Source organism: Nocardia elegans NBRC 108235 (assembly GCF_001612845.1).
Classification (GTDB): Bacteria; Actinomycetota; Actinomycetes; order Mycobacteriales; family Mycobacteriaceae; genus Nocardia; species Nocardia nova.
Genome location: NZ_BDBF01000032.1, coordinates 1 through 57,671 on the forward strand (window position 1 = coordinate 1; position 57,671 = coordinate 57,671).

The window sequence follows — 57,671 nt, forward strand, 5'->3', positions numbered from 1 at the left end:
GGCCCGGTCGCGGTGGCGGGAGTCGCGGGTGCGCTGACCACGGAGCTGCGACCCGGCGATCTCGTGGTAGCCAGCGAGATCCGGCGCAGCGGTACCGAATTGCCCAGTCCCGCAGCGGTACTGCTGCACGGTGAACTGCTGCGCTCGGGGCTGCCCGCACGGCTCGGGCCGGTGTATTCCGCCGAGCGTGTCGTCACCGGCCGGGCGCGCGCCGAACTGGCGGAGTCCGGTGCGCTCGCGGTCGACACCGAAACGGCGTTCCTCGTCGCCGATGCCCCCGACGGGCAGGCCGTCGCGCTCCGGGCGATCGTCGACACCCCCGACGCGCCGCTGCTGCGCCCGGGCACGATGTGGCGCGGAATACGGGCACTGCGTTCGCTGCGGGCGGCGGCGCCGGCGCTGGACCGATGGTCGGCGGCAACCGGCGAGCGCGAGATGCTGCTCGCCGGGCCGCGCTCGTTCTGCGCCGGGGTCGAGCGGGCGATCGAGATCGTCGAGCAAGCTCTGCTCCGCTTCGGCGCGCCGGTGTACGTGCGGCGTCAGATAGTGCACAACAGCCATGTGGTGCGCGAGTTGGCCGGGCGCGGAGCGGTTTTCGTCGAGGAGCTCGACCATGTGCCCGAAGGCGCGGTGGTCGTGTTCGCCGCGCACGGCGTGCCCCCGGACGTCCGCCGCCAGGCCGAACGCCGCCGCCTGCGCGTGGTCGACGGCACCTGTCCGCTGGTGTCGAAGGTGCATGCGGAGGTGCGCACCTTCGCCGCCGCCGACAAGACCGTCTTCCTGATCGGGCACGCCGACCACGAGGAGGTGGTGGGCACCCGCGGCGAGGCGCCCGGCAATGTGATCGTGGTCGCCGATCCGGAAGCGGCCGCCCGGGTGTCGCCACCGGATCCCGATCGGGTCGCCTACGTCACGCAGACCACCCTGGCCGTCGCGGAGGTCGAGGCCACGGCCGATGTTCTGCGGCAACGGTTTCCGGCATTGAGCGGGCCACGCAAGGACGACATCTGTTATGCCACCACCAACCGCCAGGAGGCGGTGCGGGCGGTGGCCCGGGAATCGGACCTGGTGCTCGTGCTGGGTTCGCGTAACTCCTCCAATTCGCTGCGGCTGGCCGAGGTCGCCGCGGCCGAGGGTGTGGCGGCACATCTGGTGGAGGACGCCGGCGAGGTCGAATTGGACTGGCTGGCCGGCACCCGCCGCATCGGCGTCACCGCCGGTGCGTCGGCACCGCCGTATCTGGTGGACGACCTGGTCGAGGCCCTGTCCGGGCTCGGCGCCCTCCGGGTCCGCCGCACCTCCGTGACCGAAGAGAGTGTTCGATTCAACCTGCCTCGGGAGGTGAGCTGAATGGCCATGCCATTCCGTCAATCCGTACGTCTGGGAGCGTATCTCGCAAAACAGAAGCTGTTGCGCCGCGAGAAGTTCCCCATCCTGGTCGAATTGGAGCCGTTGTTCGCCTGCAATCTGAAATGCGCGGGCTGCGGCAAGATTCAGCATCCGCATACCCTGCTCAAACAGCGCATGCCGGTCGAACAGGCGGTCGGCGCGATCGAGGAATGCGGCGCCCCGATGGTCTCGATCGCCGGTGGCGAACCGCTGATGCATCCGCAGATCGATGAGATCGTGCGGCGACTGCTCGACCGTAACAAGATCGTCTTTTTGTGCACGAATGCGGTACTGCTGCCCAAACATCTGCACAAGTTCACCCCGCACCGCAATTTCGCGTGGATGGTGCATCTGGACGGACTGCGCGAACGCCACGACGCCTCGGTCTGCAAGGACGGCGTCTTCGATCAGGCCGTAGCGGCGATCCGCGAGGCCAAGGCCGCCGGATTCCGGGTGATGACGAATACCACCTTCTTCGATCTGGATTCGCCACAGGATGTGATCGACGTCCTGGACTATCTCAACGACGAGCTCGAGATCGACCACATGCAGATCGCGCCCGGTTACGCCTACGAGAAGGCCCCCGATCAGGAGCACTGGCTCGGGGTGAAGCAGACCCATCAGTTGTTCGCCAAGGCCTTCGCCGACGGGCGCCGCAAGAAGTGGCGGCTGAATCATTCCCCGCTGTACCTGGATTTCCTGGAGGGCAAGGTCGACTTCGACTGCACCGCCTGGGCGATCCCGTCGTATTCGCTCAAGGGATGGCAGCGGCCGTGCTATCTGCTCGACGACGGCTATGTCGCCACCTATCGGGAATTGATCGACGACACCGACTGGAACGCCTTCGGCCGCGGCAACGATCCGCGCTGCTCGAATTGCATGGCGCACTGCGGATACGAGCCGACCGCGGTGGTCGCGACCCTGGGCTCGCTGAAGGAGACGATCCGCGCCGCCGTCAGCTGAGCCGAATCGACACGGGGTCGAATTCCCACACCGGAAGGTGAGCCACGCATGAAACCCTCGCCGCGCGGGCCGGATCCGCTCGCCGCCCTCACCGGACCCGACGCGCTGGCCGCGTTGTCCGACGACGAACTGCCCGCGCTGGCGCAGCGGTTACGCGATCGCCTCGTCGAGACCGTCACCGGAACCGGCGGGCATCTCGGCGCCAGTTTGGGGACGGTGGAGCTGACCATCGCGCTGCATCGCGTCTTCCGTTCGCCCACCGACGTTCTCGTCTTCGACACCGGACATCAGAGTTATGCGCACAAGTTGCTCACCGGGCGATCGCACACCTTCGACACGCTGCGGCAGGCCGGTGGAATCGCGGGGTATCCGAACCGCACCGAATCCCCGCACGACTGGGTGGAGAATTCCCACGCCTCGGTCAGCCTGGCGTGGGCCGACGGCATCGCCAAGGCCTTCCAACTGCGCGGCGAATACGAGCGCCGGGTGGTGGCGGTGATCGGTGACGGCGCGCTGACCGGCGGTGTGGCCTGGGAAGGCCTGAACAATCTGGGCGCGGGCGGGCGCCCGGTTGTCGTGGTTCTCAACGACAACGGGCGCTCCTACGATCCGACCGTCGGCGCGCTGGCCGGGCATCTCACCGGACTGCGCGACGGCGACACCGTCTCCGGAAATCTGTTCGACGCCTTGGGTTTCACCTATCTGGGCCCGGTGGACGGCCACGATATCGGCGCACTGTGCACGACCCTGCACAAGGCCGCCGAACTGGCCAAACCGGTTGTCGTGCACGCGGTGACGGTGAAAGGCCGCGGCTTCGGCCCGGCCGAGGCGGACGAGGCCGACCGCATGCACGCGTGCGGGGTGATCGATCCGGTCACCGGTGTGCCGCGCAAACAGCCCGCCCCCACCTGGACCGATATCGTCGAATCGGAACTCGCCGCCATCGCCCGCGACCATCCGGAGGTGGTCGCCATGACCGCGGCGATGCGGTTGCCCACCGGACTCGGCGAATTCTCCCGCAGCGCACCGGAGCGGGTGTTCGATTCCGGGATCGCCGAACAACACCTGCTGGCCTCCGCCGCGGGCTTGGCGGTGGCCGGTATGCATCCGGTGGTGGCGGTGTACTCGACCTTTCTCAACCGCGCGATCGATCAGGTGCTGCTCGATATCGCGCTGCACGAACTGCCGGTCACACTGGCCTTGGACCGCGCCGGCGTCACCGGGCCGGACGGGCCCAGCCATCACGGGATGTGGGATCTGGCGCTGCTCACCTGCGTACCGGGGATGCGGATCGGGTGCCCACGCGATCCCGGCCGGGTCCGCGAACTTTTGCGCGAGGCCGTAGCCACGGCCGGGCCCACCACCGTGCGCTATCCGAAAGCCACTGCCGGAGAGGATATTTCGTCGCTGGCACGGATGGACGGGATGGACATTCTGTACCGCGGGCCGCGCAGTCCGCTCGATATTCTGCTGGTGGCGGTCGGTCCGATGGCCGGGCCGTGCCTGCGCGCGGCGGAACTGCTGGCCGACAGCGGTTTCGGCGCCACCGTCATCGACCCGCGCTGGGTGTGGCCGATCAATCCGGGGCTGCCGGCGATCGCGGCACGACATCGGCTCACGGTCTGTGTGGAAGACGGTATCGCCGCCGGCGGGATCGGCTCCCATCTGGTCCACGCGATCGCCCGCGACCCCGACGCCGCCCCCGTTCGCGCGCTCGGCCTGCCCACCGCATTCATCCCTCACGCCTCCCGCGACAGCATCCTGGCCGAGTACGGACTGACCGGCGAGGGCATCGCCGCGGCCTGCGCGGAATGGTTACCCGCGACCGAGAGGATCCGATGACCGCCGTATTCCTGTCCGAGCCCGCGACTCCGACATTGCGACCGCGCCGGGAGAGCCGGCGCATCCAGGTCGGCTCGGTGCCGGTGGGCGGCGGCGCGCCCATTTCGGTGCAGTCGATGACCACCACCGTCACCGCCGATGTCGAGGCGACGCTGCGCCAGATCGCCGAATTGACCGCTGCCGGTTGCGATATCGTCCGCGTGGCGGTGCCCACCCAGGACGACTGCGCGGCACTGCCGACGATCGCCCGCCGCTCGGCCATCCCGGTGATCGCCGACATCCACTTCAATCCGCGCTACGTCTTCGGCGCCATCGATGCCGGTTGCGCCGGCGTGCGGGTGAATCCGGGCAATATCCGCACCTTCGACGACAAGGTCCGCGAGATCGCCGCCGCGGCGGGTGCTGCGGGGGTGCCGATCCGCATCGGCGTCAACGCCGGTTCCCTCGATCGGCGCATCCTGGACCGGCACGGCGGTCGCGCCACGGCCTCCGCACTGGTCGAATCGGCGCTGTGGGAGGCGAGGCTGTTCGAGGAGCACGGTTTCGCCGATCTGAAGATCTCGGTGAAACACAACGATCCGCTGACGATGATCCAGGCCTACCGGCTGCTCGCCCAGCGTTGCGACTATCCGCTGCATCTCGGGGTCACCGAGGCGGGACCGCCGCTGCAGGGCACCGCGAAATCGGCCACCGCGTTCGGGATCCTGCTGTCCGAGGGGATCGGCGACACGATCCGGGTCTCGCTGTCCGCGCCGCCGGTCGAGGAGGTCAAGGTCGGTCACCACATCCTGGCCGGGCTCGGGCTGCGCCCCCGCACCCTCGACATCGTGTCCTGCCCGACCTGCGGCCGCTGCCAGGTCGACGTCTTCGAGCTCACGAAGAAGGTCGAGGCGGCCTTCCGGGATTTCCCGGCACCGCTGCGCGTCGCGGTGATGGGTTGCATCGTCAACGGTCCGGGTGAGTCGCGGGAAGCCGATATCGGGGTTTCGGCGGGCAATCACAAGGGTCAGATCTTCGTCCGCGGCGAGGTGGTGCGGACGGTGCCGGAATCGATGATCGTGGAGGCGCTGCTCGAGGAGGCGCTGGCACTGGCCGAGGAGGCGCCGGAGGGATAGCCTCAGCAAATCCGGACATTACTCGCATACCACCCCATCTGCGGTAACGGTTACTCGCTACATGCACGCAGGATTGGACCTGCGGTATAGGTATGCCTTACCTTTGGACGGTGAGCTGGGCCGAGGCTGTACCGAATCTACTGATCTGCCTGCGGGAGGGCCTCGAGGCGGGACTCGTGGTGACGATCCTGCTGGCTGCCGTGCGCAAAACGTCGACCCCGCAGCGCCCGGTCTCCTCGACCCCGGTCTGGCTCGGTCTGCTCGGCGCGGTATCGGTGGCGGCCAGCTTCGCGGCGGTGCTCACCTATTCGACGAGCGTGCTCTCGAACTCCGGCCAGGAAATCGTCGGCGGCACCCTGAGTGTGATCGCGGTCGGCCTGGTGACGGCCATGGTCTTCTGGATGCGGCGCACGGCCGCGTCGCTGTCGGGCCAGCTTCGCGGTGAGGTCGCCCGCGCGACCGCGATCGGCGCGGGAGCGCTGGCCATCACGGCCTTCATGGCCGTCGGGCGCGAAGGCCTGGAGTCGACGCTGTTCGTGTGGACCGCGGTGAAGGCCTCCGGCACCACCGTCGCGCCGCTGATCGGCGCCGCGCTCGGCTTCACCGCCGCGGTGGTGCTGTGCTGGCTGCTGTACCGGCAGTCGGTGAAACTCAATCTCGGCGTGTTCTTCAACCGCACCGCGCTCGCGCTGATCGTGATCGCCGCCGGCGTGCTGTCCTACGGTCTCGGCGATCTGCAGGACGCCGGAATTCTGCCCGGCCGCCACTGGGTCGCGTTCGACCTGTCGGCGCATATCGACCCCAACTCCTGGTGGGTCTCGATCATCACCGGCATCACCGAACTGACGCCGCGGATGACCGTGCTGCAGGTCGTGGCGTGGGTGGCCTACCTGGCGGTGGTGATCCCGCTGTTCATCCGGGCGGGACGCCAGGCGCCCGCGAAGGCCCCGGCGAAGGCGGCGCAGCCGGCGGCCGCGGCGCCCGTGACGGCTACCGCCGCGGCGAGTGGCGGGGGCGCCACACCGGCCACCGGGGCGACCGGCCAGGGTCCGCGAACCACAGCGGCGGCGCCTCTCCCGGCGGCAGCGGCAACGTCGGCATCGGCTCCAGCCGACTCCGAGCACACGCCCGACTGGTGGGAGCGAATCGCCGGACCGCGGCCGTTGCTGGTCGGTGCGGTGCTGGTGGTGGTGCCCGCGGTGGCCGCCGGGGTGGCGATCGCGCTGCTGCCGTCGAGCGGCTCCGGTAAGGCGCAGGCGGTGTCGGTCACCGACAGTTCGTGCGCCTCGGAATGGAAGTCCGGGCGGGCCGGGACGCAGACATTCGAGGTACAGAACAAGACGTCCAAGGCCGGGGAGATCAACCTGGTCAACTCCGGCGGGGCAGTCGTCGGCGAGATCGAGACGATCGGCCCGGCCACGACCGCCAACCTGACGGCGACCTTGAGCAGCGGCAGCTACACCATGCAATGCCTGATGTCCGGCAAACCGGTGACCTCGTCGGCGGCAGTGCAGGTCAGCGGTGAGGCGGGCGAGACCCCGCCGGCCGTCAAACGCGTCACCGAGGACGATCTGCGCGGACCCAACGACGCCTATCAGGCGTATGCCGCAGGCGTGCTGACCCGGCTCTCCGGCGCCGTCACCGCGATCGGCAACGATCTGCGCGGCGGTAATATCGCTGCGGCACAAGCGGATTGGCTGAACGCCCAGCTGGAATGGGAACGGGTCGGCGCCTCCTACAACAGCTTCGGTGACGCCGGCACCGCGGTCTCGGGTCTGCCCGACGGCCTGCCGGGTGGGGTGAACGATCCCGGATTCACCGGTCTGCACCGGCTGGAATACGGCCTGTGGCACGGCCAGCGGCCGGATCAGCTGCTGCCGGTGGTCGATCGGCTCGGTGGCGATATCGCGACCATCCGCAAGAATCTCGGCAGCGACGACCTCGCCGGCGATCCGAAGAAACTCCCGCTGCGCGGGCACGAAATCCTGGAAGACGCCCTGCGCGACCACATTTCGGGCATCGACGACCAAGGCGCGGGCGCCGCGTATCCGATGACGCTCGCCGACATCGACGTGACTCGCGCGGTCCTCGATCAGCTCGGCCCGCTGATCGACCCGCGGGCGCCACAACTGCGCGCCACCCTGCGCACCCGCCTCGACGACTTGCAGGCCGCCCTGCTCGCCACCCAGGACCACGGACACTGGCAGTCGCCGGACCGGACCCCGCCGACGGCCCGGCAAGCCGTCAACGCGCGCCTCGGCGCCGCCCTCGAGGAACTCGCCAAGGTGCCGCGATTGCTCGAAGTGCCGATCTCCCACTGACATGCCGAACCACCGACCGACCAGTAAGGCTTCACGATGAACGTCAGCCGCCGCCGCTTCCTCTCCGGCGCCGCCGCCGGTGCCGCCGGAACCGCGCTGACCGCGGGCATCCTCGCCGAGGGCGCCCGCAAGGACGCCGACGCCGCCACCGTGGGCACCCCGAAGGCCGAGGCGAGCTACCCCTTCCACGGTGAACACCAGTCCGGCATCCTCACCCCGGGCCCGTCGGCGAAACAGAATGCCGCCTGCTTCGCCGCCTTCGACGTCACCACCACCAACCGCGCGGAACTGGTGGAGGCGATGAAAACCCTCACCGCACGCGCCCGCTTCCTCACCGCCGGCGGCGCCCCGACCGACCTCGGGCTCGGCCAGCCTCCCTCCGACAGCGCGGTGCTCGGGCCGGAGGTCATCGCCGACGGGCTCACCGTCACCACCGGTGTGGGCGCGAGCCTGTTCGACGGCCGCTTCGGGCTGGCCGCGGCCAAACCCGCCAAACTCACGCCGATGCGGACCTTCCCCAACGACACCCCGGATCCGGCCTGGATGCACGGCGACCTGCTGATCCAGCTGTGCGCCCATCACCCCGACACCGTCCATCACGCGCTGCGCGACATCACCCGCCAGACCCGCGGCGCACTGCAGCTGCGCTGGAAGATCGACGGCTACAACTCCCCACCGCGCCCCTCCGGCACCGGCCGGAACCTGTTGGGCTTCAAAGACGGAACGGCCAACCCGACCGGCGCCGACGCCGAATCGCTCATCTGGACCGACGGCGGCGGCGAACCCGAGTGGACCCGCGGCGGCACCTACCAGGTGGTCCGGCTGATCCGCATGCTCGTCGAATTCTGGGACCGGGTCTCGATCAACGAGCAGGAGAACATGTTCGGACGCCGCCGCGACTCCGGCGCCCCGCTCGACGGCAATCAGGAATTCGACACCCCCGACTACGCCGCCGACCCCGAGGGTTCCGTCATCCCCCTGGATTCCCATATCCGGCTGGCCAATCCGCGCACTCCGGAAACCGCGCGCCAGCAGCTGGTCCGCCGTTCCTACAACTACGACCTCGGCGTGGAGCGCAACGGCAACATGGCCTCGGGCCACATCTTCACCTGCTTCCAGCAGGACGTCGCCCGCCAGTTCGAGGCCATCCAGACCCGGCTGATCAACGAACCTCTCACCGACTACGTCCAGCCCTTCGGCGGCGGCTATTTCTTCGCCCTGCCCGGGGTGCGTGACGAGAAGGATTGGTACGCACGGGCTTTGCTGAGCTGAGCGGCGAGCCCCCGAACCCGATGTGACTGGCCGTCCGCGAATGCGCAGAGTACGGATGATGATCGCCCCTGCCGACGTCGCCACCGCGACCGTACGCAAGGTGACGATTCGGCTGGTGCCGTTTCTGTGCCTGCTGTACTTCGTCAATTACCTGGATCGGGTGAACGTGGGGTTCGCCGGGCCCAGTGGGATGAAGACCGACCTCGGCATGTCGGAGACCGCGTTCGGATTCGCCTCGGGCATCTTCTTTCTCGGCTATCTCGTGCTGGAAGTGCCGAGCAATCTGGCACTGCACCGGTTCGGTGCGCGGCGCTGGATCGCCCGCATCATGCTCACCTGGGGCATCGTCGCCACCGCGATGGCGTTCGTGCCCAACGAGACGGTCCTCGTCGTGCTGCGCTTTCTGCTGGGCGTGGCGGAGGCCGGATTCTTCCCGGGCATTCTGCTGTATCTGACCTTCTGGTTTCCCCAGCGCTACCGGGCCCGCATCGTCGCCCTGTTCATGACCGCGGTACCGCTGTCGACCGCTCTGGGATCCACACTGTCGAGCCTGCTCATCGAGTACGGGGACAACGTCTTCGGGCTCAGCGGCTGGCGATTCATGTTCCTCGTGCAGGGCCTGCCGGCCTTGCTGCTGGCGGTGGCAACCTGGTTCTACCTCACCGATCGGCCGGAGCAGGCCCGCTGGTTGTCGGCCGAGGAAAGGAGCTGGCTGGCAACCGAACTCGCGGAGGAGCAGCGCTCGGTTCAACGCACCGAACACTGGACGGTGCGCCGATCTCTGACCCATCCGCGCATACTCGGACTGGCCGCGATCTACGCGGGCATCGTCTACGGGCTCTACGCCCTCGGCTTCTTCCTGCCCACCATCGTGGCCGGATTCCAGCAGCAGTACGGGGCCCACTATTCGGTGGTGCAGCGCGGCCTGATCACCGCTGTGCCCTATGTGATCGGCGCGGTCGCGATGGTGTGGTGGGGCCGCCACGGCGATCGCACCGGCGAACGCCGCCGGCACGTCGCCCTGCCCGCGATCATCGGCGGCCTCGCCATTCCGGTCGCGTTGTACCTGGACAATCCGTTCGCGGCGATGTCCGCGGTCACCGTCTGCGCCGTCGGTGTGCTCGCCGCGCTGCCCACCTTCTGGGCTCTTCCGAGCGCGTTCCTCTCCGGCGCCGCCGCGGCCGGCGGGATCGCCCTGATCAATTCGCTCGGCAATGTCAGCGGGTTCGCGGCGCCGTATCTCACCGGCCGGCTGGCCGACCTGACGGGAACCCAGCGCGCGGGGCTGTGGGTGGTGGGGGCATCGATGGTGCTCGCGGGTCTCGGCGTGTTCGCCCTGCGACCCGGAAGCGGCGCTACCGGCTCGACCGACAGCGCACCGAGTTAACCCTCGGCCGCCAATTGCCCGCAGGCCGCGGCGATCTCCTGCCCCCGGGTATCGCGCACCGTGCAGGGCACACCCTGTGCCTCCACTCGCCGCACGAATTCCCGCTCGACGGGTTTCGGCGACGCGTCCCATTGGGAGCCCGGGGTCGGGTTGAGCGGGATGAGGTTGACGTGGACGCGGGAGCCGAGTGCCTTGTGCAGTTTCGAGCCCAGCATGTCGGCGCGCCACGGCTGGTCGTTGATATCGCGGATCAGGGCGTATTCGACCGAGACCCGGCGGCCGGTCTTGTCGGCGTAATACCGTGCGGCGTCGAGTACTTCGGCGACCGGCCAGCGATTATTGACCGGCACCAACGTATCTCGCAATTCGTCGTCCGGTGTGTGCAGGGAGACGGCCAGCGTCACCGACAGGCCCTCGTCGGCCAGTTTGCGGATCGCGGGCGCCAGGCCGACGGTCGACACGACCACGTTGCGCTGCGAAATACCCAGGCCGTCCGGGGCGGGCGAGGTGATTCGCCGGACCGCCGCCACCACGCGCTTGTAGTTGGCGAGCGGCTCACCCATCCCCATGAACACGATGTTCGACAGCCGGCCGACACCACCGGCCACCTCGCCGTCACGCAACGCCGCGGCGGCCGCGCGCACCTGGTCGACGATCTCGGCGGTCGAGAGGTTGCGGTTCAGTCCGCCCTGGCCGGTCGCGCAGAACGGGCAGGCCATACCGCAGCCGGCCTGACTGGAGATGCACAGCGTGTTGCGGTCGGGATAGCGCATCAGCACGCTCTCGAGCAGGGTGCCGTCACCGGCGCGCCACAGGGTCTTGCGGGTGGTGCCCTCGTCGCACACCACCTGCCGCACCTCGCTGAGCAGTGGTGGGAACAGCGCCTCCGCGATCTTTTCGCGCATCGGCTCGGGCAGATCGGTCATCTGCCGCGGGTCGGCCTGCAACCGCGCGTAGTACTGCCGGGCGATCTGATCGGCCCGGAACTTCGGCAGTCCGAGCTCCTCCACCGCCTGCCGCCGCTGGGCCGAATCGAGGTCGGCGAGATGCCGCGGCGGCATTCCACGGCGCGGGGCATCGAAAACGAGCGGCAGGGAGGTAGTCATAACCCTTCCAGTGTCGCATTGCCGGTACCGGCCCGCCGCCTGCGGGCAGCGATAACCCGATCACAGTTACGGCGCGGCCGAACGGGTATTCCGGAGATACGCATATCCGCCATAGCGATCGGGAATGATCGAAATATGACCAGCGACGCAGTACCGAGCCACGGACCGGATCCGGTCCCGCACACCGATCCCCCGCGCGTCGACACTCCCCCCTCGACCGCACCCGTCCGGCGCAACCGAGCCCTGAAAACCCGCGCGGGCTACACCTGGGTGGCGCTGGTGGCGGCGGCGGTCATCGGGGTTCTGCTGTTGATCTTCATCCTGCAGAACCTCGATCAGGTGCGGATCCACCTGTTCTTCTGGCAGTTCAACCTGCCGCTCGGCGTCACGCTGCTGCTGTCGGTGATCGCCGGAGCGCTGGTGATGGCGCTGGCCGGCGGCTGGCGGATCATGCAGTTGCGGCGCGCGGCGAAGCGGCGCTGAACCCGGAGCGGCAGGGTCTCAGAGCAGGGCAGTCAGCACCAGCCAGGAGACGAACGCCGAGGGCAGCATCGAGTCGAGGCGATCCATGATGCCGCCGTGTCCGGGCAGCAGCGTGCCCATGTCCTTGATGCCCAGCTCGCGCTTGATCTGCGATTCGATCAGATCCCCGCAGGTCGCCACGAGCACGACCGCGATGCCCAGCAGCACGCCGATCATCGAATTGGCCTGCAGCAGCAGCGTCACCGTGAGCAGCCCGCCGATGATGCAGAACACCAGCGAGCCGGCGAAACCCTCCCACGACTTCTTCGGGCTGATGGCCGGCACCATCGGATGGCGGCCGAACAGCACCCCGGCCACGTAACCGCCGACATCGGAGCAGACCACCAGGATCATGAAGGTCAGCACCCGGAGATTGCCGTCGTCCTGTTGCAGCATCAACACCGCGAACGAGGCCAGCAGCGGGATCCAGGACACCACGAATACCGTGATCGCGGTGTCGCGCAGAAAGTTTCGCGGCGTGGCCTGCAGACCGTGGTCGAACAGCCGCCAGACCATGCACACCAGCGCGGTCGCCGCGAACGCACCCGCCACGCCCTGGGGGCCGTAGGGCCAGGCCAGCCAGATCATCGCCTGCCCGCCGACGATCAGCGGCACGCGCGGCACCAGGACATCGGCCTCGCGCAGCCGCTTGGCGACCTCCCAGGTGGCGATCGCCATCGCGACCGCGATGACTCCGATCAGAACCTTCGGAACGAACAGCAGGATCGCGATCAGCGATGCGCCGAGGCCGACACCGACCGCCAGCGCCGCCGGTAAGTTGCGACCGGCGCGTGAGGGCTTACCGCTCGGCTGCGCCGAGGGCGTGTCGGGAGCCGGTGTTGCACCGGCCGGGTCGCTCACCGGCATCGTCTCGCCGGCTGCGGCGTCTTCGGCCACGATTGTCCCGTCGCTCACTTATTCGTCCACTCCGTCCCCGGGCCCGTGCCGCATCGTCGCGCCGGGCCGAGTCTCACACCTCGAGCAGTTCCGATTCCTTGTGCTTGACCAGCTCGTCGATCTGGGCAACGTACTTCTGGGTGGTCTTGTCCAGTTCCTTCTCGGCGCGACCGACCTCGTCCTCACCGGCCTCGCCGTCCTTCTGGATGCGGTTCAGCTCGTCCATCGACTTGCGCCGCACATTGCGAATGGCGATCTTGGCGTCCTCACCCTTGGATTTCGCCTGCTTCACCAATTCCCGCCGCCGCTCCTCGGTCAGCTGCGGAATCACCACGCGAATGATCGTGCCGTCGTTGGTCGGATTCACGCCCAGATCCGAATTGCGGATCGCGGTTTCGATCGTCTGCAACTGCCCCTGCTCGTAGGGCTTGATGACGACCATGCGCGGTTCGGGCACGGTGATGCTGGCCATCTGGGTGATCGGCGTCGGCGAGCCGTAGTACTCGACCACGACCCGGTTGAACATGCCCGGGTTGGCGCGGCCGGTCCGAATACCTCCGAGGTCGTCCTTCGCCACCGAGACAGCCTTTTCCATCTTCTCCTCGGCGTCGAAGAGCGCTTCATCAATCACGACCGTTTCCTCCACAGCATCGTTTCGGGGCCCGGAATTCGCGAGGACCGATCCCCGCAGGGTTCAGGACCGAACCAGTGTGCCGATTTTCTCACCGGCCACCGCGCGGGCGATATTGCCCTTGATCAACAAATTGAACACCAGCATCGGCATCTGGTTGTCCATACACAAACTGAACGCGGTCGCATCGGCCACCTTGAGTCCGCGCTCGAGGACTTCCTTGTGGGTGATCTCGGAGAACATGATCGCCTCCGCCTCGACCTTGGGGTCGGCGGTGAAGACGCCGTCGACGGCCTTGGCCATCAGCACCACCTCGGCGCCGATCTCGAGCGCGCGCTGCGCCGCGGTGGTGTCGGTGGAGAAGTACGGCATGCCCATACCGGCCCCGAAGATCACCACGCGGCCCTTCTCGAGGTGCCGCTTCGCCCGCAGGGGCAGATACGGCTCCGCGACCTGCCCCATGGTGATGGCCGTCTGCACCCGGGTGTCGACACCCTGCTTCTGCAGAAAGTCTTGCAGCGCAAGGCTGTTCATCACGGTGCCGAGCATACCCATGTAATCGGAGCGGGCCCGCTCCATGCCGCGCTCCTCGAGTTCGGCGCCGCGGAAGAAGTTGCCGCCACCGATGACCACCGCCACCTGCACGCCGGTCGAGACGACCTCGGCGATCTGCTCGGCTACGGTCTGGACCACATCCGGGTCGAGCCCGACCTCGCCGCCGCCGAACATCTCCCCACCCAATTTGAGGAGTACTCGGCGATAGCCCTTGCGGTCGGGCGCCGTATCCGGGTCCGTCATCGGTCTCCTAGTCCTCGGCAGTCGAGCGAGCGCACGCACGGGAAATTACCCTCCCGGGCGCGATTGTTCGCGCGGGACGGTAACACGCTGCGTCCATCCTGCACCACGCGAGGTCGCGCCGGTGAGCCGACCCTCGAATACGCCGCAATCCCCGGATCCCACTACGAAACGTTGTTGTTTCAAATAAGGTGCGGCCGCATGAAGATCACTCGCCGGACGGTTCACTTTCTCTGCGGCGCAGCGCTGCTCGGCGCCGCACCTCTCGCCGTCGTCTCTCCCGCCACGGCGGCGATCGTTCCGCTGACACCGGAGGCCCCGGCGGCGCCGGACAACCCCGGTTCCGCCACGCCGACCAGTTTCACCGGACCGATCCCGACCGGCAGCACCGAGGCCGCGTTCGGCAGCGTGGACAACAGCACGCCGATCATCAGCCTGCTCCCCGTCATACCGTTCCTGGCGAACTGGGCCATCACCGGGAGCAGCGACTGCATCATGCCGGGAACGGGCCACTGCGGCACCGGTGGCTGATCGATACCGAAAGGCCCCCGGCGCAACGGAATTCGTCGCACCGGGGGCCTTTGCGATGTATCAGGCCTGACCGACCTCGAAGCGGGCGAAGCGGGTGACCGTGACACCGGCCTCGTCCAGCAGCTGCTTGACGGTCTTCTTGCTGTCGGTGACCGACGACTGCTCCAGCAGGACGACGTCCTTGTAGAAGCCGTTCACCCGGCCCTCGACGATCTTCGGCAGCGCGGCCTCCGGCTTGCCCTCTTCCTTGGCAGTCGCCTCGGCGATCTCGCGCTCCTTGGCGACGACCTCGGCCGGGACGTCCTCGCGGGTCAGGTACTTGGCCTTCAGCGCGGCGATCTGCATCGCGGCGGCGCGAGCGACCTCAGCGGCCGCGTCGCCCTCACCCTGGTACTCGACCAGCACACCGACGGCCGGCGGCAGGTCCGAGGACCGCTTGTGCAGGTAGGTCGCGACCGGGCCCTCGAAGGATACGACGCGACGCAGCTCGAGCTTCTCGCCGATCTTGGCGGCCAGCTCCTGCACCACCTGGTCGGCGGTCTTGCCGTTGACGTCGACGGCCTTGAGCGCCTCCAGATCGGCCGGGCGCACCTTGGCGGCGGCGTCGACGATGTCGCCGGCGGTGTTCTGGAACTCGTCGTTCTTGGCGACGAAGTCGGTCTCGGAGTTGAGCTCGATCATCACGCCGTTCTGCGCGGCGACCAGACCCTCGGCCGTGGCGCGCTCGGCGCGCTTGCCGACATCCTTGGCGCCCTTGATCCGCAGAACCTCGACGGCCTTGTCGAAGTCGCCGTCGGTCTCCTCCAGGGCCTTCTTGCAGTCCATCATTCCGGAGCCGGTGAGCTCGCGGAGCCGCTTCACATCCTGGGCGGTGTAGTTCGCCATCGTGGCGAGCCTCCTCGAAGATTTACGAAAGTTGTCAGGTCTCTTAGCACCACCATGCCGACCGCTTCCGAACAGGAAGGGCCGGCAAGGTGAACAGACAATCGCGGTGGGAACCGCGCCGGATCAGAAGTCGGCCGGGGTCTTGGTGGCCGGTTCTTCCTTGAGCTCCGCCTCGGCGGCGGTCTCGACCGGAGCCTCGGCGGCAGCCTCGCCGCCCTCGGCGGCCGGGGTCGCCTGCGCCAGCAGTTCCTGCTCCCACTCGGCGAGCGGCTCGCCGGCGCCGGCTTCGGGCTTCACATCGCCCGAGGCGCGGGAGGCGCGGGCCTGCACGCCCTCGGCGACCGCGGAAGCGACGACCTTGGTGAGCAGCGCGGCCGAGCGGATCGCGTCGTCGTTACCCGGAATCGGGTAGTCGACCAGGTCGGGGTCGCAGTTGGTGTCCAGGATCGCGATAACCGGGATGTTCAGTTTGCGAGCCTCACCGACGGCGATGTGCTCCTTGTTGGTGTCGACGACCCAGATGGCCGAGGGCACCTTGGCCATATCGCGGATACCGCCGAGGGTGCGCTCCAGCTTGTTCTTCTCGCGGGTCAGCATCAAGATTTCCTTCTTGGTGCGGCCCTCGAAACCACCGGTCTGCTCCATCGCCTCGAGTTCCTTCAGGCGCTGCAGCCGCTTGTGCACGGTGGAGAAGTTGGTGAGCATGCCACCCAGCCAGCGCTGGTTGACGTAGGGCATCCCGACGCGAGTCGCCTCGGCCGCGATCGACTCCTGAGCCTGCTTCTTGGTGCCGACGAAGAGAACGGTGCCACCGTGGGCGACGGTCTCCTTGACGAACTCGTAGGCCTTGTCGATGTAGGTCAGCGTCTGCTGCAGGTCGATGATGTAGATGCCGTTGCGGTCGGTGAAGATGAACCGCTTCATCTTCGGGTTCCACCGCCGGGTCTGGTGACCGAAGTGTGCGCCGCTGTCGAGCAGCTGCTTCATGGTTACGACAGCCATAGCCGCGTATCCGCCTTTCTGTGCCGGTTGACGCAGAAACCGAGGGTCGGTCTCTGCCCTGGCGTCCGTGGCCGCCGGACCTTCCGGAAGAATTTTCGGGAGGACCAGCCGACGACACCGTGATCGGACGCGCGAAGTCGATCCGCGTACAGCGAACCGCGTGGCCAGTCTACGACCAGCGCAGGTGAGAACATAAACGGGGTGGTCAGCGCCCGGTTTCGCGGGCGGACTCAGCGGACGCCGGGCAACCCGCCGATCCGCAGATCAGCTCACAGTTGCCAACCGGGCATCGACTCCAGCAACGCCACGACGAGCGCAGCCAGCGCCACCACGCAGATCGCCACGCTCGTCGTCGACATCGCGAACCGTCCGTCGCTCCAGCTTCCCCACGCATGAGTGTGCAGGGTCCGGCTGCGCGCCACGCAGACGGTGGCCACCACCCCCAGCGCACCGATCGCCACCAGCGCGAGCACGAGCGCCGCACGGTCGCCGCTGGTCAAGGCCACGTGCAGGAACAGCAGCGCGTTGGCCATGGCCCCCACGGCGGTGCGCCACCACGACAACGCCGTCCGCTCGGCCTGCAAACCGCGATCGGCCGGCACGGCGGGCGGGCGCTTCGGCGGGATCGAGGTCATGACAGCAGCAGTCCGATGCCGGCCAGCACGGCGATCACGGCGATACCGATCGCCAGAATCGGCACCATCACCGTGTGCGGGAGCGGACGGCCCTCCCGCATCGCCGCCCCCACCATCCGCCAGCGACCGAGGGCGCCGAGTGCGATCACGGCCGCCAGCACGATGCAGCTGATCGCGAGCGCCGATCGGATGTCGTGATGCCCGAACGGCTGCACCAACTCGTGCACCGCGACCCCACCGGCGAGCAGGCCGAGGGCCGTGCGGATCCAGGCCAGGAAGGTGCGTTCACCGGCGAGGGTGAAGCGATAGTCGAGTTCGGGGCCTTCCGTCGCGTCGGACGCAGCCGGTTCGCCGCCGGTGTTCGCGCCCGCGCGGGCGGAGCGGGGCCCGGAGGGCGCCGACGATGCGGCGGCGGGCGCACCGGGCGGGTTCGAGTCCGCGGTGCGCGGGTCCGGCGGTGTGGCCGGGGCGGAGTCGGGCGTCTCGGCGCTCATGATCCGGACCACCGGCGAACGCGGTCCACGGAGGAGACGGCGGCCGGGCGGCCGCCGGTCACGCACGGGCCGATCACCCGTCTGCCGAACGAAACAACATGCGCTGCAGAGGTTCTCGGGACGGCCGTGACCGATTCGGCGGAATCACGACACGCGACCATCGATCTGCACCTTCCTCGGGCGAGTCCGGCGGGCTCGAGCGACCACCGCGGCGTCCCACCGGGAACGCGCCCTGTTCACATGCTTGCGAGTTGTCCACACACGCCGAGACCGATCTTTCCATGCCCGTCGGTTGCGGCGAGGGTGGGACGCATGCGCTGGTTGTCGAGATTTCTTCCGGGAGTGGTGATGATGGCCGTGAGCTGCGGCGGTGCGAGCGCGGCCGCCGCGCCCCCGGCCGGATTCGGCTGGCCGCTGCAGCCGCGACCGGCGGTCGTGCGCGGCTTCGACAAACCGCCGCACGACTGGCTACCGGGCCACCGCGGAGTGGATCTCGCCGGCGCCGACGGGCAGCCGGTACTCGCCGCCGGTGCCGGAATCGTCGCCTTCGCGGGTGAGGTGGGTGGCAAACCGGTCGTCTCGGTCGACCATCCGGGCGGACTGCGCACGACCTACGAGCCGGTGCGAGCGGGCGTGCCGGTCGGTCGCCGGGTCGAGCGCGGGGCGGTGCTGGGGACGCTGCAATCCGGACATGCCGGTTGTCCCGGCGTCTGTCTGCATTGGGGTCTGCGGCGTGGCCGTGATTATCTCGACCCGCTCGGCCTGGTCCGCCACGCTCCCGTGCGCCTGAAACCGGTGCGACCGCCGGCGGCCTCGGAGGCCCGCCGAGGGCCGGCAGAGGCCCGCGCCGATCTAGCGAACAGCCTCGGCGGCGGATTCCTGTTCGGACAGTTCACGTTTCCACTGCCGGAAGCCCTCCTCGGTGCGCCCGCGCCGCCAGTATCCGGAGATCGAGGCCCAATCGGCCGGCACCCCGCGCTCGGTGCGGACGTAGCGCCGCAGATCGTGCATGACCTTGTCGGCCTCGCCGTGAATGAAGACGTGCACGCGGCCTTCGCGCCAGGGCTCGGCACGGACCGCGGCGGCCAGCGCTTCGCCGGGGGCGCGATCACCACGATGCACCCACGCGAGTTCGACCGCGGCGGGGCGCGGAAAATCCAATTCGTCCGCGGGACCGGCGATTTCGACGAATACCCGGCCGAGGGCGTCGGACGGCAGGGCGGCACACGCCGCGGCGATGGCGGGCAGAGCCGCCTCGTCACCGGCCAGCAGATGCCAATCCGCCTCCGGCTTGGGGGAATACGCGCCGCCCGGCCCGAAGAGTTCGATGCGGTCGCCCGGTCGAGCCGCGGCCGCCCACGGCCCGGCGACCCCCTCGTCACCGTGGTAGACGAAATCGATCGCGATCTCCTCGGCCTCGGGGTCGACGGCGCTCACGGTGTAGGTGCGCATCGTCTCGCCGTCCGGACCGGGGAACAGCAGTTTGACGTAGGCGTCGGTGAATCCGTTGGGCTGGAAACCGATGAAACCCGGGCCGCCCAGATATACCCGGATCATGTGGTCGGTCAGGCGTCGCGTGCGCCTGACCTCGAAGGACAGCTTGGTACGAGTACGAGCCACAGTGCGATACCTCCGATATTAGGGTTACCTAAGGAAGCGTAGCACGACTTATCTCCGATAGCTCGAAGTATATCGGCGATGATGTCGAGTGGACGATCTCGCCTCGATGCGCCCTGTCGCGGCACTGTGCTGGGAGTAAGGATGGTGTTATGGCGAATTCCCCGGCCGTCGAGCCGTTCACCTATCCGGAAGTCGGAGCGACCGCCGGGGAATTCCCGCCCGGCTATCACCACTTCCGGCTACGCCGCCGCATCGGCAGCGGACGGGCGCTGTTCCAATCCGCCGGCGATCAGATCCTGGCCTATCGCATGCAGCGCGGCACCGGCATTTTCGAACACGCCGATACCCCGGTCGCCGAACCGGGAACGGCTCTGACGGTGCGACTGGGCATCGCCGGTATCGGCATCACGGCACCCTGCCGGGTGATCTACGTCGTCGACGAACCTGCCCGCCGCGGCTTCGCCTACGGCACCCTGCCGGGCCACCCGGAAATCGGCGAGGAACTCTTCGCGGTGGAATACGACCCCGCCGACGAGACGGTCTACGGCGTGGTGGCCGCCTTCTCGCGTCCCGCCGCCTGGTACACGAAACTCGGCGGCCCCATGGTTCGTGCGGTGCAGCACTTCATCGCGGGCCGCTACATCGACGCCATCCGGCCGTAGACGACTTCCGTAATCAGCCCGGCGGGCATGCGCGGCGATTTTCGGATCGGCGATAAGGACGTCACATCGGCGGGCGACACCGCGGCGCGGATCGGCTCGCCGGTCTCGGCGGAGCGTGAGACATAACGCGCCCGACACAGACCGGCACCCTCGCGTCGCGACGACACCCACGAAACCGGCCACTGGTCGCGCAGAGGAAATATCTCTGCACGACAACGTGTTCCGGCCCGGCAGCTCAGCCGAACACGGCCACCCCCGGTGGGGCCACGGCCGCCCTACAGCGAGGCCACGGTCGCACCGCGCCGCCGCCTCGGCCGGCAATTCCGCCCTCAGGCGCGAGGATGGGCTTGGTCGTGCACCCGCTTCAGCCGTTCGATCGAGACGTGGGTGTAGAGCTGGGTGGTCGCCATACTGGCGTGGCCGAGTAGTTCCTGGACCACACGCAGGTCGGCTCCGCCTTCCAGCAGATGGGTTGCGGCGGTGTGGCGCAGGCCGTGCGGACCCAGGTCCGGGGCTCCCGGTACGGCCGAAACAACTTCGTGGACAACGGTTCTGGCCTGACGCTGGTTCAGTCGACGCCCCCGCCGACCGAGCAGCAGCGCTCGCCCCGATTCGGCGGTGGCCAGGTGCGGGCGCCCGAAGTTCAGCCAATTCTCCAGCGCCCGGTCGGCGGGCAGGCCGAACGGCACCGAGCGCTCCTTGTTGCCCTTGCCCAATACCCGGACCAGCCTCCTGCCCCGGTCCACGTCATCGATGTCGAGTCCGCACAGTTCGCTGACCCGGATTCCGGTGGCGTACAACATCTCCACGACGAGCCGATCCCGCAGAGCCATCGGGTCACGCTGCGCCGCACCGGATTCCGCGGCGTTCATGGCCGCATCGGCCTGATCCCTGCCCAGCACGGCGGGCAGCGCCCGGTGTGCACGGGCCGAGCCCAGCCGCGGACCGGGATCGGCCGCGAGGCGGCCGGTGTGGGTCAGCCAGGCGGTGAACGTCCGCGCCGCCGAGGCACGGCGCGCCATCGTGGTCCGGGCGGCGCCCCCGGCCGATTGTTCGGCCAGCCACGATCGCAACAGCGGCAGATCGATCTCTCCCACCGCGGCATCGGGCGACCGGGCACACAGATGCTCCAGCAGGGATCGCGCATCCCCGAGATAGGCCCGCACCGTGTGCGCGGACCGGTTGCGTCCCAGCAGCAGATGCCGTTCGTACTGCTCGAGCAGATCCACGAGATCGCCCGGTAATCCGTTCATTTCTCCACGTTCACCGGCGCCCGGCCCGCGCGCAAGCCACCGCGCCGACAGCAGTGTGGAAGGACCCGCAGATCACTGCCGAGGATGCACGTCGTATTCGCGTTCACGCCTCCTTTCGCACGGTGCGGAACCATCCCGAACTGTCCGACCCGACCAGCCCGGCGACCTCGAGGGCGACCAGTGCCGCGCGCACCGCGTGGATGGCGAGGCCGCTCTCGTCGGCGATCTGTTTCGGCAGGCGCGAACCGGCCACCGGCAGTTCGGCGAAGACGGCCGCCTGGTCCCCGGCTAGATCGGCACCGGCTTCGCTGCTCCCAGGCAGCGACAGTCGCAGCGGTCCGACCTCGTCGTGGATTTCGTCGACCCGAGTGACGAGAATCGCTTCGCGGTCGCGGATCATCCGGTGGCAGCCGACCGACGCCGCGGCGGTGATCGGCCCCGGCACCGCGAGGGCCGGACGGCCAAGGCGCCGCGCCCATTTCGCGGTATTGCGCGCACCGCTGCGCATGCCCGCCTCGACGACCAGCACCCCGTCGGACAGGGCGGCGATCAAACGGTTCCGGGCCAGGAACCGGTGTTTGTGAGCGGCTGCGCCGGGCGGATATTCGCTCACCACCACACCCGTTTCGGCGATCTCGGCCAAGAGGCGTTCGTGCTGAGCGGGATAGGGCCGGTCGATCCCGCAGGCCAGCACGGCGATGGTGTTGCCGCCGACGGCCAGCGCCGCGCGATGCGCCATCCCGTCGATGCCGAAGGCGGCACCGGACACGATCGTCCAGCCGTGCGCGGCCAGTTCGCCCGCGAGTTCGGCGGTGACCTGTTCGCCGTATCCCGAGGAGGAGCGAGCGCCGACCACGGCGATGGCCTGTTCGGTGTACTGCTGCAACGACAACGGACCGCGGGCCCACAACACCAGCGGCACCGCGGCGTCGGCGTCGCGCGCCGGATCGAGCTGCGTCAGGCCCAGCAGGCGCCACTGCGGCCACTCCGGATCGTCCGGCGTGATCACCCGTCCGCCGATGCGCGCCATCAGCTCGAGATCGCGCTCGGCACGGTCGATGTCGCGCCGGCGTTCGGTCGGACCGCGCAGCGATGCGGGCAGATCGCATTCCCGCACCGCACGTGCGGCCTCCACCACGCCGACTCGTGCGATGAGCGCCGACAATGCCGGACACGGGCCCTCCACCACACGGGACAGATAGACCCATGCCAGCCGCTGTTCGTCCGCGGCGACGGTGACCAGCGACGCGACACCACCACCCGCATCGCCGCCCCCGTCGACGCTGTGACCGGTCACCGCCACACCTCCGACTCGCCGCGGAAGCGGCCCGCATGTCGCGGGTGGTGCCGCGGAACCGGACAGGCCACCGTCGCGGTCGTGTCGTCGCCCGACCTTCGAAATACACTGTGGCTCTCCGCTCGTTCCCGACTCCGATCGCGCTGGGCGACCACTGTCCCCACGCGGCACATCGATCTACGGATCATCAAGTCCCTCCCTAACTGCGCATTCGGTCATCCGTACCCGCGCTGACGCTGACGCCCACGCCCACGCCCACGCCCACGCCCACGCCCACGCCCACGCCCACGCCCATACGATGGACGCCGACTGGCACACTCGACGCTTCAGGACACGCCGCGTTGCCGAAAGTTCAACGCCTGCAGCACATCCTGCGCCGACGGCACTTCTCCCCCGCGTAGGTCGCAGACGGTCCAGGCGACTCGGATCGCCCGGTCCGCACCCCGGGCGGACATCCGGCCCTGGCGCAACGCGCTCTCCACCGGCGCCACCGCATCGGCCGGCAGCCGGAAGCGCTGGCGCAGCACATGTCCCGGTACCTCGGCGTTGGCGGTCCACCCGTACTCGGACCAGCGCCGCGCCGCGGCCCGGCGCGCCAGCTCGACCCGTTCCCGCACGACCACACTGGATTCGGCGTCGGAGGGCGTGAACGTCCCGGCGGCGTGCGCATGCATCTGGACCCAGATGTCGATGCGATCCATGAGCGGGCCGGACAGTTTGCCCAGATACCTGCGGCGGGCCAGCGGTGCACAGATGCAGTCGACGTCGCGGGCCGGAGCGCACGGACACGGATTCGCCGCCAGAATGAGCTGGAATCGCGCCGGGTATCGCGCCACGCCGTCGCGGCGGGCAATGCGAACCTCACCCTCCTCCAACGGGGTTCGCAACGCCTCCAGCACCTTGGCGCCGATTTCGGCACATTCGTCGAGGAAGAGGACACCGCGATGCGCCCGGCTGACGGCACCCGGCCGTGCGGATCCGGAACCACCGCCGACCATCGCCGATACCGAGGTCGAATGGTGCGGTGCCACGAACGGTGCCGTCGTGATGAGCGGATGTTCGTCCGACAGCGTCCCGGCCACCGAATGGATGGCGGTGACCTCCAGCGACTCCGATTCCGTCAACGCCGGCAGCAGCCCCGGAAGCCGTTGCGCCAACATGGTTTTGCCGATGCCGGGCGGGCCGGTCAGCAACAGATGGTGGCCGCCGGCCGCGGCCACCTCCAATGCCCAGCGGGCCTCGTCCTGTCCGACCACCTCGTTGAGATCGCCGATACTTCGCCGCGGCGCGGTGTAGCTACCGTCCGGCGCCGACAGTTCGCCCTCACCACGCAACCAGTCGATCAGTGCGCGCAGTGTCGGCGCCCCGAGCACGGTGATCCCGTCCACCAGCCCGGCCTCACCGAGCACCGACTCGGGCACCACGACGGTCCTGCGACCGGCGGTCCGCGCCGCCAGTACGGCGGGAAGAATGCCCCGCACCCGCCGCACCCGGCCGTCGAGGGCCAGTTCGCCGAGTAGGACCGTACCGGCGAGCTTCGACCCCGGTACCGAATCACCGGCGTGCAGCACGGCAGCGGCCAATGCCAGGTCGTACACGCTGCCGACCTTCGGCAACGTGGCGGGCGACAGGGCGAGAATGACGCGGCCGTCGGGCCACTTCTCCCCCGAGTTCGCGACCGCGGCCCGGACCCGGTCCCGCGATTCCTGCAAGGTGGTGTCCGGGCGCCCGACCAGATGGACCGACGGCAATCCCTGCCCGATATCGGCCTCGATCTCGACGAGTTGTCCGTCCACCCCGGTCACGGCCACCGAATGAGCGCGTCCCAGGGCCATCAGAACGCCGCCCGGACGTGCTCTATCCGCGGGTCCCGGCCGGGGAGCAGCAGGACCGACACCACATCGAAGCGGACCCGCCGCCACGGTCCGCTCTGTTCGGCCAGCCACAGCAGCGCGAGCCGGCGAATACGCTGTTGTTTGGCGAAGGTCACCGCCTCGGCCGGTGTGCCGAACCCCAGCCCGGAACGGGTCTTGACCTCGACGAAGGCCGTGGTGTCCGCTTCCCGTGCGATGAGATCCAATTCGCCGTAGCGACACCGCCAATTTCGTTCGACGACCTGTATCCCGGCCTCCTGCAGGAACTGCGCGGCCAGTTCTTCTCCGTGGGCGCCGAGCGCCAGATTGTGTGCCACCCGCTCAGCATGCCGTCGGCGAAACTACGGTCCGCCGGTCTCACCTGCGGAAACAGAAAGCCTGTGGATGAACCCCGAGCTGTGGATCACCAGCCGGGCCGGCGACCGATCTCTCCAGGTCGGGCCCGCTCTCGCTACCTGCGCGCTATTCGGGGAGGCGCAGGTCCGGCTTCTCCAGTTCCTCGATGTTCACGTCCTTGAACGTGATCACGCGGACGTGCTTGACGAAGCGGGCGGGACGATACATATCCCACACCCACGCATCCGACATCCGCACCTCGAAATACACCTCACCGTCGGCGTTCTGCGGGCGCAACTCGACAGAATTGGCCAGATAGAAGCGGCGTTCGGTCTCGACGACGTACGAAAATTGACCGACGATGTCCTTGTACTCGCGATACAGCGAGAGTTCCATCTCGGTTTCGTACTTCTCGAGGTCCTCGGCGCTCATGCCTCGCTCCGCTCGCTCATCGGGTGGAATATCCTCCTCTATCGCCACGAACGCGTGTAGCGTGCTCACATCATCCCGCATGGGCGGTGTCGGCAGCCACTCGCCCGGTCTCCGCGGCCTCGGTGCCCCGGACGTTGCGCCACGACCGGCGGTGTTCGTCACTGGGCCCGAGCCGCTCCAGCGCCGCCAGATGCTCGGGCGTGTTGTACCCCTTGTGCGCAGCGAAGCCGTATCCGGGCAGGTCACGGTCCATCTCGACCATGATGCGGTCGCGCGTCACCTTGGCGAGGATGCTGGCCGCGGCGATACAGGCCGCCGCCGCGTCACCACCGATCACCGGCAGCGACGGGACGCTGATACCCGGCACCCGGAAGCCGTCGGTGAGTACGTAGCCGGGCCGCACCTCCAGACCCGCCACCGCCCGGCGCATGCCCTCGATATTGGCGACATGGATGCCGATCGCGTCGATCTCCCACGCGGGAATCACCACGACCTTCCAGGCCAGCGCCCGGCGCACGATCACCGGATACAGCTGCTCGCGCACGGCTTCGGTCAGCTTCTTCGAATCGTCCAGTCCCGCAAGGGAATCGTAGGCCTTGGGCGCGAGCAGACAGGCCGCGACCACGAGCGGACCGGCGCAGCACCCCCGGCCCGCCTCGTCGACACCCGCGACCGGACCGAGACCACTGCGGATCAGCGCCGCTTCCAGCGTGCGCAGGCCACCGGCTCGCCGCATCACCACTCGCGGCGGCCAGTCTCCTGTGCGAACCACCGGCCGGATGATCTTGCCGCCCTTACCGTTGCGCGTCGTGCGTCGCGATGTCTCCGCCACTGCACCTACCGTTCGACTATCCCGTGACTCGATTATCTCGCGCCGCGCGCCTCAGTTCGTCTGCGGATTCTGTGACCGGACCGGGCCGATCCGGCTCGGCGGCCAGATTTTGAACACCGCCTTACCGCGCACTGCGTCGATCGGCACGGTGCCGGAGTACTCGTCGTCGACATGGGCGCGCGAGTCCGCGGATTCGTTGCGGTTGTCGCCCATCACCCACAGATTGCCTTCGGGCACCTTCACCGGGCCGAATTCGCGGCCGCGCGGGTCGATCGACAGCCCGCCGGCCACCTTGGTCGCATAGGCCAGCCCCGGCTGATAGGGGTAGATGTAGTGCGCGTACGGCTCGTCGAGCGGTTTACCGTCGACCATCACCCGGCCCTGCGCATCGCAGCACTGCACGGTCTGGCCGCCGGTCGCGATCACGCGCTTGACCAAGTCGTTCTCATCCGGCGGCACCAGTCCGAAGAACGAGAAGAAGTTCTGCACGCCGCGCACGACGACATTGCTGGAGCGGTTGGAGTGGTAGGACTTGTTCCACGAACCGCTCGGGCCGACGAATACCACGACGTCGCCAGGCTTGGGATCACCGAAGTCGTAGCTCAGCTTCTCGACATAGATCCGGTCGCCCGTGCAGCCGGTGCAGCCGTGCAGCGTCGGTTCCATCGACTGTGACGGGATCACATACGGCCGGCCGATGAAATTCACCACCAGCGCCGCGATCACGGCGGCGATGACGATCAGGATCGGCAGTTCCTGCCAGAAGGGCCGCTGCTTCCGCTTGCGCCTGCCGCGCCGGCTGCGCGATGCGGACTCGTCTTTGCGTTCGCCACCGGCACGTTTGTCATCGGCTCCGGGCACCGCCACCGACTCGCTTTCGTCTGCCACGCCGAACAGGTTATCCCGCAGCCATGTTCGTCGTCGCCCCGGCGCACCCTGCGTGCCGAGAAGGCGGGCATATCCCGGCCGGTAAAAGGAAAACCCCCGGTCGCGAGGACCGGGGGCGGGCGTGAACGGGCAGAGCCCTGATGTTCAGCGCTTCTCCTTGATCTTGGCGGCCTTGCCGCGCAGATCGCGCAGGTAGTACAGCTTGGCCCGGCGGACGTCACCGCGGGTCACCACATCGATGTGGTCGATGTTGGGGCTGTGTACCGGGAAGGTGCGCTCGACACCCACGCCGAACGACACCTTGCGCACGGTGAAGGTCTCGCGGATGCCGCCGCCCTGGCGGCGGATGACCGCACCCTTGAAGACCTGGATGCGCTCCTTGTTACCTTCGATAACCTTCACGTGCACGTTCACCGTGTCACCCGGGCGGAAGTCCGGGATATCGGTGCGCAGCGACTTTTCGTCGACGAAGTCGAGGGTGTTCATTTCCGTCCTTTTGGAAGTTCGCGTGAACAGAGGAACCTGGCGGCAACTGCTCGGCCGGTTCGTGCTCCGGATATTGGGCGGTGCGCCGGGTCGAAATGCGCCCAGAGCAACCTGAGCATTGTGCCAGATCAGACCGCTGCGGGAAAAATCGCCCCCGGAGTCCGCGCCTGCCCGGCGTCAATGTCCGGTGTGCTGAGGGTGCGCCGCCGTCAGGTCGCCCGCGTCGGCCGGTCCCGGCGTATCCGCCGGTGGCGGCGCGTCGGCAGGGCCGGTGCGGTCCGGTCCGTCGTGCATGGTGGCCCGCATCGCTCTGGTCCGCAGGTGGGCGGGCGGAGCGGGGACCACGGTACGCGCCAATTCTTCCTCGGCCGCACTGCGGACGTGCGCGACATCGGGTTTGCCGGCGACCAGATCCTGCACGAAGATCTTGGCCCGGATCACCGGCCGCCGGTACCGGCGTTCGCGCACCACCGCCCGGTACATCAGGCGGCGGCGCTCGCCATAGCGCCAGCGCGCCCACGGCGCACCCGGCCGGCTCAGCCGCAGTGCGCCCACGACCAGCAGCGGCAGGAAGAACATGCCGAACAATCCGGTCCAGATCTTGCCCTTGGCGATGACGATCGCGGCCAGCACCAGATTCACCAGCGCGAAGATGCCGAGGAAACTGCGTCCCGCGACACTGTTGTCGTGCCGGATGTCGTTGACGTCGAGCAGCCACAGCGGGTGGAAGCCGAGCAACAGCAACCCGGTGACGGCGACCGCGACGAACACCGCATCGACGGAGGTGCGTCCCTGTTCCTCCCAGTACACGTCGCGCAGGTAATAGATCAGCGCGAATTCGTCGAGCACCAGCGCCGCGCCGACACCGAAGGTCGAGGCGAGCGCGGAGATCGTGCCGACCCCGCTGTTGTAGGTCGCGACCAAACCCAGTCCCGACGCCAGAACCAGCACCACCCCGAACACCATGTGGTGAATGTGCACGTTGCCGGCGCGCAGGTTGCCCGGCCACCAGCGCACCTGCTTGCGAATCATCCGCACACTGAGCCGGATCAGCAGGAATCCGACGATGAAGCCGAGCAGGAAGCACAGCAACGGCAGGCGTCCCTCCGCGAGGATCGCGTCGTCGAACCAGCGCCGCACAGCCGTCGTCCCCTCATTCGGAACCGGGGTCGGGATAGTGATGCCCCGCGAGGCCGATCATCGAGACCTGACCCCGCGACTCCATTGTCCCGTACCCGGCCGCCGCGGTCGGGGCAAACCCGAATGCGGCGGCCGCCGAGGCTTACCGCCCGAAACCGGCGCGGCGCAGCGCATCCGCCATCGAGCCCGACGGTTCGGGCGCGCTGCGACGCTGCTGATTTCGGCCCTGTCCCTTGTTCTGGCCGCCACCACGGTTCTGTCCGCCGCGATCCTGCCCTCCCCGATCCTGGCCGCCGCGGCCCTGATTGCCCTGGCCGCCGCGCGGCTGACCACCCCGGTTCTGCCCGCCGCGCTGACCCGCGCCGCCCTTCTCGGCTTTGCCCGTGCCGGGCTCGTCGTCCAGACGCAGGCTCAGGCCGATGCGCTGACGGGCGACGTCGACCTCCAGCACCTTCACCTTCACCACGTCACCGGATTTCACGATCTCGCGGGGATCGCGGACGAACGAATGCGACATGGCCGAGACGTGGACGAGACCGTCCTGATGGACACCCACATCGACGAAGGCGCCGAAGGCGGCCACGTTCGTCACCACACCTTCGAGCACCATGCCGGGTTCGAGGTCGGCGACCTTTTCCACGCCGGCGGCGAATTCGGCGGTCTTGAACTCCGGGCGCGGGTCACGGCCGGGCTTCTCGAGTTCGGCGATGATGTCGGTGACGGTCGGCACACCGAATTTCTCGTCGGTGAATTCGCCCGGCCGCAGTGCCCGCAGGGCCGAGGTGTTGCCGATCAGGCCGGGCACATCGCGTCCGGTCGCCTCCAGGATCCGGCGCACCACCGGATAGGCCTCGGGGTGCACGGCCGAGGAGTCCAGCGGGTCGTCGCCGCCGCGGATGCGCAGGAAGCCCGCGCACTGTTCGAATGCCTTGGGGCCCAGCCGCGGAACCTCCAGCAGCGCGGTGCGGCTGCGGAACGGGCCGTTCTGATCGCGATGCGCGACAATCGATTCCGCGACCGAGGAGGCGATGCCGGAGACGCGGGACAGCAGCGGCACGGAGGCGGTGTTGACGTCGACACCGACCGCGTTCACCGCGTCCTCGACCACCGCGCCCAGCGACCGGGCCAGCAGGGTCTCGGAGACGTCGTGCTGGTACTGGCCGACGCCGATGGACTTCGGCTCGATCTTCACCAGTTCGGCCAGCGGATCCTGCAGCCGGCGCGCGATCGAGACCGCGCCGCGCAGCGAGACGTCCAGTTCCGGCAGTTCCTGCGAGGCGTACGCGGAGGCGGAATACACCGAGGCGCCCGCTTCCGAGACCACGATCTTGGTCGGCTTCCGCGCACCGGGCGTCGCACCGATCCGCGAAATCAATTCCGCGGCAAGGGCATCGGTCTCCCGGGAAGCGGTGCCGTTGCCGATCGCGATGAGCTCCACGTCGAACCGCGCCACCAGCGCCCCGAGCACCGCCAGCGACTTCTCCGTCTGGCCCTGCGGTTTGTGCGGATAGATCGTCTCGGTGGCCACCACCTTGCCGGTGCCGTCCACCACGGCCACCTTCACGCCGGTGCGGTAGCCCGGGTCCAGGCCCATGGTGGTGCGGGTGCCGGCGGGTGCGGCGAGCAGCAGGTCACGCAGGTTGGCGGCGAAGATGTCGACGGCGTCTTTCTCGGCGGACTGCCGCAACCGCATCCGGATATCGATCCCGAGGCTGACCTGCAGTTTGGTCCGCCACGCCCAGCGCACGGTGTCGAGCAACCAGGAGTCGGCCGGGCGCCCCTGGTCGGCGATGCCGAACTTGTGCGCGATCCGGCCCTCGTAGATGGTGCGCTGCCCCGGCTCCGGTTCCTCGGTATCGGGTTCGAGCGACAGGCTCAGCACGTCTTCCTTCTCACCGCGCAGCAGGGCCAGGATGCGGTGCGAGGGCAGTTTGGCGAACGGTTCGCTGAACTCGAAGTAGTCGGCGAATTTGGCCCCGGCCTCTTCCTTGCCGGTCCGGACCCGCGAGGTCACCTGGCCGCGCTCCCACATCAATTCGCGCAGTTCACCGACGAGGTCGGCGTCTTCGGCGAATCGCTCGACCAGAATCGCGCGGGCACCGTCGAGTTGTTCGGCGGTGTAGCCGGACGGATCGGTGGTGGGGTCGCCGATGAGGGCGTCCGCGACCGGTTCGTGTCCGGCCTCGCGGGCGATCTGCGCCTTGGTGCGCCGCTTCGGCTTGTAGGGCAGGTAGATGTCCTCGAGGCGGGCCTTGGTCTCCGCGAGCATGATCTGCTGTTCCAGCGCGGCATCCAACTTGCCCTGTCCGCGAATGGATTCCAGGATCGAGTTCCGGCGCTCGTCGAGTTCGCGCAGGTAGTGCAGCCGCTCCTCCAGTTGCCGCAGCTGCGCGTCGTCGAGCCCGCCGGTCACCTCCTTGCGGTAGCGGGCGATGAACGGCACGGTCGACCCGCCGTCGAGCAGCTCTACGGCGGCACGGACCTGTTCGTCACGGACCGAGAGCTCCTCGGCGATCCGCCTGCCGACACTGGCCAGGCGGACCTTTCCAGGGGCGGCGGCTTCCGCGCCGGTGGTTGCTTCGGTGCTGACGGGTTCGGAGGCTGTCGTCACGCTGGCTGACACTACCGTCGGCCTCCGACAGCGGACCAGGTGGAGCGCCCGGTGCGCACGCAGCCGCACCCGGTGCCGACGCGCCGCGAAGGGAAATGGCCGAAAACCGGCTGGCCACAGCCTCGCCGGCCTCGTGACTGCCGGCGAACTCGGCAACCCCGGCGACCACACATCCGCACCCTGTCACGGGCGCGTCGGCCACGTCCGGCACGCGATGCGGCGACACGGCGAATGCGACGCCTCGACCGGTGAAGTCCTGTCGCGCAGAGTTTTCGGCTACTCCGGCGGCAGCAGATCCGGGCGGCGCTCCCGGGTGCGCCGCAGTGACTGTTCACGGCGCCACGCGTCGATGCGCGCGTGATTGCCCGACAGCAGAATCTCGGGCACATCGAGTCCGCGCCAGTTCACCGGCCGGGTGTAGCTGGGGCCTTCGAGCAGCCCGTCGGAGAACGAATCCTGTTGGTGGGAGGCCTGATTGCCCAGGACGCCGGGGATCAGGCGCACCACCGCCTCGGCCATCACCAGCACGGCGGCTTCCCCGCCGATCAGGACGTAGTCGCCGATGCTGACCTCTTCCACCCGGACCCGGCGGGCGGCATCGTCGAAGACGCGCTGATCGATCCCCTCGTAGCGGCCGCAGGCGAAGACCAGATGCGATTCGGCGGACCAGCGCTGGGCGGTTTCCTGGGTGAACGGCACTCCGGCCGGGGTCGGCACGACGAGCAACGCCTCGTCCGGGCACACCTCGTCGAGCGCGTCACCCCAGACGACGGGTTTCATGACCATGCCCGGCCCGCCGCCGTAGGGAGCGTCGTCGACCGACTGATGCACGTCGTGGGTCCAGCGCCGCAGATTGTGCACGCCGAGCTCGACGATGCCCTTCTCGATCGCCTTGCCCAGCAACGCCGTCCGCAGCGGCTCGAGATATTCGGGGAAGATGGTGACGACGTCGATGCGCAGAGCTGACGAGCGCTGCGCGGGATCGTCGGCTCCGGTGCCCATCGCTACTCCTCGTCCAGCAGGCCTTCGGGTGGGTCGATCACGATCAGGCCCTCGGCGATCGACACGGTCGGCACGATCGCGGTCACGAAGGGCACCAGGATTTCCCGGCCGGCACGCCCGCCGGCGCCCGCACCGGCCCGGATCGACAGCAGTTCGCCCGCGGCCGAATGCAAGACCTCGTTCACGGTGCCGATCTCGGTGCCGTCCGCGAGCCGCACGCTCAGACCTTCGAGTTCGTGGTCGTAGAACTCGTCGGGATCCTCCGACGGCGGGAGTTCCGCGGTATCGACGAGAAACAGAGTGCCGCGCAACGCATCCGCGGCGCTACGGTCGCCGATACCCTCGAGACGAACGAGAAGCCGGCCCGAATGCTCTCGGGCCGACTCCACCGTGAATATGTCCACCGCCTCGCTTCTCGGCGCCCGGCCACGCAGGCGGGCGCCGGGAGCGAAGCGGAGTTCGGGTTCGTCGGTACGTACCTCGACCACGAGTTCGCCGCGCACACCGTGCGATTTGGCGACCCGCCCGACTACCAGTTCCATCTACTGATCGGTATCGACCACGTCGACCCGGATACCGCGGCCACCGATGCCGGCGACCAGGGTGCGCAGCGCGGTCGCGGTACGACCGCCGCGGCCGATCACCTTGCCCAGGTCATCGGGGTGGACGTGGACCTCGACGGTGCGTCCACGCCGGCTGGTGATCAGATCGACGCGCACGTCGTCCGGATTGGCGACGATGCCGCGCACCAGATGCTCGACGGCATCGGCGACGACCGCACTCATGCCTCCACCTCGCTGGCGCTCGGTTCCGGCATGACTGCGGTGGCAGCTGTGCCGTTGGTTCGCTCGCTGCGCTCGCTCACGTTACTCGGCAGCCTCGGTCGCGGCCTCGGCCTCACCCTCGCCCTCGGCGGCCTTGGACTTCTTCTTCTTGGGGGTGACGGCCTCGGCGACCGGCTCGCTGTCGGCGGCGGCCAGGGCAGCGTTGAACAGGTCCAGCTTGCTCGGCTTGGCGGCCTTGACCTTCAGGGTGCCCTCGGCGCCCGGCAGGCCCTTGAACTTCTGCCAGTCGCCGGTGATCTCCAGCAGACGCTTGACCGGCTCGGTCGGCTGCGCGCCGACGCCCAGCCAGTACTGCACGCGCTCGGAGTCGACCTCGATCAGCGAGGGCTCTTCCTTCGGGTGGTACTTGCCGACGTTCTCGATGGCGCGGCCGTCGCGGCGGGTGCGCGCATCGGCGACGACGATGCGGTACTGGGGGTTGCGGATCTTGCCCAGACGGGTCAGCTTGATCTTGACAGCCATGGCTGTATCAATGCCTTTCGATGGCGGCCGCCCGAGGGCAGCCTGAGTGGTCACGGCGCAATTCAGCGGCCCGCACGGGGTGCGGACCCGGTTTTGCGTTGAGTGTGTGACCGCCGCGCGGTACGTAACCGGAGACGGGCTGACACTGTCCTCGAATACGGAATCGCGAGCGAGTCGCGGTCGTCGACGAGGACGGTCGTTCATTGTGCCAGACGCGCCCGCGCCCGGAGAAATCGCCCCGAATCGAGCGGGCCGTTTCCCCGAGCACGCGCAGGTCGGTGACCAGCGCCATTGCCAGGCAGTTCGTCGCCCCGACTGCCCTACCGGTGTCCGGTGACCGGATCCCGGCCCGGGTACACCCGGCCGCGCAGGACGACGTGGGCCGGGGCGTCGAGCGCATCGCGACTCGACCGCGGATCGGTGCGGTAGACGACGAAATCGGCCGGTGCGCCGGCCTCGATACCCGGTCGGCCGAGCCACTCCCGGGCCCGCCACGAGGCCGCGGCCAGCGCCTCGTGCCGCGACAGCCCGGCACCGGCCAGCGCGTCGATCTCGTCGGCGATGCGGCCGTGCCGGATCGAACCGCCGGCGTCGGTGCCGGTGTAGATCGGCACCCCCGCCGCGTGGGCGTCGGCGACGGTGTCGCGGACCCGGCGGTGCAGATCGCGCATATGGGCGGCGTAGACCGGGAATTTGGTCGCGCTGTCGGCGATATCGGGGAAGGTGTCGATATTCACCAGCGTGGGCACCAGCGCGGTGCCGTGTTCGGCCATCATCTCGATGGTGTCGGCGGTGAGTCCGGTGCCGTGCTCGAGACAGTCGATTCCGGCGCTGATCAGGCCGGGCAGCGCGTCTTCGCCGAAGACGTGCGCGGTGACGCGGGCGCCTTCCCGGTGCGCGGCGTCGATGGCCTCCTTCAGGATCGCGTCGCTCCACAGCGGCCGCAGGTCACCCGCGGAGCGATCGATCCAGTCGCCGACGATCTTGACCCAGCCGTCGCCGAAACGAGCCTGTTCGGCGACGATATCGGGCAGATCGCGCTCGTCGTCCAGTTCGATGCCCAGTTCGCGGATATACCGCTTGGGACGGGCGATGTGGCGGCCGGCCCGGATGATCTTCGGCAGTTCGTGATGATCGTCGATGAAGCGGGTGTCGATGGGCGATCCGGCATCGCGCAGCAGCAGCGCACCCGCATCGCGTTCCACCTCCGCCTGCGCGATCGCGCCCTCGCGATCCTCGTGCCCGCCGCCGTAGCGAATGCCGACATGGCAGTGTGCGTCGACCAGCCCCGGCACGATCCACCCTGTGTCACACACGGTTTCGGCGTCACGCACCGGTTCGAAGGAGATCACCCCGTCGCGGACCCAGAGGTCGCGCACCTCGTCGCCGGGAAGGACCACCCCACGCAGATGCATCCGCATATCGCTCCTCACCACATCGCCGGAAGCCGATCGCCGCCCGGTCCCAACCTACCGGGACTTCCGCGGCGAGGCCGGTCGGCGATAGTCGTTGCCTTGTTCGCCGACGGGGTGGGCCGCGCGCAGCAGGATGTCGGCGACGGCTCGCGCCTGTCGCGCCACCTCGGGGTCGTCGTGCATCGCGGCCGTGACCATCGCGCCGTTGGCGATGATCAGCAACTGGTCGGCCACGGATTCGGGCAGCGCACAGTCGGTCACCAGATCAGCCAGATAGTCACGCACGGCACGCTTGTGCCGGGCGGCGATCCGGCCGACTTCGTCGGACGTGCCGCCCAGTTCCCCCACCGTATTGATGAACAGGCAGCCGCGGAAATCGGGCCCGCTGAACCACTCGTACAGGAAGTCGAACACCGCGAGCACCCGTTCCCGGGGAGTGCTCGCGTTGTCGTCGACGTACCGCGCGAGCGCGGTGCGCACGTCGTTGTCGCGCCGCGTCAAGACCGCGTGCACGAGATCGGACTTCGACGGAAAGTCGCGATAGAGCCGTTTCAGCGGCACATCCGCAGCATCTCGGATCGCGTCCATACCGACGCCCTGAATTCCGCGTTCGTTGAACAGTCGGTCGGCCGCGTCGAGGACCCGCGCGGCATCCGCTTCACCCTGCACAACCGTCTCCCTTGCGTGAGAACCATCGTTCTCATATGCTACCCGAGTTCGCTGAGAACGATCGTTCTCTCGGTGACAAATCTTCCGATCGAAAGGAATCACCATGTCTGCCTTCGCCACCCGACAGCACACGACAACGGCCCGTGGACTCGAGGTGTTCTATCGGGAAGCCGGAAATCCGGACCGTCCGACCCTCGTGCTGCTGCACGGCTTCCCGTCCAGCTCGCACATGTTCCGCCACCTCATGTCCGAGCTGTCCGACGAGTTCCACCTCTTAGCGCCGGACTTCATCGGATTCGGCAACTCGGCCGCGCCGGGCGTGAACGAATTCGACTACAGCTTCGACCAGCTCGCCGACGTCACCGAAGAGCTACTCGATCAGCTGGGCGTGCGGCGGTTCTCGCTCTACATCCAGGATTACGGCGCACCGGTCGGGCTGCGGATCGCAAGCCGCAATCCGGAGCGGGTGACGGCGCTGATCTCGCAGAGCGGCAACGCGTACCTCGAAGGCTTCACCCCGTTCTGGGATGTCCTGTTCGCCCATGCGAAGGACCGGGCAGCCAACGAAGCGGCGGTCCGAGAACTGTTGGAGCCCACGTGGACTCAATGGCAGTACACCCACGGCGTACCCGCCGACCGGATGGACCGGCTGGCTCCGGAAGCCTGGCAACTCGACCAGGCCAAGCTGGATCGGCCCGGCAACGACGCGATTCAACTGCAGTTGTTCTGGGATTACCAGTTCAATCTGGACCGGTATCCCGCCTATCAGCAGTACTTCCGCACCCACCAGCCTCCGACCCTGATCACCTGGGGTCGTAACGACGAGGTGTTCGGTGCCGCCGGGGCAGAGGCCTACCTGCGTGATCTACCGAATGCCGAGCTGCATCTGCTCGACGCCGGACATTTCGCACTGGAGACACACGGCGACGAGATAGCGGCATACATCCGCGACTTCCTCCGGCGCGCACTATGACATCCGGCTCGCCGCGGCGTGACGCCGCGGCGAGTGGAGCGGGTCGATAGGGCTCAGTTCTTGGGGAACTTCAGTTTGGACAGGTCGAACCCCTCCAGCCCCGGCGGCAGTTCGTCCAGCCCCTTGGGCATATTGGACAGATCCGGCATCCCCGCGGCGGGCATCCCCGGCATTCCGCCTGGCATACCCGGCATACCCGGGAATCCTCCGCGCATGCCCTTCGGCGGAGTCGGGCCGCGTCCGCCCTTCTTGCCCTTCTTCCCCTTCTTGCCCTTGGCGTTTCGCCGCGACCCCGGCAGGCCCATCTGCCTACCCATCGCGGCCATCATCTTGCGGGCTTCGAAGAAGCGGTCCACCAACTGGTTCACATCGGAGACGGTGACGCCGGAACCGTTGGCGATGCGCAGGCGGCGCGAGGCGTTGATGATTTTGGGGTTGGCCCGCTCGGCGGGGGTCATACCGCGGATGATGGCCTGCACCCGGTCGAGCTGTTTGTCGTCGACCTGGGCCAGCACATCCTTCATCTGACCGGCGCCCGGCAGCATGCCGAGCAGGTTGCCGATCGGGCCCATCTTGCGGATGGCCAGCATCTGGTCGAGGAAGTCCTCGAGGGTGAGCTCGCCGGAGCCGATCTTGCGGGCGGCCTCCTCGGCTTGCTGCTGGTCGTAGACCTGTTCGGCCTGTTCGATCAGGGTGAGCAGATCGCCCATGCCGAGAATGCGGCTCGACATGCGGTCGGGGTGGAAGACGTCGAAGTCCTCGAGCTTCTCACCGGTCGAGGCGAACAGGATCGGGACGCCGGTGACCTCGCGGACCGACAGCGCGGCGCCACCGCGGGCGTCGCCGTCGAGCTTGGTGAGCACGACACCGGTGAAACCGACACCGTCGCGGAAGGCCTCCGCCGTGGTGACCGCGTCCTGGCCGATCATGGCGTCGAGGACGAACAGCGTCTCGTCCGGGTGCACCGCGTCGCGGATGCCGGCGGCCTGGCGCATCAACTCCTCGTCGATACCGAGGCGGCCCGCGGTGTCGACGATGACGATGTCGTAGTGCTTCTGCTTCGCTTCCTCGACACCGGCCTCGGCGACACGGATCGGGTCGGCGGCGGTGACGCCCAGGGCGTTGTCGCCGCCACCGATCGAGGTGCCCGGATGCGGGGCGAACACCGGCACACCGGCTCGTTCGCCGACCACCTGCAGCTGGGTGACGGCACCCGGCCGCTGCAGGTCACAGGCCACCAGCAAAGGCGTATGCCCTTGGCCCTTCAGCCATTTCGCGAGCTTGCCCGCGAGTGTGGTCTTACCGGCACCCTGCAGACCGGCGAGCATGACGACCGTGGGCGGGTTCTTCGCGAACTGCAGGCGCCGGGTCTCGCCACCGAGGATGCCGATCAATTCCTCGTTGACGATCTTCACGACCTGCTGCGCGGGGTTCAGCGCGGCCGACACCTCGGCGCCCTTGGCGCGTTCCTTGACGCGGGCGATGAACTCCCGCACGACCGGCAGCGCCACGTCGGCCTCGAGCAGGGCGAGCCGGATCTCGCGCGCGGTCGCGTCGATATCGGCCGGTGACAGACGCCCCTTGCCACGCAGATCCTTCAGGGCACCGGTCAACCGGTCGGAAAGGGATTCGAACACCGATCGCGCTCCTGGTCTCGTCGAGGGACGTCACTCGGGTTACCAGGGTACGGGCAACTCCGCGATCGGTGGATTCGCCCTAGTCGAAGCCCCGCCGCCGGCCGGGCGGCGGGCTCGTCACCGGCCCCTGTGGTCAGGACAGCGCGCTGTGCCGCGGCCGCGGGGCCCGGCTGAAGTCGTGCTGTTCGTAGGCCACCAGATAGACGGCCTCGCGGCCGGTCAGACCCAGTGGCAGTGCCATGGCGTCCAGGGTCGCCCAGTCGGCGTCACCGGGTGCGCCGTCGACGAGCGCGCCGGCCAGCTTCATGGCCGCCACTGCCTGCCCGCCGGTCAGCGTGCGGCCCGGAAGCCAGGACACCACCCAGTGGTCGCCGCCGACACAGCGAGCGATGTGGTGGGTCGAATCGCTGGTGATCATGGATGAGGACACGACTTCGTTTGCCATCGACCTGCTCCCCTCAACGCACCCAACTCGCCGGACAGGTACAGCAACAGCTCGAACAGCTTGCGATCACGATCAACTTCACGATCTACACCGATCGTAGAGTGGCGGACATCACATCCAGCAGAGGTTGCCGCAACGATCTGGTTACCGCATTACGGACCAAACGACCAGGTTGCCCCGATAACCGGGCGAAGGTCGGTAAACCTAACCGGCACCGGTGGCGGTGTCCGTTTCGCTCGGTTTCTTCGGCTCCTGATGCGGGACGACCCCCAGCAGTGCCGCCTCGATGGCACGGCGACGCTGCGGGGTGTCGTCCTCGCCCAGACCGAGGCCGAACGAGTCGACCACCACCGAGCCCATCGTGTCGGCCTTCGCCCACCGCACATCCGCGCCCTGGGCGGCCAATGCCGCGGCCAACCGGCTGAGCAGGCCGATGCGGTCCTCGGCACGCAGTTCGAGCACCACCTCACCGGGCCGGTCGACCTCGATCCAGATCACCCTCGGCTCGGCCTGGGCGTACGGACTGGTTCGAGCCGCCGCGTCGCGCTCCTTGTCCGCGAGCACGGAGGCCAGCTTCAGATCGCCGTTGATCGCGCGGATCAGCTCCTGCCGCAGCAGTCCGGCGTCGGGCGGATTGCCGAAGGTCGGTGTCACCACGAAGGTGTCGATCGCGGTGTCACCCGAGGCCGCCAGCGTCGCGGACAGCACCCGCAGGGAATGCAGGGCGAGCACACCGGCCGCCTCCGAGAGCAGGCCGGGAGTATCGGGGGCGACGACCGTCACATGGTGAATGTAGCGTCCGTCGCCGGGAGTCAGTTCCACGTACACACCACCGGCCGCGGCCCTGTCCAGCACGGCCGCGTCGACCACCGCCGGCGTCGGCGAAACCCGTTGTGGTGCGGGCTCTCCCGCCATCGCGGCGTGGCCGCGGCGCACCAGTTCCGCGATCAGGGAGGCCTTCCACTCCCCCCACACGCCCGGACCGGTCGCCAGCGAATCGGCCTCGGCGAGGGTGTGCAGCAGATCCAGCAGCTGCCGGTCACCGCCCAGCGCCTCGACCACACCGTCGGCGGTCGCCGGATCGTCGAGGTCGCGCCGGGTCGCGGTCTGCGGCAGCAGCAGATGATGCCGCACGATCGTCGCCAGGCTGTGGACATCGTCGGGCCACAGGCCCAGCCGCTGACCGATCCGATCGGCCAGTTCGGCACCCACCACGCTGTGATCCTCGGTGCGGCCCTTGCCGATATCGTGCAGCAACGCTCCGAGCAGCAGCAGGTCCGGCCTGGCGACCCGGGTGCTCAGCGCACCGGCGTAGGCGACGGTCTCGATCAGGTGGCGGTCGACGGTCCAGGTGTGCACGGCATCGCGGGGCGGCAGATCGCGCACTGCCCCCCATTCCGGAAACAGCCTGCCCCACAAGCCCGTTCGGTCCAGGGCCTCGACCGCGTCGATGGTGCCGCGGCCGGCGCCGAGCAGCACCAGCAGATCGTTGAGCGCCTCGCGCGGCCACGGCTCGCGCAGTTCGGGGGCATCCTCGGAGAGGCGATTGAGGGTGGTCGCCGACATCGGCAGGCCGGTGCGCGCCGAGGCGGCGGCGACCCGCAGGATCAGGCCGGGATCGCGCTGCGGCCGGGCGTCGCGGGCCAGCACCACCTCACCGGCATGTTCGACCACGCCCTCGTCGAGCGGGCGGCGAACGGGCAGGCGCCGCAATCGGGCCAGACCGCGGCGTGGCAGCGCATTGGCCGCGGTGCGTAGACCGACGTCGACCGAGTAGACGACCGTGCGCGCCGCATCGCTGAGCGTGCGCGCCAGATCGAATCGATCCCCGATGCGCAGGGCGGCGCCGATTTCGTCGGCGTCCTGGGCGCGCAGCTGATCACGGGAACGCCCGGCCACCCGGTGCAGTTCGGTACGCACGTCGAGCAACCGGCGATGGGCGGCCTCGAGACCACCGCCGGGAACGTCGGGTCCCAGGCCGGGCATGGCGTCGGTCAGCTGGGCGATGGCCAGCGCGTCGAGCAGCTGGATATCGCGCAAACCGCCGCGCCCGTTCTTGAGATCCGGTTCGGCCCGATGCGCGATCTCACCGTTGCGCTTCCACCGCGCCTGCGTCTGTTCCACCAATTCGCCGAAGCGGGAACGGATTCCGGTCCGCCATTCGCGGCGCACGCCACCGATGAGCAGATTGCTCAACTCCGCGTCGCCGACGATGTGGCGGGCATCGAGCATGCCCAGCGCGGCGGTGAGATCGTCGGCGGCCACCCGCAGCGCCTGCGGCACGGTCCGCACGCTGTGGTCGAGCTTGATGTGGGCGTCCCACAGCGGATACCAGAGCCGGTCGGCGACCTCGGCGACCCGCGCCGGGTCCACATCGTCGTGCAGCAGCATCAGATCCAGATCGGAATACGGCAGCATCTCGCGCCGTCCCAGTCCGCCGACCGCCACCACGGCCAGCCCGCTGTCGGCGGTGATGCCCAGCTCCGCGCCCTTCGTGGTCAACCACAGCTCGTGCAGGTCGACCAGCGCCTGCCGCAGCGCCTCGGCGCTCAGCCTGGGCCGCCGGGCATCACCACCGTCGAGCAGTTGATCTCGTGCGGCCACCAGATCCTTGGCGCCCTGGGACAATTCGTCTGCACTCATACCCGCAACCACCACCCGTTCATGCGGGCAGCCCCGTCCCCGGCCGGTGCCAGGGAGCGGGGCTGCCCGAATCGTTCATCTCCTATAGTGCGTCGGCACCGCGTTCACCGGTTCGGACCCGGATCACCGATTCGACGGGGGTCACCCAGACCTTGCCGTCACCGATCTTTCCGGTGCGCGCGGCCTCGACGATCACCTCGACGACCTTCTCGACCGAGGCGTCGTCCACGACGACCTCGACCCGTACCTTCGGCACGAAATCGACCGAGTACTCCGCGCCGCGGTAGACCTCGGTGTGCCCCTTCTGGCGGCCGTACCCCTGGACTTCGCTGACCGTCATTCCCAGCACACCGGCCTGCTCGAGCCCGGACTTGACGTCCTCGAGTGTGAACGGTTTGACGATTGCAGTGATCAGTTTCATTGCGTCATGCCTCCTTGACGGCGGTACGTGCCGTGCCACCCACAGCAGCGAAATCGTATGACGTCTCCGCGTGCTCCGACTCGTCCATGCCCTTGAACTCGTCTTCCTCGGAAGCACGAATGCCGATCGTGTACTTGATGATCAGACCCAGAATCAGCGAGACGACGAAGGAGAACGCCAGCACGGTGAAGGCACCGACGGCCTGCTTGCCGAGCTGGTCGAAACCACCGCCGTAGAACAAGCCCTTCGCGCCGCCGGAGGCCGCGCCCGATTCCGGGGCGAGGAACAGACCGATCAGCAGCGTACCGACCACACCGCCGACCAGGTGCACACCGACCACGTCGAGCGAGTCGTCGAAGCCGAGCTTGAACTTCAGGCCGACCGCCAGCGCGCACAGCACACCGGCCACCGCGCCGATCACCAGCGCGCCCAGCACGTTCACCGACGAGCAGGACGGGGTGATCGCGACCAGGCCCGCGACGATGCCCGAGGCGGCGCCGAGGCTGGTGGGCTTGCCGTCGCGGAACTTCTCCACGACCAGCCAGCCGAGCATCGCGGCGCAGGTGGCGAAGGTGGTGGTCAGGAAAGTGGAACCGGCCAGGCCGTTGGAGCTCACCGAGGAACCGGCGTTGAAGCCGAACCAGCCGAACCACAGCAGACCGGCGCCGAGCATGACGAAGGGCAGGTTGTGCGGGCGCATCGGCGTCTTCGGCCAGCCCTTGCGCTTGCCGAGCACCAGGCACAGCGCCAGGCCCGCGGCACCGGCGTTGATGTGCACCGCGGTACCACCGGCGAAGTCGATGGCCTGCAGCTTGTTCGCGATCCAGCCGCCGTGGTGGACGATGTTGCCCGCGGCGTCCTTGACGTCGAAGTCGAAGACCCAGTGCGCGACCGGGAAGTAGACGATGGTCGACCACGCGATCGCGAAGACCACCCACGCGCGGAACTTCATGCGGTCGGCGACCGCACCCGAGATCAGGGCCACGGTGATGATGGCGAACATCAGCTGGAAGGCCACGAACACCGTCATCGGGATGGTGCCGGCCAGCGGAATGTTCACCTGATCCACCGCGGACGCACCGGTCGACGGGTCGGCCGGGCTGGCCTTGACGGCGTTGGTGCCGATCAGGCCCTTGAGCCCGAAGAACTGGGCAGGGTTGCCGATCAGGCCTAGTTTGTTGTCACCGAATGCCTCGGAAAAGCCGTAGAGCGACCACAGCACGCCGACGATGCCCATCGCGCTGATGCTCATCATGATCATGTTGAGCACGTTCTTCGAGCGGACCATGCCGCCGTAGAAGAACGCCAGTCCCGGGGTCATCAACAAAACGAGCGCGGAGCTCGCCAGCATCCACGCGGTGTCGCCGGTGTCGGGCACACCGAGCAAGGGATACGCCACCTTGTTCCTCCTCATCTCGGGCCCGGCCGAACTGCGGCAAACGAGCCTGCACAGAAGGGTCGCGATCGGGTGTTTCATCCGTGCCGCCGCGATGTTTCGCATGCGTGAACGGATCAGCTTCCCGTGTTGCTACCAGGTTTCGGCGCGCACACAGCGCATGTCGGCGCACTGTGAGGACCGTGTCGAAATGAGGAGGAACTGCCGTTTTGCTTCTCGCCGCTACCCGAGGAGGGCGTCGACGAATGCTGACGGTTCGAAGGGGGCCAGATCGTCGGCGCCCTCGCCGAGTCCGACCAGTTTCACCGGCACACCGAGCTCGTGCTGCACCTGGAAGACGATGCCGCCCTTGGCGGTGCCGTCGAGTTTGGTGAGCACCACGCCGGTGATGTCGACGACCTCCGCGAAGACCCGGGCCTGGGTGAGCCCGTTCTGCCCGACGGTCGCGTCGAGCACGAGCAGGACCTCGTCGACGGCGGCCTTCTTCTCCACCACGCGCTTGACCTTGCCCAGCTCGTCCATCAGACCGGTCTTGGTGTGCAACCGGCCCGCGGTGTCGACCAGGACCGCGTCGACCCCCTCCTCGATACCGGCGCTGACCGCGTCGAAGGCCACCGATGCCGGATCCGCGCCCTCGCGGCCGCGCACGGTGTCGGCGCCGACGCGCTCGCCCCAGGTCTGGAGCTGGTCGGCGGCGGCGGCGCGGAAGGTGTCGGCGGCGCCGAGCAGTACGCGGCGGCCGTCGGCGACGAGCACGCGCGCCAATTTGCCGGTGGTGGTGGTCTTACCGGTGCCGTTCACGCCGACGACCAGCAGAATCGACGGGTGGTCGGCATGCGGCAGCGCCCGGATCGAACGATCCAGGTCCGGGCGCAGGGCCTCGATCAGCACATCCCGCAGCACCTGCCGGGCCTGTTCGGAGGTGCGCACGCTGCGGGCGGCCAACTCCTCGCGCAGTCGCTCGACCACGGTCGTCGTGACCGAGGTGCCGAGGTCGGCCATGACCAGGGTGTCCTCGATCTCTTCCCACGAGTCCTCGTCGAGGTCGCCACCGCCGAGCAGACCGAGCAGGCTCTTGCCGACCGCGTTCTGCGACCGCGACAGCCGCCCGCGCAGGCGGGTGAGGCGGCCGGCGGTGGGTTCGATCTCCTCCACCGCGGCGGGCTCGGGCACCGGTGCTGTGGGTGTCGGTGCGGTGGGCGCCGGCGCGGTCGGGGCGGGTGCGGTCGGGGCCGAATCCGCCGGAGCGGTCTCGGGCGGCTCGACGGGGGCCGGCGTGACCGTGGCGGCACCGTTGGTCGACGGCGGCGCGACGGGAGTTTCGGCCGGGGCTTCCACCGGAGCCGCCTCGGCCGGTAATTCGGGCGCGGCCACGCCGTCGCCGGGCGTTTCCGTCGTTTCCGGCTCGACGGTCGGCGCGGTCGCGCTCGCCCCGTCCGCCGGGCGGTCGGCGAGGGTCTCCGGTTCCGGCAACCGCACGTCGGTGATGGTCCGGCGCACCGAGTCGCGCGGGATGGCGGCGTCGTCGCCGACGTGCGGCTGACCCTCGTCGTCGGTGCGTTCGATCGGGACCGGTTCGGGGCGCGGTGGCGTCAGCGTGCCCGAGCCCGCACCGCCCTGACTGAAGTTGAAGCCACCGGCTGCGGTGTAGCCACCCGACCGGTCGGTCAGCTGCTTGTCCTGTTCCTCCGCCGGGGTGATACTCACTCGGCGGCGCTTGTACAGGACGAATCCGGCAACGAACGCCACCAGTAGTACGGCGACGATCGCGGCGATCAGAATCCAGGCTTGCGCAGTCACGGCTCCCATCCTGTCAGAACCCGCGAACGCCCCCGCGTGGCGGCAGGCAGGTGGTGCGCCCGCGGCGGTACGGGTGATTCGTCACTCTCCGCGCAACTCTCCACGCACCCCCGACACGCCGACGACGTCGGACGATAAGGCGTCCGGCCACGCATCCCCGGCAACCGTCCCGATACCAACCGCCCAAGGCGCGGCGAATCCGACACAGAGACAATAGGATCGGCTCGTGACCGATCGAAATGTGCTTGGGGGACCGCTGGAGGAGTGTGGCACCGATCCTCTCACCGGCTTCTACCGGGACGGCTGCTGCAGCACCGGCCCCGAGGATCTGGGTAGCCACACCGTCTGCACCGTCGTGACCCAGGAGTTCCTGGAGCATCAGAAATCGATCGGCAACGATCTGCTCACCCCACGTCCGGAGAACAACTTCCCCGGACTGCAACCCGGCGACCGCTGGTGTGTGGTCGCGGTGCGGTGGCTGCACGCCCACGAGGACGGGGTGGCCGCGCCGGTCGTTCTGGCCGCGACCCACGAGAACGCGCTCGAGGTCGTGCCGATGGAAACCTTGCGAAAATACGCCGTCGACGTCCCCGACGACGTCAGCGATCTGCTGTGATCGCTCACCGGCCCGTCGATCGAGCCTGAGCGTCGCGCTTCCGGCGACCGAGAGGTTCGGCGAACGGTACTCCCGTCGAGAAGGTCTACGCCCGCCCAGGAGTCCTGTCCGGCGGCGGCGGACGGGGTGCTCGCCATCGTGCTCGACGGATTGTGACCCGTGTCGCCGAACCGAATCGACATTCGCGGCGCCGGCCCGGATGCCCGCAGACGGGTACCGTCGATCGGGTGACATGGTGGCGGGGGCGGGTACGCGCAACGCCGGGGCGGCCGCGCGGCGCGGAGATCGATGAATTGTTCGGCCCGTCGCGCAGACACATTCACGAGCGCAAGGAATGGGTGGCGATCGCGAAGGTCGACGACCGTCTCGCCGGCGACGACCCGATCGTGGACCTGCCGGCGGGCACCGTCACCCTGTCGCTCACCCGGCGCACGGCACACGACATTCCGGGCAGCGAGGCGTAAGGGCCGGTTCTCCTTCGGGGATGGACGAATCCACAAGGCCGTGGATCACTCGACAGCTAGAGAATTTCTTCCCGTCGCACGCGCCGCCCGGCGCAGCCGGTGGGCCTTCTGCCGGCACGCGGACGAGCAGTACCGGGCGGGACGTCCGGTCTCCGCATGCGCCACGTCCGCCCCGCAGATCGGACAACTCCGACCGTCACGATTCCCGTCGTCCACCACGGTTTCGTTACGGCCGAGCGAAGAGTTTTCCGGTTTCGTTACGGTCGATTCGGTGCGCATCGCCGCCAGCAGCATGGCGGCGGGGCGGGACAGTTCGTCGCGGGCGTTCGAAACGCGTTGCATGGCAACACATCCGGTGAAGATCGCCAGCACGTCGGCGAGAGTCAGGTCGGCACGCACCCCACCCGAGCGCCGCGCCGCCTCCAGCAGCTGCCCGAGAGCCAGGTGAAATCGCTCCCCCGCATCCAGCAACAGCGTCCGCGGCCAGCCGTCGTCGGCGTCGAGCAGATCGCACATCGCCTTGTTCCCCGGAGTGCGGGTGACGACCTCGGCGCAGAATCCCAGGAAGGCCGCGGCGGGATCCGGATCGTCGCGCAGTGCCAGCGCCCGGGCGGTGAGCCGATCGATCCGTTGCTGTAGCACCGCCTCGAGCAGGTCCGTCTTGGTCGGGAAGTGGCGATGCACGGTCCCGGCTCCCACTCCCGCGCGGCGGGCGATCTCGGCCAGCGACACCGACGTTCCGGATTCGGCGAAGGCTCGTTGCGCGGCGGCGAGGACGCGAGCGCGGTTGCGGCGAGCGTCGATTCGGGTCCCCGGCACTCCTGGCGCCGGGGCGCGCGGGTCGTAACGAAACCCCACATCTGCGGATGGCGGAGACGACAACGCTGTTCCTATCGTGCAAATACGGGTCGACCGACCCGATTCTATCGAAAGGTTCTTCCGACATGACCGTCCTCGACAACCTCGTTCTCGTCACCGGCGCGACCGGCAAACAGGGCGGCGCGACAGCCCGCGCGCTGCTCGCCCGCAACGTCCCGGTCCGCATCCTGGTCCGCGATCCGGCCGCCGCCGCAGCGCGCGAACTCGCCGCATTGGGCGCGCAGGTGGCCGTCGGCGACTTCGACGCCCCGGCCACCCTGGCCGCGGCGGTGGCCGGAACTCGCGGCGTCTTCCTCGTTCCACCGGCGGCCTTCGGGCCCGACGGCTGGGATGTCGACCTGGAGGCGACCCGCGGCGCCGCCCTGATCGATGCCGCCCGGCACGCCGGAACCGACCACATCGTGTTCACCGGCGTGGCCTCCTTCGACAACGAGATCTCCTGGGGCAGTTCCGGAAAACGGCAGATCGAGCAGGCACTGGCCGACAGCGGCATGCGCTACACCGTGCTGCGCCCGGTCCGGTTCATGGAGAACTACCTGGCGCAGGGTATGCCGCTCGACGGCTTCGTCGACGGCGTGAACGTCCACCTGTTTCCGGCCGATCGGCCGGCCCAGATGATCGCGGTGGACGATATCGCCGCGGTAGCCGCGCTGGCCTTCGCCGATCCCGGACGATTCTCCGGCCGGACACTCGAACTCGCCGGCGACGCCGTGGCCCCCACTGCCGCCGCGGAACTGATCTCCCGCGCGACCGGATATCCGGTGCGGTATCGCGAAATCACCGAGGCGGAAGCCGACGCACTGGGTGAACAGATCGGCAACACCTGGCGCCTGGCCCATCGAGGCCACGGCTGGCATGCCGATATCGAGCAGATCCGCTCGATCCACCCCGGCCTGCAGAGCCTGGAAACGTGGCTGGCCGGCACCGGCGCCGCGGTCCTGAAATCCCGGTTCGCGGCGGGCGACTAGGTCGTCGCGCCGACCAAATTCTCCCCGCGCATCCGCTGCGAGATGACCTGGGTGATGCCGTCGCCACGCATGCTCACCCCGTACAGCGCGTCGGCGATTTCCATGGTCGGCTTCTGGTGGGTGATGACGATCAGCTGCGACTTCTCCCGCAGCTGTTCGAACAGGCCGATGAGGCGGCGCAGGTTGGTGTCGTCCAGCGCCGCCTCGACCTCGTCCATCACATAGAACGGCGAAGGCCGGGCCCGGAAGATCGACACCAGAAACGCCACGGCGGCAAGGGATTTCTCGCCACCGGACAGCAGCGAGAGCCGCTTGACCTTCTTGCCCGGCGGCCGGGCTTCCACCTCGATGCCGGTGGTGAGCATGTCGCTGGGGTCGGTCAGCAGCAGCCGTCCCTCGCCGCCGGGGAAGAGGCGGCCGAACACCTGCACGAATTCGCGTTCCACGTCCTCGTAGGCCTCGGTGAACACCTGCAGGATGCGGGCGTCGACCTCGGCCACCACGTCGAGCAGGTCTTGGCGGGCCTTCTTGACGTCCTCGAGCTGGGTCGACAGGAAGTTGTAGCGCTCCTCCAGCGCCGCGAACTCCTCCAGCGCCAGCGGATTCACCTTGCCGAGGGTGGCGAGATCCTTCTCGGCGCGTTTGACGCGGCGCTCCTGGGTCGCGCGGTCGTAGGGCATTTCCTGCGGCGCGCTCACCTGGTCGCCGCGCTCGCGGGCCTGCTCGTACTCCTGCATCTCCAGTGCGGTCGGCGGCATCGGCACATGCGGACCGTATTCGGCGACGAGTTCGTCCAGCGCGATGCCGAACTGCTCGGCGATGGTGGTCTCCAATTGTTCGATGCGCAGCGCGGATTGGGCCCGCGCCACCTCGTCGCGATGCACGGCGTCGGTCAGCTGCGTCAGTTGCGTGCTCAGCGCCCGCACCCGCTCCTTGATCTGATCCACCTGTCCGGCGCATTCGGTGCGCCGGCGAACCAGCTCGTCGCGCCGCGCGGCCGCCTCGCCCACCACGGTTTCCAGCTCCGCGGCGATTCGCTCGGCCGATTCGGCGACCACCGCCGCCACCCCGGCGGCACGGCGGCGGGCGGCCTGGGCGCGTTCGGCCCGGGCGCGGGTCTCCCGTTCGGCGCGGGCCGCACGCCGCAGCGAATCCGCTTTGCCCCGTACCGATTCCGCGCGCTCCTCGGCGGTGCGCACCGACAGCCGGGCCTCCACCTCCATGGCACGTGCCTCGGCCAACGCCGCGGCGGCCTGTTCACGCTCCTGCCCAGCGGTATCGGTGCCGGCGTCGGCGTCGGAATCCAGATCGGACTGTTCGGATTCGGCATGACGCAGCCGGCCCTCGAGTTCGGCCAGGGCAGTCAGATTCTGGTCGCGCGCGGTTTCGGCCTCGGCGCGCTGGGTGAGCAGCCGCTCGTATTCGGACTGGGCGCTGCGCGCCGTCGCACCAAGGCGACCCAGCCGGTCGTAGATCGCGACCAATGCCTGATCGGATTCGTGCAAGGCCAGCAACGCCTGGTCGACGGCCTGTTTGCGATCGCTCTGCTCGGCCAGCGCGCCCGACAGCGCGGCCTCGACCTCCTCGGCCTGGCGCTGCCACGACACCAGTTCGGCCGCGGCGGCATCGATCTCGGCCTGCACCTCGATCTGGCTCGGCGCGCGGTCCGAGCCGCCGAGCACCCAGCCCGAACCGCTCAGATCCCCGTCGCGGGTCACCACCCGCAATTCCGGCCGGGCGGAAAGAACTTCGGCCGCCTGCGCCAGATCGTCGACGACCACGGTGCCGGCGGTGAGGGCCGCGACCGCACCCCGCAGCCGGTCGGGACAATCGACCACCTCGACGAGCGGGCGCACTCCCGCGGGCAGATCACCGATCTCGCCACCGGGTTGCGCCGCACCGCCGTAGACGACGGCCGCGCGGCCACCGTCGGCCTGCTTCAGCGCCCGCACCGCCGCCTGTGCGGTGGGGTGCGCGTCGGCGGCGATGGCGTCGGCCAGCGGCCCGAGCGCGGCGGCCACGGCGGCCTCGAATCCGCTGTGCACCCGCACCATCGCCGACAGCCGGCCCTGCAATCCGTCGGCGCGGTTGTCCAGCAGCCAGGCACCGCCGTCCTTGCGGGCCAGGCCCATGGTCAGCGCCTCGATGCGGGCGGTCAGCGAGGCGACCTTCTTCCCGGCCTCGCGGTCGCGTTCGCGCAGTTCGGTGACCCGCGCATCGGCCAGTTCCAGCGCCTGGGCAGCATGTTCGTAGGCGGCGTCGAGCCCTTCCTCACCGGCGTCGAGTTCGCTCAATTCGGTTTGCACGGCCTCGAATTCGGCCTCGGCGGCATCCCCGCGCTGCCGGGCGGCGGCCAGCGACTCCGACAGCCGGGCGATATCGCCGTCGGCCGATTGGGCGCGGTGGCGCAGCGTATCCACCTGACCGGCGAGGCGAGCCAGGCCCTCACGCCGATCGGCGATGGCGCGCACCGCGGCCAGGTGGGCCTGTTCGGCGGCCTTGGCGGCCTGTTCACGATCGAGCAACTGATCGCGAGCGGCCTCCAGGGTCGCCGTGGCCACCTCGACCGCCTCGAGCAGTTCGGCCTCCTCGGCCTGTACCCGATCCGCCTCGGCCTCGAGCTGTTCCGGATCGCGGCCGGTGCCGGTGGGCTGTTCGATGGTGAGGTTGCGAGCTCGGTCCCGGGCGATCCGGATGGTCGCGTTGACCCGTTCCACCAGCGCCGAGAGCTGGAACCAGGTCTGCGCGGCCGCCTCGGCGCCGGGAGTGAGCCGCGAGAGCTGGAATTCCTGCTGCGCCAGCGCCGCATTGGCGGCATCCAGTTCCGCCTGCACGTTGATCTGCTGCTCGCGGGCGAAGGCTTCCTTGCTCTGCTGACTTTCCAGTTCACGCCGGCGCGCCACCAGATCGTCGGCGGCCAGTCGCAGCCGGGCATCGCGCAATTCGGCCTGGACGGTGGCCGCGCGCCGGGCCACCTCGGCCTGGCGGCCCAGCGGTTTGAGCTGACGGCGCAGTTCGGTGGTGAGGTCGGTCAGACGGGCCAGATTGGCCTGCATCGCATCGAGTTTGCGCACCGCCTTCTCTTTGCGCTTGCGGTGCTTGAGCACGCCCGCGGCCTCTTCGATGAAGGCGCGGCGGTCCTCGGGGCGCGATTCCAGAATCGCCGACAGCTGGCCCTGGCCGACGATGACGTGCATTTCCCGGCCGATGCCGGAGTCCGAGAGCAGTTCCTGGACATCCATCAGCCGGCAGGAGTTGCCGTTGATCTCGTATTCACCGGCGCCGTCGCGGAACATCCGGCGGGTGATCGAGACCTCGGAGTAGTCGATGGGCAGTGCGCCGTCGGAATTGTCGATGGTCAGCGTGACTTCGGCACGGCCCAGCGGCGCCCGTCCGGCGGTGCCGGCGAAGATGACGTCCTGCATCTTGCCGCCCCGCAGCGCCTTGGCGCCCTGCTCCCCCATCACCCAGGTCAGCGCGTCGACGACGTTCGATTTACCGGACCCGTTCGGCCCCACCACACAGGTGATGCCGGGCTCGAGCCGCAGCGTCGTCGCGGACGCGAAGGATTTGAATCCCTTCAGCGTCAGACTCTTCAGGTGCACAGTCGGTCAGGCTACCCGGTCGGGCCGCGTTGCCGGACGGATGCCGGGCGAACGTGTTCGCCCGGCATCCGCCGAATCGGGACCGGAATCAGGCGGCGGTGACGGTCAGCGTGTAGTCGCTGGGCGAACCGTCGGCGGAGGTGACGGTGATCTGGTAGTCGAGGCCGTCGGCGACGATCTCGGCGTGCGGGACCTCGGTGGCGGCCATCGGGCCGACCAGCGGGCCGACGGTCACCCGGGCGTTGCCGTTGTTCGAGGTGACGTCGAAGATCAGCTTCTGCCCCTGCGCGGACGCGATGGAGTAGTTGTCCAACTTGCCCTCGGCCACGGTGCCGCTGCCGCCGGTGCTGTTCTGGCCGGGGGCGATCACCAGGCGGGTGACGGCGCCGGGCAGCGCGGGCACGCCCGGCAGCGGCTGAGCGGAGGCGACGCCACCGGCGACCGCGAAGGTGGCCGCGGCGATCAGCGTGACGAGCACGGCCGGAACGGCGCGCACGAACAGACGAAGTACTCGAGATGCGTACATGGACCCACATCTTTCCTCACACCATGCGCAAGATCGCAAGTCCCGGCACGGGTTTCGCGTTCCGACACGCCGTCGCCCACCAGCCCGCCACCGCCCCGGCACACCGCCCGCAATCGCAATAAGTTAACGGCCATTTGCGCTCGACCCGGAGTAAATGAGAAGGTAGAGGCCCGTTTATCGCACAAGGAGTTCTTCGTGAATCTGGACTGGTCGCCCACCGATCTGGCGTTTCGCGACGAGGTGCGGCGCTTCCTGGACGAGAATTTGACCCCGGAACTACGTCGCGCCGGTCAGCTCGCCACCAGCGTGTACCCGGATCACGAGGCCAGCATGCAGTGGCAGCACATCCTGCACGCCCGTGGCTGGGCCGCGCCGGCCTGGCCGGTCGCCCACGGCGGCTGTGACTGGAGCATGACGCAGCACTACATCTTCGATCGTGAATCCACCCTCGCGGGCGCGCCCGCGCTCTCGCCCATGGGCATCCGGATGGTCGCGCACGCGATCATCGCCTTCGGCACCCCCGAACAGAAGGACTACTTCCTGCCGCGCATCCTCACCGGCGAAGTGTTCTTCTGCCAGGGCTATTCCGAGCCGGAGGCCGGTTCCGATCTGGCCTCGCTGACCATGGCCGCGGTGTCCGACGGCGACGATCTGGTGTGCACCGGTTCCAAGATCTGGACCACGCACGCCACCGAGGCGAACTGGATCTTCGCCCTGGTCCGCACCTCGAAACTGGAACGCAAACAGCAGGGCATCACCTTCGTGCTGATCCCGATGGACACCCCCGGCATCGAGATCCGGCCGCTGGTCATGACCTCGGGCGAACAGGTCCAGAACCAGGTGTTCTTCGATCAGGTGCGGGTGTCGAAGACCAACGTCATCGGCCGCATCGACGAGGGCTGGACGGTCGCCAAACACCTGCTGAACTTCGAGCGCGGCGGTTCGGCCTACGGTCCCGCGCTGCAGGTGCTGGCCGAATCGCTGGCCGAGCACGCCGCCGGACAGCCCGGCTTCGCCGGCGGCAGTCTGCTCGACGAACCGGCCTTCGCGGCGAAACTGGCCGACGCGCGCATCCGCGCGGATGTGCTGGAGATCCTGGAATACCGCACGATGTCGGCGATTTCGCGGGGTAAGGATCCGGGTCCGGCCGCCTCCACGATCAAGATCCTGGGCACCGAACTGAGCCAGCGGCTCACCGAACTGGCCCTCGAGGCCGCCGGTCCGCGCGGGCGCGCCTATCAGCCGCACGCGGCCATGCCGGGCGGTCCGGTCGCCGACTTCGTCGCTCCCGCCGACGGATATCTCAGCGGCGAACCGTGGCAGGCCGTCGCGCCGCTGCGGTACTTCAACGACCGCGCGGGCTCGATCTACGCGGGCAGCAACGAGATTCAGCGCAACATCATCGCCAAGGCAACCCTGGGACTGTGAGAGATGGACTTCGAATTCACTGCCGAACAGCAACTGCTCCGTGACACGGTCACCGAATTTCTCGCCGCCCGTTACGATCTGGAGAAAAGCCGGGCCGCGGCACGGGTCGGCGCCGGTCACCAGCCCGAGATCTGGCGCGGCTTCGCCGAGGAGGTCGGCATCCTGGGCGCCGCCCTGCCCGAGAGCGTGGGCGGATTCGACGGCGGCGCCATCGAGACCATGATCATCGCCGAGGCGCTCGGCGGCGCCCTGGTCGTCGAACCCTATGTCGACACCGCCGTCCTGGGCGGCGGACTGCTGCGCCGCGCGGGTGGCGCCCGGGCCGAGGAACTGTTGCGCGGCATCGTCGACGGTTCCGTGATCACGGCCTTCGCCGCCCTGGAAGCCGACTCCGGCTACGACCCCGCGCGCGTCGCCACGACCGCCCGCCGCGACGGCGACGACTGGGTCCTCGACGGCGCCAAGGTGGTGGTGACCACTGCGCCGCTGGCGACCCACCTGCTGGTGACGGCACGCACCTCCGACGCAGCGGGGCTGTCGCTGTTCCTGGTGCCGGCCGATGCGGCCGGTCTGACGCAGCATCCGTATCGCACGATCGACGAACGCCGTGCGGCCGATCTGGTTCTCGACGCCGTCCGGGTTCCCGCCGATGCGCTGCTGGGCGGCGAGGGCGCGGCCGACGCGTCGGTCGAGCGCGCGATCGACGAGGCGATCGCCGCCATCTGCGCCGAGGCCGTGGGCGGCATGCGGCGGGTACTCGCCGACACCGTCGAATACAGCAAGCAGCGCCGCCAGTTCGGCGTGCCGATCGCCAGTTTCCAGGTGCTGCAACACCGTATGGTCGATATGCATCTGGAGCTGGAACAGGCCGTGGCCGCCACCTATCTGGTGACGCTGAAACTCGACGCCGAACCGAAGGTCCGTGCCCGGGCCGCCGCCGCGGCCAAGGCCACCGTCGCCCGCGCCGCCGGCTTCATCGGCCAGCACGCGGTGCAACTGCACGGCGCGATGGGCATGACCGAGGAACTCGCGATCGGGCATTTCTTCAAGCGGCTCACCGCGATTCGCACCGAATGGGGTTCGGCGGACCAGCACATCGCCCGCTACGCCGCGCTGACGCGGGCCTGAGCGGCGCGCACGATCGCCGGGGCGCGGTCCTATACCGCCGCGCCCCGGACATGTTTTCGGCCGGAATCCGATTCGGATTCCGGCCGAAAACGCGCCGGGGATGCCGGGCTCGCCCCGCCACCGTCGGGAGCGAACCCGTGCCAATCATCGGTCCCGACGTGATCGGGTCACCCCCGCTCAGCGCACGGGGGTGAAATCGCGCGAGGCGATGTAGGTCGGCCGCGGATGCCCGGCCGAATACGGTTCTTCGAGGGTGTTCTCCACGCTGTTGAACACCAGGAAGACGTTCGAGCGCGGGAACGGCGTGATGTTGTTCGAGGAGCCGTGCATGATGTTGGAATCGAACAGCAGCGCCGAACCGCGTGCGCCGGTGAACTGCGCGATGCCGTACTTGTCGGCCAGTTGGGCCAGATCCTCCTGCGCGGGCACACCGATCTGCTGCTCGCGCAACGATTCCCGGTAGTGCTCGTCGGGAGTCTCACCCTGGCACGGCATGAACTGCCGGTGCGAGCCCGGCAGCAGCATCAGGCTGCCGTTGAACGGGTAGTTGTCGGTCAGCGCGATCGACAGGCTCACCGCACGCGGTGCGGGCATCCCGTCCTCGGCGTGCCAGGTCTCGAAATCCGAATGCCAGTAGAAACCGGCACCCTCGAATCCGGGCATGTAGTTGACCCGGCTCTGATGGATGTAGACCTCGGAACCGAGAATCTGGCGAGCCATCCCGACGATCCGCTCGTCGCGCACCAGCTCCGCTACCACGGCGCTGATCTTGTGCACCTCGAAGATCGAGCGAACGCTGTTCGACTTCTTCTCGATGATCACCCGCTCGTCGGCACGCAACACCGGATCGGCGGCCAGCCGATCGATGTCGGCGGCGATATCGGCCACCTGCATCGGGGTCAGCAATTCGTCGATGATCGCGTACCCATCGGCATCGAAATTCTGCAGCTCCGGCGAGGTCACCGTGCCCCACACCGTGGGGTCGGTGCGCTCCACCGGCGGTACCGCTACGGCCGTTCTGGTCCGATAGCGGTCGATTCGACTCTCCGCCAACGTCATCGCGGCGCCGTCCTCCTCACTACATCACTACTCGCCTACGGCCACCAACGGGTAGACACCGTTCTCGTCGTGAACTTCCTTGCCCGTGACCGGCGGATTGAACACACACAGCATCCGCATCAGCGTGCGGGTCTCGACCCGATGCCGCTCGTGCCCGTTGAGCAGGTACATCGTTCCCGGCGCCAGGTCGTAGGTGACGTCGTTGGTCAGATCCGTGAGCGTGCCCTCGCCCTCCACCAGCCACACCGCTTCGACGTGGTTCTGGTAGTGGAACTCGTGCACGGTGTTCGGCTGAATCGTCGTCTCGTGGAAGGAGAAACCCACCCCGTCGCCGCCGAGAACGATCCGCTTGCTGCGCCAGTCCTCGGCCGCGACGTCGCGGTCGGTTCCGGTGATCTCGGCAGTGGTACGCACGATCATGGTCAGTTGCCTCCTCGGGCCATGTCGACCGCCCGGTCCAGGATGCCCAGGCCATGGTCGAGTTCGTCGTCGGTAATGGTCAGCGGCGGCAGCAGCTTGACCACCTGGTCTTCGGCGCCGGAGGTCTCCACCAGCAGGCCCTTCTCGAAGGCGATGCTGCTGACCTTGCCCGCCTCCGAGGCGTCGTCGAACACCAGTCCCTGCACCAGCCCGCGTCCGCGGGTCGAGACACCTTCGAAGTTCTCCGAGAGCGCCTCGAACGACTTTCGGATCTTCTCGCCCTTGGCGGCGGTGGAGGCCTCGAGACGGTCGTCGGTCCAGTAGTGCTCGAGCGCCACGCGGGCGGTCACGAACGCCGGGTTGTTGCCGCGGAAGGTGCCGTTGTGCTCACCGGGCGCCCACTGGTCCAGCTCGCGCTTCATCAGCACCAGCGCCAGCGGCAGGCCGTAGCCGCCGATCGACTTCGACAGCGTGACGATGTCCGGGGTGATGCCGGCGATCTCGAAGGAGAAGAACGGACCGGTCCGGCCGCAGCCCATCTGCACGTCGTCGACGATGAGCAGAATTCCGCGCGCGGCGCACAGCTCCGACAGGTGCCGAAGCCACTGCGCCCGAGCGACGTTCACGCCGCCCTCGCCCTGCACGGTTTCCACGATCACCGCCGCGGGCTTGTCCACACCGGAGGAATTGTCATCGAGGACCCGCTCCATCCATGCCAGATCGTCGGTGCCGTCCAGATACCCGTCGTAGGGCATCGGATTCACGTGATTCAACGGTACTCCGGCGCCCGCGCGCTTGGTCGCGTTACCGGTCACCGAGAGCGCACCGAGGGTCATGCCGTGGAATGCGTTGGTGAAATTCAGAATCGACGTGCGGCCGGTCACCTTACGGGCCAGTTTCAGCGCCGATTCCACCGCGTTCGCACCGGTGGGACCGGGGAACTGGACCTTGTAATCGAGGCCGCGCGGATCCAGCAGAACCTTGTTGATCGTCTCCAGCAATTCACGCTTCGCGACGGTCGACATATCGAGCCCGTGCGTAATTCCGTCACGGGCGATGTAATCGATCAACGCTTCTTTGAGAACGGGATTGTTGTGCCCGTAGTTGAGCGCTCCGGCGCCCGCGAAGAAATCGAGGTAATCACGTCCGCTACCGTCGCGCAGCCAGGCGCCGGAGGCGGTGTCGAACAGCGTGGGCCAGGAACGGCAATATCCACGGACATTCGATTCGAGCGATTCGAAAACGGTCATCTCAGCGGTGGTCATCGATGATCCTTCCTATCGTTTTGCGTCACCCTGCAGTGGCGCGATCCGGTACAGGTCCTCCGATTCGTGCCCGTCCGGAAAATCTTCTGGCTCGAACAACGTCTCCCGCGTCATTTCCGCGTCACGGCGCCGGGCCAGTGACGCGAACATTGCCAGCGAGGCTTCGTTGTCCGGCGAAACGGTTGTCTCCAACTTCGAAACACCTTGGTCGGCAACGTCTTCGACGAGCCGATCCAGCATTGCTACGCCCACTCCGCGGCCGCGGAAGGCGTGATCGACGGCTACCTGCCAGATGAACAGTGTGTCCGGCGATTCCGGGCGCAGATATCCGGTGACGAATCCTGCTATCTCCGAGTCGATTTCGGCCACGACGGTGGTCGAGGCGAA

53 protein-coding genes and 2 pseudogenes (1 of these 55 running past the window's edge) are annotated in these 57,671 nt (G+C 68.4%); 17 read left to right on the top strand and 38 right to left on the bottom strand.

The genetic code is table 11. The features are described 5' to 3' along the window. The first annotated feature begins 435 nt into the window (after positions 1-435). The 7 genes from ispH to NE2_RS22220 all read left to right on the top strand — a co-directional run bounded on the left by ispH (position 436) and on the right by NE2_RS22220 (position 10,289). Positions 436-1,350, top strand: coding sequence for a 4-hydroxy-3-methylbut-2-enyl diphosphate reductase (gene ispH / locus NE2_RS22190; protein WP_233429858.1), 915 nt, complete (start codon positions 436-438; stop codon positions 1,348-1,350). Further along, positions 1,351-2,352 carry an adenosyl-hopene transferase HpnH gene (hpnH, locus tag NE2_RS22195; RefSeq protein WP_063029056.1) on the top strand — a complete coding sequence of 334 codons (1,002 nt, stop codon included), beginning with the start codon at positions 1,351-1,353 and terminating at the stop codon, positions 2,350-2,352. Between the two features lie 48 nt (positions 2,353-2,400). Next, entirely contained in the window at positions 2,401-4,194 is a 1,794-nt protein-coding gene (locus tag NE2_RS22200) for a 1-deoxy-D-xylulose-5-phosphate synthase (RefSeq protein WP_063029058.1), read from the top strand. Further along, positions 4,191-5,309 carry a flavodoxin-dependent (E)-4-hydroxy-3-methylbut-2-enyl-diphosphate synthase gene (ispG, locus tag NE2_RS22205; protein ID WP_063029060.1) on the top strand — a complete coding sequence of 373 codons (1,119 nt, stop codon included), beginning with the start codon at positions 4,191-4,193 and terminating at the stop codon, positions 5,307-5,309. Before NE2_RS22200 ends, ispG begins: the two co-directional genes overlap by 4 nt. A gap of 110 nt (positions 5,310-5,419) precedes the next feature. Continuing rightward, entirely contained in the window at positions 5,420-7,630 is a 2,211-nt protein-coding gene (efeU, locus tag NE2_RS37550) for an iron uptake transporter permease EfeU (RefSeq protein ID WP_084494239.1), read from the top strand. A 36-nt stretch (positions 7,631-7,666) separates the two neighbouring features. Beyond that, the gene (gene efeB / locus NE2_RS22215; protein ID WP_063029064.1) at positions 7,667-8,902 is read left to right on the top strand and encodes an iron uptake transporter deferrochelatase/peroxidase subunit; all 1,236 of its coding nucleotides are present in this window, start codon (positions 7,667-7,669) and stop codon (positions 8,900-8,902) included. Between the two features lie 55 nt (positions 8,903-8,957). After that, complete coding sequence (locus NE2_RS22220) at positions 8,958-10,289, top strand: MFS transporter (protein WP_063029066.1); 1,332 nt, start codon at positions 8,958-8,960, stop codon at positions 10,287-10,289. Here NE2_RS22220 and rlmN read toward each other — a convergent pair. Then, positions 10,286-11,395, bottom strand: coding sequence for a dual-specificity RNA methyltransferase RlmN (gene rlmN / locus NE2_RS22225; protein ID WP_063029068.1), 1,110 nt, complete (start codon positions 11,393-11,395; stop codon positions 10,286-10,288). The two genes, NE2_RS22220 and rlmN, sit on opposite strands and share 4 nt — an antisense overlap. Positions 11,396-11,530: 135 nt before the next feature. Between rlmN and NE2_RS22230 the strand changes: the two genes are divergently transcribed. Then, positions 11,531-11,878, top strand: coding sequence for a LapA family protein (locus NE2_RS22230; RefSeq protein WP_030513091.1), 348 nt, complete (start codon positions 11,531-11,533; stop codon positions 11,876-11,878). Between the two features lie 18 nt (positions 11,879-11,896). On the opposite strand, the gene NE2_RS22235 is transcribed toward NE2_RS22230, so the two are convergent. The 3 genes from NE2_RS22235 to pyrH all read right to left on the bottom strand — a co-directional run bounded on the left by NE2_RS22235 (position 11,897) and on the right by pyrH (position 14,243). Beyond that, entirely contained in the window at positions 11,897-12,784 is an 888-nt protein-coding gene (locus tag NE2_RS22235; protein ID WP_063029154.1) for a phosphatidate cytidylyltransferase, read from the bottom strand. A 103-nt stretch (positions 12,785-12,887) separates the two neighbouring features. Further along, on the bottom strand, positions 12,888-13,445 hold the full coding sequence (frr, locus tag NE2_RS22240) for a ribosome recycling factor (RefSeq protein ID WP_062962886.1): 558 nt from the start codon (positions 13,443-13,445) through the stop codon (positions 12,888-12,890). Between the two features lie 63 nt (positions 13,446-13,508). Then, on the bottom strand, positions 13,509-14,243 hold the full coding sequence (pyrH, locus tag NE2_RS22245) for a UMP kinase (protein WP_030513088.1): 735 nt from the start codon (positions 14,241-14,243) through the stop codon (positions 13,509-13,511). A gap of 198 nt (positions 14,244-14,441) precedes the next feature. Here pyrH and NE2_RS22250 point away from each other — a divergent pair, with 198 nt between their 5' ends. Beyond that, entirely contained in the window at positions 14,442-14,771 is a 330-nt protein-coding gene (locus NE2_RS22250; RefSeq protein ID WP_063029070.1) for a hypothetical protein, read from the top strand. A 60-nt stretch (positions 14,772-14,831) separates the two neighbouring features. On the opposite strand, the gene tsf is transcribed toward NE2_RS22250, so the two are convergent. From tsf to NE2_RS37555, 4 genes and pseudogenes are all read right to left on the bottom strand, one after another. Further along, positions 14,832-15,656 carry a translation elongation factor Ts gene (tsf, locus tag NE2_RS22255; protein WP_063014971.1) on the bottom strand — a complete coding sequence of 275 codons (825 nt, stop codon included), beginning with the start codon at positions 15,654-15,656 and terminating at the stop codon, positions 14,832-14,834. A 123-nt stretch (positions 15,657-15,779) separates the two neighbouring features. Beyond that, on the bottom strand, positions 15,780-16,658 hold the full coding sequence (gene rpsB, locus NE2_RS22260) for a 30S ribosomal protein S2 (protein ID WP_030513085.1): 879 nt from the start codon (positions 16,656-16,658) through the stop codon (positions 15,780-15,782). Positions 16,659-16,927: 269 nt separating this feature from the next. Continuing rightward, a complete protein-coding gene (locus NE2_RS22265) occupies positions 16,928-17,293 on the bottom strand; it encodes a DUF202 domain-containing protein (protein WP_063029073.1) in 366 nt (121 codons plus the stop codon). Further along, positions 17,290-17,610, bottom strand: a pseudogene (locus tag NE2_RS37555) (YidH family protein); the annotation flags it as partial. The pseudogene NE2_RS37555 and the gene NE2_RS22265, both read right to left, overlap by 4 nt. 525 nt (positions 17,611-18,135) lie before the next feature. Between NE2_RS37555 and NE2_RS35120 the strand changes: the two are divergent. After that, positions 18,136-18,585: pseudogene (locus tag NE2_RS35120) on the top strand (M23 family metallopeptidase); the annotation flags it as partial. A 54-nt stretch (positions 18,586-18,639) separates the two neighbouring features. On the opposite strand, the gene NE2_RS22285 reads toward NE2_RS35120, so the two are convergent. Beyond that, a complete protein-coding gene (locus NE2_RS22285) occupies positions 18,640-19,407 on the bottom strand; it encodes a siderophore-interacting protein (RefSeq protein ID WP_063029079.1) in 768 nt (255 codons plus the stop codon). Between the two features lie 149 nt (positions 19,408-19,556). Between NE2_RS22285 and NE2_RS22290 the strand changes: the two genes are divergently transcribed. Next, positions 19,557-20,069 carry a DUF1990 domain-containing protein gene (locus NE2_RS22290; RefSeq protein ID WP_063029081.1) on the top strand — a complete coding sequence of 171 codons (513 nt, stop codon included), beginning with the start codon at positions 19,557-19,559 and terminating at the stop codon, positions 20,067-20,069. Positions 20,070-20,398: 329 nt separating this feature from the next. Here the strand turns inward: NE2_RS22290 and NE2_RS22295 are convergent, their stop codons facing one another. From NE2_RS22295 to NE2_RS22370, 16 genes are all read right to left on the bottom strand, one after another. After that, the gene (locus NE2_RS22295; RefSeq protein ID WP_063029083.1) at positions 20,399-21,322 is read right to left on the bottom strand and encodes a tyrosine recombinase XerC; all 924 of its coding nucleotides are present in this window, start codon (positions 21,320-21,322) and stop codon (positions 20,399-20,401) included. Positions 21,323-21,425: 103 nt separating this feature from the next. After that, positions 21,426-22,565, bottom strand: a complete 1,140-nt coding sequence (gene dprA, locus NE2_RS22300) for a DNA-processing protein DprA (RefSeq protein WP_063029156.1) — start codon at positions 22,563-22,565, stop codon at positions 21,426-21,428. A gap of 380 nt (positions 22,566-22,945) precedes the next feature. After that, entirely contained in the window at positions 22,946-24,454 is a 1,509-nt protein-coding gene (locus tag NE2_RS22305) for a YifB family Mg chelatase-like AAA ATPase (protein ID WP_063029090.1), read from the bottom strand. After that, positions 24,454-24,810 carry a YraN family protein gene (locus NE2_RS22310; protein WP_063029092.1) on the bottom strand — a complete coding sequence of 119 codons (357 nt, stop codon included), beginning with the start codon at positions 24,808-24,810 and terminating at the stop codon, positions 24,454-24,456. The genes NE2_RS22305 and NE2_RS22310 overlap by 1 nt, the downstream gene beginning before the upstream one ends. A 145-nt stretch (positions 24,811-24,955) precedes the next feature. Continuing rightward, positions 24,956-25,261 (bottom strand): DUF2469 domain-containing protein, encoded by a 306-nt coding sequence (locus tag NE2_RS22315; protein WP_011210678.1) that lies wholly within the window; start codon positions 25,259-25,261, stop codon positions 24,956-24,958. Positions 25,262-25,331: 70 nt separating this feature from the next. Next, positions 25,332-26,033 carry a ribonuclease HII gene (locus NE2_RS22320; protein ID WP_267888193.1) on the bottom strand — a complete coding sequence of 234 codons (702 nt, stop codon included), beginning with the start codon at positions 26,031-26,033 and terminating at the stop codon, positions 25,332-25,334. A 111-nt stretch (positions 26,034-26,144) separates the two neighbouring features. Further along, on the bottom strand, positions 26,145-26,981 hold the full coding sequence (gene lepB, locus NE2_RS22325; protein ID WP_167356768.1) for a signal peptidase I: 837 nt from the start codon (positions 26,979-26,981) through the stop codon (positions 26,145-26,147). Between the two features lie 144 nt (positions 26,982-27,125). Continuing rightward, entirely contained in the window at positions 27,126-27,467 is a 342-nt protein-coding gene (gene rplS / locus NE2_RS22330; protein WP_030513071.1) for a 50S ribosomal protein L19, read from the bottom strand. 177 nt (positions 27,468-27,644) lie between these two features. Beyond that, entirely contained in the window at positions 27,645-28,607 is a 963-nt protein-coding gene (locus NE2_RS22335) for a hypothetical protein (protein ID WP_233429854.1), read from the bottom strand. 142 nt (positions 28,608-28,749) lie between these two features. Beyond that, positions 28,750-31,218: a Tex family protein gene (locus tag NE2_RS22340; RefSeq protein ID WP_084494240.1), complete on the bottom strand. Its 2,469-nt coding sequence runs from the start codon at positions 31,216-31,218 to the stop codon at positions 28,750-28,752. A gap of 276 nt (positions 31,219-31,494) precedes the next feature. Beyond that, on the bottom strand, positions 31,495-32,178 hold the full coding sequence (gene trmD / locus NE2_RS22345) for a tRNA (guanosine(37)-N1)-methyltransferase TrmD (RefSeq protein ID WP_063029164.1): 684 nt from the start codon (positions 32,176-32,178) through the stop codon (positions 31,495-31,497). A gap of 44 nt (positions 32,179-32,222) precedes the next feature. Beyond that, positions 32,223-32,762: a ribosome maturation factor RimM gene (gene rimM / locus NE2_RS22350; protein ID WP_063029094.1), complete on the bottom strand. Its 540-nt coding sequence runs from the start codon at positions 32,760-32,762 to the stop codon at positions 32,223-32,225. Beyond that, on the bottom strand, positions 32,763-33,005 hold the full coding sequence (locus NE2_RS22355) for an RNA-binding protein (protein ID WP_036503663.1): 243 nt from the start codon (positions 33,003-33,005) through the stop codon (positions 32,763-32,765). 81 nt (positions 33,006-33,086) lie between these two features. Further along, positions 33,087-33,527, bottom strand: a complete 441-nt coding sequence (gene rpsP / locus NE2_RS22360; protein WP_062962501.1) for a 30S ribosomal protein S16 — start codon at positions 33,525-33,527, stop codon at positions 33,087-33,089. A 320-nt stretch (positions 33,528-33,847) separates the two neighbouring features. Next, on the bottom strand, positions 33,848-34,948 hold the full coding sequence (locus NE2_RS22365; protein WP_373862278.1) for an amidohydrolase family protein: 1,101 nt from the start codon (positions 34,946-34,948) through the stop codon (positions 33,848-33,850). Positions 34,949-34,996: 48 nt separating this feature from the next. Next, a complete protein-coding gene (locus tag NE2_RS22370) occupies positions 34,997-35,611 on the bottom strand; it encodes a TetR/AcrR family transcriptional regulator (protein WP_063029096.1) in 615 nt (204 codons plus the stop codon). A gap of 103 nt (positions 35,612-35,714) precedes the next feature. Between NE2_RS22370 and NE2_RS22375 the strand changes: the two genes are divergently transcribed. Beyond that, entirely contained in the window at positions 35,715-36,584 is an 870-nt protein-coding gene (locus NE2_RS22375) for an alpha/beta fold hydrolase (RefSeq protein ID WP_063029098.1), read from the top strand. A gap of 53 nt (positions 36,585-36,637) precedes the next feature. Here NE2_RS22375 and ffh read toward each other — a convergent pair whose 3' ends face one another. The 6 genes from ffh to ftsY form a co-directional block, all read right to left on the bottom strand. Beyond that, entirely contained in the window at positions 36,638-38,221 is a 1,584-nt protein-coding gene (gene ffh, locus NE2_RS22380) for a signal recognition particle protein (protein ID WP_063029100.1), read from the bottom strand. A 133-nt stretch (positions 38,222-38,354) separates the two neighbouring features. Next, the gene (locus tag NE2_RS22385) at positions 38,355-38,666 is read right to left on the bottom strand and encodes a hypothetical protein (RefSeq protein ID WP_063018393.1); all 312 of its coding nucleotides are present in this window, start codon (positions 38,664-38,666) and stop codon (positions 38,355-38,357) included. Positions 38,667-38,870: 204 nt separating this feature from the next. Beyond that, entirely contained in the window at positions 38,871-41,309 is a 2,439-nt protein-coding gene (locus NE2_RS22390) for a [protein-PII] uridylyltransferase (RefSeq protein ID WP_084494242.1), read from the bottom strand. Between the two features lie 82 nt (positions 41,310-41,391). Further along, complete coding sequence (locus NE2_RS22395) at positions 41,392-41,730, bottom strand: P-II family nitrogen regulator (protein ID WP_030513058.1); 339 nt, start codon at positions 41,728-41,730, stop codon at positions 41,392-41,394. A gap of 4 nt (positions 41,731-41,734) precedes the next feature. Then, a complete protein-coding gene (locus NE2_RS22400) occupies positions 41,735-43,144 on the bottom strand; it encodes an ammonium transporter (protein ID WP_030513057.1) in 1,410 nt (469 codons plus the stop codon). Between the two features lie 204 nt (positions 43,145-43,348). Continuing rightward, positions 43,349-44,935 carry a signal recognition particle-docking protein FtsY gene (gene ftsY / locus NE2_RS22405; protein WP_228817821.1) on the bottom strand — a complete coding sequence of 529 codons (1,587 nt, stop codon included), beginning with the start codon at positions 44,933-44,935 and terminating at the stop codon, positions 43,349-43,351. Between the two features lie 217 nt (positions 44,936-45,152). Here ftsY and NE2_RS22410 point away from each other — a divergent pair, with 217 nt between their 5' ends. Continuing rightward, entirely contained in the window at positions 45,153-45,542 is a 390-nt protein-coding gene (locus NE2_RS22410) for a DUF2237 family protein (RefSeq protein ID WP_030513055.1), read from the top strand. A 227-nt stretch (positions 45,543-45,769) separates the two neighbouring features. Continuing rightward, on the top strand, positions 45,770-46,006 hold the full coding sequence (locus tag NE2_RS22415) for a hypothetical protein (RefSeq protein ID WP_146165264.1): 237 nt from the start codon (positions 45,770-45,772) through the stop codon (positions 46,004-46,006). 45 nt (positions 46,007-46,051) lie between these two features. Here NE2_RS22415 and NE2_RS22420 read toward each other — a convergent pair whose 3' ends face one another. Beyond that, positions 46,052-46,825 (bottom strand): TetR/AcrR family transcriptional regulator, encoded by a 774-nt coding sequence (locus NE2_RS22420; protein ID WP_063909452.1) that lies wholly within the window; start codon positions 46,823-46,825, stop codon positions 46,052-46,054. A gap of 125 nt (positions 46,826-46,950) precedes the next feature. Between NE2_RS22420 and NE2_RS22425 the strand changes: the two genes are divergently transcribed. Continuing rightward, positions 46,951-47,853, top strand: coding sequence for an NmrA family NAD(P)-binding protein (locus tag NE2_RS22425; protein ID WP_084494243.1), 903 nt, complete (start codon positions 46,951-46,953; stop codon positions 47,851-47,853). Here NE2_RS22425 and smc read toward each other — a convergent pair. Further along, positions 47,850-51,458, bottom strand: a complete 3,609-nt coding sequence (gene smc / locus NE2_RS22430) for a chromosome segregation protein SMC (protein WP_063029109.1) — start codon at positions 51,456-51,458, stop codon at positions 47,850-47,852. The genes NE2_RS22425 and smc overlap by 4 nt on opposite strands. 88 nt (positions 51,459-51,546) lie before the next feature. After that, on the bottom strand, positions 51,547-51,984 hold the full coding sequence (locus tag NE2_RS22435) for a hypothetical protein (protein ID WP_146098618.1): 438 nt from the start codon (positions 51,982-51,984) through the stop codon (positions 51,547-51,549). Positions 51,985-52,179: 195 nt separating this feature from the next. On the opposite strand from NE2_RS22435, the gene NE2_RS22440 reads away from it, so the two are divergent. After that, complete coding sequence (locus NE2_RS22440) at positions 52,180-53,412, top strand: acyl-CoA dehydrogenase family protein (protein ID WP_030513048.1); 1,233 nt, start codon at positions 52,180-52,182, stop codon at positions 53,410-53,412. Positions 53,413-53,415: 3 nt separating this feature from the next. Then, positions 53,416-54,540 carry an acyl-CoA dehydrogenase family protein gene (locus tag NE2_RS22445; protein WP_063029111.1) on the top strand — a complete coding sequence of 375 codons (1,125 nt, stop codon included), beginning with the start codon at positions 53,416-53,418 and terminating at the stop codon, positions 54,538-54,540. A gap of 177 nt (positions 54,541-54,717) precedes the next feature. Here the strand turns inward: NE2_RS22445 and thpD are convergent, their stop codons facing one another. The 4 genes in view from thpD to ectA are tightly spaced (at most 27 nt apart) and all read right to left on the bottom strand, a layout consistent with a single transcriptional unit that may run on beyond the window. After that, the gene (thpD, locus tag NE2_RS22450; protein ID WP_063029113.1) at positions 54,718-55,599 is read right to left on the bottom strand and encodes an ectoine hydroxylase; all 882 of its coding nucleotides are present in this window, start codon (positions 55,597-55,599) and stop codon (positions 54,718-54,720) included. A 27-nt stretch (positions 55,600-55,626) separates the two neighbouring features. After that, positions 55,627-56,019 carry an ectoine synthase gene (locus NE2_RS22455; RefSeq protein ID WP_063029115.1) on the bottom strand — a complete coding sequence of 131 codons (393 nt, stop codon included), beginning with the start codon at positions 56,017-56,019 and terminating at the stop codon, positions 55,627-55,629. Between the two features lie 2 nt (positions 56,020-56,021). After that, positions 56,022-57,284, bottom strand: a complete 1,263-nt coding sequence (ectB, locus tag NE2_RS22460; RefSeq protein ID WP_063029117.1) for a diaminobutyrate--2-oxoglutarate transaminase — start codon at positions 57,282-57,284, stop codon at positions 56,022-56,024. A 12-nt stretch (positions 57,285-57,296) separates the two neighbouring features. Beyond that, a protein-coding gene (gene ectA, locus NE2_RS22465) for a diaminobutyrate acetyltransferase (RefSeq protein ID WP_063065010.1) crosses the window boundary here: on the bottom strand, positions 57,297-57,671 show its 3' portion. It continues 75 nt past the right edge of the window; 375 of the gene's 450 nt are visible here — the last part of the coding sequence; its start codon lies off the right edge, out of view; it ends in the stop codon at positions 57,297-57,299.

What these genes read in the sequence shown, in the direction of transcription:
- rimM (WP_063029094.1), bottom strand. Translation starts at nt 32,762, where the DNA reads ATGGAACTGGTAGTCGGGCGGGTCGCCAAATCGCACGGTGTGCGCGGC.
- NE2_RS22455 (WP_063029115.1), bottom strand. Translation starts at nt 56,019, where the DNA reads ATGATCGTGCGTACCACTGCCGAGATCACCGGAACCGACCGCGACGTC.
- hpnH (WP_063029056.1), top strand. Translation starts at nt 1,351, where the DNA reads ATGGCCATGCCATTCCGTCAATCCGTACGTCTGGGAGCGTATCTCGCA.
- NE2_RS22295 (WP_063029083.1), bottom strand. Translation starts at nt 21,322, where the DNA reads ATGAACGGATTACCGGGCGATCTCGTGGATCTGCTCGAGCAGTACGAA.
- NE2_RS22400 (WP_030513057.1), bottom strand. Translation starts at nt 43,144, where the DNA reads ATGAGGAGGAACAAGGTGGCGTATCCCTTGCTCGGTGTGCCCGACACC.
- efeB (WP_063029064.1), top strand. Translation starts at nt 7,667, where the DNA reads ATGAACGTCAGCCGCCGCCGCTTCCTCTCCGGCGCCGCCGCCGGTGCC.
- ispH (WP_233429858.1), top strand. Translation starts at nt 436, where the DNA reads ATGCTGCTCGCCGGGCCGCGCTCGTTCTGCGCCGGGGTCGAGCGGGCG.
- NE2_RS22425 (WP_084494243.1), top strand. Translation starts at nt 46,951, where the DNA reads ATGACCGTCCTCGACAACCTCGTTCTCGTCACCGGCGCGACCGGCAAA.
- NE2_RS22290 (WP_063029081.1), top strand. Translation starts at nt 19,557, where the DNA reads ATGGCGAATTCCCCGGCCGTCGAGCCGTTCACCTATCCGGAAGTCGGA.
- NE2_RS22265 (WP_063029073.1), bottom strand. Translation starts at nt 17,293, where the DNA reads ATGACCTCGATCCCGCCGAAGCGCCCGCCCGCCGTGCCGGCCGATCGC.
- ispG (WP_063029060.1), top strand. Translation starts at nt 4,191, where the DNA reads ATGACCGCCGTATTCCTGTCCGAGCCCGCGACTCCGACATTGCGACCG.
- rlmN (WP_063029068.1), bottom strand. Translation starts at nt 11,395, where the DNA reads ATGACTACCTCCCTGCCGCTCGTTTTCGATGCCCCGCGCCGTGGAATG.
- NE2_RS22375 (WP_063029098.1), top strand. Translation starts at nt 35,715, where the DNA reads ATGTCTGCCTTCGCCACCCGACAGCACACGACAACGGCCCGTGGACTC.
- ectB (WP_063029117.1), bottom strand. Translation starts at nt 57,284, where the DNA reads ATGACCACCGCTGAGATGACCGTTTTCGAATCGCTCGAATCGAATGTC.
- NE2_RS22385 (WP_063018393.1), bottom strand. Translation starts at nt 38,666, where the DNA reads ATGGCAAACGAAGTCGTGTCCTCATCCATGATCACCAGCGATTCGACC.
- NE2_RS22315 (WP_011210678.1), bottom strand. Translation starts at nt 25,261, where the DNA reads ATGAGCGCCGAGGACCTCGAGAAGTACGAAACCGAGATGGAACTCTCG.
- tsf (WP_063014971.1), bottom strand. Translation starts at nt 15,656, where the DNA reads ATGGCGAACTACACCGCCCAGGATGTGAAGCGGCTCCGCGAGCTCACC.
- NE2_RS22230 (WP_030513091.1), top strand. Translation starts at nt 11,531, where the DNA reads ATGACCAGCGACGCAGTACCGAGCCACGGACCGGATCCGGTCCCGCAC.
- NE2_RS22200 (WP_063029058.1), top strand. Translation starts at nt 2,401, where the DNA reads ATGAAACCCTCGCCGCGCGGGCCGGATCCGCTCGCCGCCCTCACCGGA.
- NE2_RS22395 (WP_030513058.1), bottom strand. Translation starts at nt 41,730, where the DNA reads ATGAAACTGATCACTGCAATCGTCAAACCGTTCACACTCGAGGACGTC.
- NE2_RS22355 (WP_036503663.1), bottom strand. Translation starts at nt 33,005, where the DNA reads ATGAGTGCGGTCGTCGCCGATGCCGTCGAGCATCTGGTGCGCGGCATC.
- ftsY (WP_228817821.1), bottom strand. Translation starts at nt 44,935, where the DNA reads ATGGGAGCCGTGACTGCGCAAGCCTGGATTCTGATCGCCGCGATCGTC.
- pyrH (WP_030513088.1), bottom strand. Translation starts at nt 14,243, where the DNA reads ATGACGGACCCGGATACGGCGCCCGACCGCAAGGGCTATCGCCGAGTA.
- NE2_RS22250 (WP_063029070.1), top strand. Translation starts at nt 14,442, where the DNA reads ATGAAGATCACTCGCCGGACGGTTCACTTTCTCTGCGGCGCAGCGCTG.
- NE2_RS22365 (WP_373862278.1), bottom strand. Translation starts at nt 34,948, where the DNA reads ATGCGGATGCATCTGCGTGGGGTGGTCCTTCCCGGCGACGAGGTGCGC.
- NE2_RS22445 (WP_063029111.1), top strand. Translation starts at nt 53,416, where the DNA reads ATGGACTTCGAATTCACTGCCGAACAGCAACTGCTCCGTGACACGGTC.
- thpD (WP_063029113.1), bottom strand. Translation starts at nt 55,599, where the DNA reads ATGACGTTGGCGGAGAGTCGAATCGACCGCTATCGGACCAGAACGGCC.
- NE2_RS22305 (WP_063029090.1), bottom strand. Translation starts at nt 24,454, where the DNA reads ATGGCCCTGGGACGCGCTCATTCGGTGGCCGTGACCGGGGTGGACGGA.
- NE2_RS22220 (WP_063029066.1), top strand. Translation starts at nt 8,958, where the DNA reads ATGATGATCGCCCCTGCCGACGTCGCCACCGCGACCGTACGCAAGGTG.
- rpsB (WP_030513085.1), bottom strand. Translation starts at nt 16,658, where the DNA reads ATGGCTGTCGTAACCATGAAGCAGCTGCTCGACAGCGGCGCACACTTC.
- rpsP (WP_062962501.1), bottom strand. Translation starts at nt 33,527, where the DNA reads ATGGCTGTCAAGATCAAGCTGACCCGTCTGGGCAAGATCCGCAACCCC.
- NE2_RS22435 (WP_146098618.1), bottom strand. Translation starts at nt 51,984, where the DNA reads ATGTACGCATCTCGAGTACTTCGTCTGTTCGTGCGCGCCGTTCCGGCC.
- NE2_RS22390 (WP_084494242.1), bottom strand. Translation starts at nt 41,309, where the DNA reads ATGAGTGCAGACGAATTGTCCCAGGGCGCCAAGGATCTGGTGGCCGCA.
- rplS (WP_030513071.1), bottom strand. Translation starts at nt 27,467, where the DNA reads ATGAACACCCTCGACTTCGTCGACGAAAAGTCGCTGCGCACCGATATC.
- NE2_RS22235 (WP_063029154.1), bottom strand. Translation starts at nt 12,784, where the DNA reads ATGCCGGTGAGCGACCCGGCCGGTGCAACACCGGCTCCCGACACGCCC.